The following is a 57,671-nucleotide window of genomic DNA, read 5'->3' as shown; positions in this document are numbered from 1 at the left end:
CCTGGGTGTCATCGACCAATTCGAATTCGACGCCGCGGTTGCGGACGTTACCCGCATGTACGAGGAGGGCGGCGACACGTTCAAACGGGATGAGGCGATCCGCAACGCGAGCCTGTCCGCCATGCTGTTCATGTTGATCGCCAAGGACAAAGGCTGGGATACGTGCCCGATGATCGGTTTTGATCCCGAACGGCTGCGGCAGGGTCTGAACATTCCGGACCGTTACGTCCCCGTTATGATGATTACGATCGGAAAAGAAAACACGGAAAAGCAAAGGCCGCGCGGATACCGCAAGCCGATTGGCGAATTCGTGACATATAACGAAATATGAGGAGACCGGAAGGCATGCGAACCGGCTTCTAAAGGCATGTTGAACGAAAGGAACATATTTGAAGACGATGAATAGCCCTTCGACGGGCGCCGATTTTACAAAATGATGAACATGCCGTCCTTGGAGATCGGTAAGTGCGGTTATGGTTTGACATCCATCCTGAGTTTTGTTTTAACTAAAATAAACGTATTTTCGCACGACCAGTCATAAGCTGGAACAAACTCTCATGGAGATTGGAGTCATACCATTGTATCGGAATTTGGAAGAATGCATCGTTGACCTTGAAAAACACGGACATTTGGTCCGGATCAAAGAAGAAATCGATCCTTATTTGGAGATGGCCGCCGTTCATTTGAAGGTATACGAAGCGGGCGGCCCCGCTTTATTGTTCGAAAACGTCAAAGGATCGGCATTTAAGGCGGTTTCCAACCTGTTCGGCGATATCGCGCGCAGCAAGTTCATGTTCCGGAGCACCTGGGATCGCACCCAAAAGATCATTGCCCTGCGCGACGACCCGATGAAGGCGCTGAAGCATCCATTTCAAAATATCGGGAACGGCATCGGAGCGTTGAAGGCATTGCCGATGAAAAAAGGAAGCGGCGTCCCCGCCGGCTTTCGGGAAATCCGGATTTCGGACCTGCCCCAGATCCGGCACTGGCCGATGGACGGGGGCGCTTTTGTGACCTTGCCGCAGGTGTATTCCGAAGACCCGGACAAGCCGGGGCTCATGAATTCCAATTTGGGCATGTACCGGATTCAGCTCAGCGGCAACGACTACGAACCGGATCATGAAATCGGCCTGCATTACCAGATCCACCGCGGCATCGGCGTCCATCAGGCAAAGGCAAGCAAAAAGGGAGAGCCTTTAAAAGTGAGCATCTTTGTCGGCGGTCCTCCGGCCCATACGTTGTCGGCGGTCATGCCTTTGCCGGAAGGCTTGAGCGAAATGCTGTTTGCGGGTCTTTTGTCCGGGCGCCGTTTCCGGTACAGCTACGTCGACGGCTATTGCATCAGCCATGACGCCGATTTTGTCATTACCGGCGACATTTACCCGGACGACACGAAACCGGAAGGGCCGTTCGGCGACCATTTGGGCTATTACAGCCTGACGCATCCGTTTCCGGTGATGAAGGTCCATAAAGTGTACGCGAAGCAAAACGCGATTTGGCCGTTCACCGTCGTCGGGCGTCCGCCCCAGGAGGATACGGCGTTCGGGGAGCTTATTCACGAGCTGACGGGCGACGCGATCAAGCAGGAAATTCCGGGGGTCAAGGAAGTGCATGCCGTCGACGCGGCCGGGGTTCACCCGCTTTTGTTGGCCATCGGCAGCGAGCGGTATACGCCTTACCAGCGCGTGAAGCAGCCGACGGAGATGCTGACGCTGGCGAACCGGATTTTGGGAACGGGACAATTGAGCCTCGCCAAATACCTGTTTATTACCGCCGAAGAAAAGCGCCCGCTCGATACACATGATATCGTCGGATTTTTTACTTATATTTTGGAGCGGATCGATCTGCGCCGGGACATTCATTTTTATACGAATACGACGATCGATACGCTGGATTATTCGGGAACCGGCTTAAACACGGGCAGCAAGGCGGTTTTGGCGGCATACGGGGATGCCAAGCGGGAATTATGCCGCGAAGCGCCCGAAGGGCTAAAAGATTTGCGCGGATATGAAAATCCGCGTCTGGTCATGCCGGGCGTCGTTGCGATTCAAGGCCCTGCTTTCGAGAGTTACGACAAGGCGGAGCGGGAAATGAAAGCTTTGAGCGAAGCGTTGGCGGCCCAAGGCCCGCTTGAAGGCTGCCCGATGATCGTGTTGTGCGACGACAGTACATTCGTTTCCGACACGTTGTCCAATTTCCTGTGGGTGACGTTTACGCGCAGCAACCCGTCGCATGACATGCACGGCGTAAACAGCGGCTTCGAGCACAAGCATTGGGGCTGCGACAACATGATCATCGACGCCCGCATCAAACCGCATCAGGCGCCGCCGCTTGTTCCCGACCCGGGCGTGGAAAAAAACATCGAGCGTTTTTTTGCGAAGGGCGCAAGCTTGGAAAACGTGAAACTGAAATAACATCGACTTAAAAAATGACTTGGAGATAAGATCCCATGGCGATGCAAAGCCGTGGGATCTTTTTTTGTTTCGGCGGTTTCTTACGTTGCCCGAACAAAAATCGCCCTTCCCGTTAACAGGAATACGGAACGGATTTAACATTCGGTCCTTAAGCTTAAGGAGGAATAAGCGACAAGGAGGCTGGGACAACAAGAGAAGACGTTCCAAGATGAAATTGGTATCGATACCAATGTTCGAACCCAACGTTTTGCGGGATGCATCCGCCCGGCCGTTCGTTCATTGCACGATGCCGGAATCGCCGCCAGACGGCGAAAAGGGAAAAGCGAAACATGCGGATTATGTTTGTTCAAATTGGTATCGATACCAATTTGAAAATTGTTGGAGGTGATCGTTCTTGAGCTGGTACTTTAAACAACGGGGCCGTAGGAAAATATTGGAATTCGTCATATTCGCCCTGTTCATATTCTTTTTTCTGGGGCCGCTGATCAATCTGGCGTTGCTCGCTTTTTCGGGGCAATGGCAGTTTCCGGCGGCGCTTCCCCAAAGCTGGTCGTTGACCTGGTGGAAATACGTGCTATCACAGCCGGAAATTTTGAAATCGATCGGTCTGTCGTTTCTCATTGCGAGCGTGGTTACCGCGTTGTCCATCGTCATCTGCGTGCCGGCCGCTTACGCTTTTGCGCGCATCCGGTTTCCGCTCAGCCGCTGGTTTTTGTTTTCGTTTCTGCTGACCAACGCGTTTCCGAAGATGGGCCTGTACGTCGCCATCGCGGTGCTTTTTTTCAAGGTCGGCCTCATGAACACGTTCGCGGGCGTCGTGCTGATCCATATCGTCAATACGCTGATGTACATGACCTGGATTCCGTCCGCTTCCTTTAAAAGCGTGCATCAAGCGCAGGAAGAGGCCGCGCGGGATGCAGGAGCGGGTCCGCTGCGCGTGTTCCGGAGCGTAACGCTGCCGATGGCTATGCCGGGAATCATCGTCGCGTCGATCTTCACGTTTCTGTCTTCGCTGGATGAAGCCCAAGGAACGTTTATGGTCGGCATGCCCGATTACAAAACGATGCCGTTGATTATGTACGGAGCCGTTCAGGACTATCCGGCCACCGCAGGTGCCGTTTTTTCAATCCTGCTCACGCTGCCGACGATCATTCTGTTGTTTGTCTCGCGGCGCTTTGTCAGCGCGGACGTCATGTCCAGCGGCTTCACCATGAAATAGCAGGGAGGGATGGAAGTGACTGCACCGATTCAATTATCGATCCAAAATTTAACGAAACGTTATAAAACCGGCGACGGCGTAAGCGGTATTTCGCTCGAAATCGCCCGCGGGGAGCTCGTGACGCTGCTCGGACCTTCCGGCTGCGGCAAAACGACGGTGCTCCGTTTCGTCGGGGGATTTCTCGAGCCGGACTCCGGGGACATTCAAATCGCAGGCAAAAGCGTGCTGCACCTCCCGCCGGAAAAACGCCCGACGGCGATGGTGTTCCAGAGCTACAATCTGTGGCCGCATATGACCGTCTATGAAAATTTGGCCTTCGGTTTGAAGATCAGGAAACAAAGCAAAGAGCAAATCCGGGAAGCGGTAGACCGCGCGCTGCGCCTCGTCCGGCTTCCCGGAACGGAGAAGAAACGGCCAGGCGAGCTTTCGGGCGGCCAACAGCAGCGGGTGGCCGTCGCCCGCGCCCTGCTGCTCGAGCCTGCGGTGCTGCTGCTCGACGAACCTTTTTCCGCGCTGGATGCGAAGCTGAGAAGCGAGCTGCGCGAGGAATTGCGCGAAATCCAATCCATTGCCAAGCTGACGATGATGTTCGTCACGCATGACCAGGAGGAGGCGTTGTCGCTGTCCGACCGGATCATCGTCATGAATCGCGGAAACATCGAACAATCCGCGTCCCCGCAGCATATTTACGATGCGCCGGCGACGTTGTTCGTCGCCAATTTCATCGGCCGCATGAACATGCTGGACGGCATGGCGGACGAGGAAGGCATCCGGCTGAACCGGTACCGCCTCGCCAATCCGGACGGATTGCGGGGAGAGGTCGTCGTTGCGGTCCGTCCCGAAGACGTCAAGTGGGACGATCCTTCCCGCCCCGGTCTGGCCGCTGCGGTCAAGCAGGTGATGATTCTGGGGCATTACGCGGAAATTACGCTCCTGACGGAGTCCGGCATGCTGAGGATGTTCCTGCCCCGCGAGGAAGCGGGACGGCTGACCGGCGGACAAGCGGTATCCTTGACATTCGGCAAATACAAGGCATTTGCAAAAACATCCCATTAAACGAGCTGACTAGGAGGAACTTTAGCGATGAGTATGAACCGTGGATTCAAACGTAAAGGGAAAGCGATGCTTCTTGCAACTTTGGCGGCCGCGACGCTTCTTGCCGGCTGCTCTTCCGGAGCAGGCAAAAACGGCGCGGACGCCTCCGCAGCGGGGGGCGCTTCGGGCGGCGGCTCCGGCAGCCCGACGGAAATTTCGTTTTATTTCAGCGGCTCGCAAAACGTGCAGGAGCTGTGGGAACATTTGAAGGACATGTACGAGCAGAAGCAGGATAAGGTGAAGGTCAAGCTGGTGTACATTCCTTCCGGTCAAGGCGAACAGGCGACGATGAACCGCATCGTTGCCGCCAAACGCGCGGGGAAAGACAGCGTCGACGTCGATTTGTACGAAGCCAACGGAGGATCCGACATGGCCGCCGACAAAAAAGACGGGGTGTTCGAAAGCCTGAGCGAGCAGCAGATTCCGAACCTCAGCCTGATGAACCCGGCGAACATGAAGGATTTGAACTATAAAGCCGTTCCTTACCGCTCTTCCTCGGTCCTGCTGGCCTATAACAGCGAGAAGGTGCCTTCCCCGCCGAAAACGCTCGACGATTTGTACGCGTGGATCCATGAGCATCCGGGACGGTTTGCCTACAATGATCCGGCAACGGGAGGCTCCGGCGAATCGTTCGTGCTGACGACGCTGTACAAATCCCTGCCGGAAGACGCGATCCACAATCAGGATCCCAACATCATGAAGGAATGGGACAAAGGATTCGAACAGCTGAAGGCGCTTGGCAAAGACATGTATCAGAAGGGCGTTTATCCGAAGAAAAACCAGGGAACGCTCGACCTGCTTGCGAACGGGGAAGTCGACATGATCCCGGCCTGGTCCGATATGGCGCTTGAGCAGATCAACAAAAAGCTGCTGCCGGAGACGACCAAGCTGGCCCAGATCGAACCCGCCTTTACGGGCGGACCGGGGCTTTTGACCGTGCCAAGCATGTCCAAGCATAAAGAAGCGGCTTACGATTTCATCAATTTCGTGTTAAGTCCGGAAGCCCAAGCGGAAGTGGTGAACGAAATTTACGGCTTCCCGGGCATCGAATGGTCCCATATGCCAAGCGAGCTGCAAGAAAAATTCAAGGGCGTTTCCGTCAGTTACCGTTCCTTTAACCTCGGCGAGCTGGAGTCCGAAGCGATGAAACGCTGGCAAAGGGAAGTCGCCGGACAATGAGCGGGCAAGGACTGAACATGCCTCTCGAAACGGGAAAACCGCTGAAAACGGCGTTGAACGGCCGCGGAGCCAAGCGTTCCGCGCTGGGGCTCGCCATGGTGATTCCTTCCTTTCTCCTGCTGCTTTTTATGATCGTGGTGCCGATCGCGACCTCGATCCGGGAGAGCCTGACCGGAAGCGACGGCGCGTTTACGTGGGACAATTACAAATATTTGTTTACCGATCCGGGCATGAAAGCCAATATTTTGTATACCTTGAATTTGACCGTGGTCTCGTCGGTGATCGTGCTCGTCATTGCGTACATGCTGGCCGTGTTTTTAAGATTTTCGACGGGCAGGCTCGCGGGATGGATCGAAAAGCTGTACTACATCCCGATGTTTATCCCTTCCGTCATCGCCACGTACGGAATGATCAACATGTATGGGAATCACGGCTGGCTGGCGCGCATCCTGCTGCTGTTCACGGACGCCCCTTTCATGAAAATACTGTACGACTATAAAGGGCTGCTGCTCGCGAATTTATGGTTTAACATCCCGTTTGCGACGATGATGCTGAGCTCGGCTTTGTCCGGCGTGCCGAATTCGGTCATCGAAAGCGCCAAGGATATCGGAGCGGGAAAAATGCAAATTTTTTTCCGTATTATTTTCCCGATGACGTTCAAATCGATGCTTGTGGCCGCGACCTTTGTCGTGATGGGCGTCATCGGCAGCTTCACCGCGCCGTTCCTCATCGGGCCGAATGCGCCGCAGGTGCTCGGCGTGGCGATGCAGCAGCAGTTTTCGGTCTATTATGAAACGGGCATTGCCAGCGCCTGCGCCGTGTTTATGTTCGCGATTTGTTCTCTGGTCGGATATTTTTATATCCGCAATATGATGAAGGAAGAACGGTAGAAAGGCGGGAATCGCGCATGAAAGAGCTGCTGACGGTCGAAGGGGCTTTGAGCCCGCTTAGTTCCAAAACGCATATCACGTACCAGCTGTATATTCCCGAAGGAATCGACATTCTGGAAATTGATTTTGCGTATGACCCGAAAACAATGGATGACAAGGAAACCTCCAAACCGCTGATCGAGGAAGCGATCCGGAAATACGTCGATCCAGCGCTTCAAGAAATCTATTTGCCGCAGTGGGAAAAATTCCATCCGCTGCAAAACCTGTTGACGCTTTCCGTCGACGATCCGGACGGATTCCGGGGATCGGCGCACCGTCATCCGAACCACCAGCGCCACGTGTTGTCGCCGCAAACCGCTTCGCCCGGTTTTTTCGCCGGAAAGGTATCGGAGGGCGTGTGGAAGGTGACGATCAGCGTTCACTGCGTCGTGACGCCGGAATGCCGCTATCGGCTCCGGATCGGGGAAGGGGGAACGGGACATGAGATGGCTTCCGTTTGAGCTGCATACCCATACGCCGCACAGCGACGGCACGCATACGCTGCTCGAAATGTGTACAAAAGCCCGGGAGCTCGGCCTAAGCGGCATTGCGCTGACGGACCATAACACCACGTCGGGCATGGCCGATGCGGCTTCGGTCACGGAAGAAACGGGCGTCGCCGTGATTCCCGGGCTCGAGTGGACGACCTTTTACGGCCATATGCTGACGCTTGGCGTTCCTTATTCCGAATGGCGCGATTTGGGACCGACCGATATTCATAAAGGAATCGACAGGGTGCATCGGCAGGGAGGCATTGTGGGCATTGCGCATCCGTTCAGCTTGGGGAGCCCGATCTGCACCGGCTGCCATTGGGAGTATGCCGTGCAGGATTGGAGCCGGATCGATTATATGGAGGTATGGCACGAAACGCTACCTCCGATGCGGAACCATAACGCGCCTGCGTTCGACATGTGGACCCGGCTGCTCAACGAAGGGTACCGGATATCGGGGACGGCGGGGCGGGATTGGCACCGTTCGTCCGATGAGGATGATCCGCCGGCATTTACCTTCCTCGGACTTGTCCGTGAAGCCGGACTGCCCGGCACGGAGGACGTGGTGGACGCGATTCGCTCCGGCCGGATTTGCGTGAGCATGGGGCCGCTGCTTGAGCTGCAGATGACGTGCGGCGAAGGCAGCTACGGAATCGGTGACGTCGTCGACGCGGAAAACGCCGGGGCGGATGCAAGCTGCGAGCTGACGGTGCGGGTGACCCCAGCGGCGCATACGGGTCGCCGGTTGGGCACGGATGAGCAAGGACGAGTCATCATCGTCGAAACGAATGCCGGGGAAATGCTGCGGCTGCCGGTCAAGGAAGGAGCGGACGAAATTCGATGTTCCTTCGGCGCCAAAGGCTTGAAGTGGATGCGGATCCGTCTTTCCGGCATGCTGAACGGAGCCTTGGCGACCATTGCTTTTACAAATCCCGTTTATTTTAAATAAGTACCTGAATCATCGTCAGCGCAAAAGCCCCGCTTTGCGGGGATATGAAGGAGGTTGTTTCATGAATGTGCCGCTGATTATCGCGCATACCGGGTGCGAAGGCACGCCGGACAATACGCTGGAATCCTGCCTTGCCGGATGGGATGCCGGTGCCGACGTGCTGGAGGTCGACGTTCAAGCGACGAAAGACGGCGTATGCGTGCTGCATCATGACGATCATCCCGCATTTTCGTCCTGCACTTATGAGGAGTTGGTGGAGGAAAATCCGCTTCGGCTTGAGGCGGGAAAACGTCTTGTGAAACTGGAGGATGTGCTCGTCCGCTTTAAAAGGACGACCGCATCGTTTAACCTGGACATCAAAAATGACGCGGCCGCCCTGCCTGCGGTAAAGCTGCTTGAGACCTTGGACATGTGGGAGCAGATTTATTTTACCGGCGCGACGGACCGGATTGTGAAGACGCCTTTTCGTGCCCGGGTGATGCGGAATACGCCCGAAAGCTTAAGCGAGCTGGGTTCTGCCGTCTATGAGGCGGCCGCCGAAGAGATATGCACCCGGGCGAAACAGGCCGGATGCGCCGGGATCAACGCGGATTTCCCTTCCTGCCGCGATTCTCTTGTGCGGATTGCCCATGAGTACGGCCTCCGGGTGTGGATTTATACGCTGCAGGACGTCGGGGGTCTGAAGGCTTTTGCGGACATGGGCGTGGATGCGGTGTCCGTGCTTGACGTATCGGGTGCCTCTGCGCTAAGAAGGCAATGGGCTCCCGATCGGGAATTACGATGATGAACAATTGGAGAAGTTGATATGGCTGTAAAAATCAAAGACGTGGCGCGCGCGGCGGGCGTTTCCGTCACCAGCGTCTCCCGCGTGCTGAACAACGGCGAACACGTCAGCGAAAAGCTGGAGAAGAAAGTGCGCCGGGCGATCGAAGAGCTGAACTATTCGCCGAGCCTGATCGCCAAAAGCTTGAAGCGGAACAAAACCAATCTGATCGGCGTCATCATACCGGATATAACGTCCAATTTTCAGGCGATGATTTTGAGCCGGATCGAAGAGATAGCCGGCCGACGGGGTTACAACCTGCTCGTGTCCAACATCGTCGAGGACACCGGCAAGGTCGTGAAATATTTGAACATTTATCAGGAGATGCGCGTGGACGGCATGGTCCTCATGCATGAAAAGCTGAACGGGGACATCGAAAATTTTTTGAACAAAACGGATATCCCGCTTGTGGTTCACGCCGATTTGGGCATGAATCTGCCGACCGTCATCATCGATGATTTTCAGGCGGGATACGATGCAGCCTCTTATTTGATTGCCCAGGGACACCGAAAAATTGCGATGATCGCAGGCGATCCGAGAGATGTGTGCGCAGGGTTGAGGCGGATGGAGGGATATACGGCCGCGTGCAGGGATCACGGAATCGGGTTGAAGGAAACCTTGATCCGCCATGGCGATTACAAGCTGGACACCGGCTACCGGTTAATGGCCGAACTGCTTGGGGAAGCGCGCGGCGAATTCACCGCCGTCTTGGCGGCAAGCGACGACATGGCGGCAGGGGCCGTGAACTGCATCCGGGACCATGGGCTTCATGTCCCCGGCGACATCTCCGTCATCGGCTTTGACGGCAGCCAAATCGCCGATATCGTGAGGCCGAGGCTGACGACGATCCGCCAGCCCGTGGAGCAAATCAGTGAGCGTACCGTCGAATTGCTGCTGGAGATGATCGAGGATGAAGGGGAGTTATGGAGAAAGGACCGGATGAAGACGGTCGTCCTCGGCCATGAGCTGGTGGAGCGGGGCAGCTGCCGCCGCATCGAAGCGTGAGAAGCGCCAAAAATTCGTGCAGGACAAGAAACAAAAGGCGGGCGGTATGAAAAAACAACAAGAACAAACTTTTACGTTATGGGGACTCACCTGGCCCATCTTTTTGGAACAGTTTTTGCAAGCTATCATTTTGAATATCGATACGCTGATGCTGGGCAACTATTCGGACGAAGCGGTAGCCGCGGTCGGCGTCGCCAATCAGATCATCGCCGCGGCGAATTTGCTGTTCGGGTTCGTGACGCTTGGCCTTGGCATCCTGATTTCCCAGCTGCTGGGGGCGGGCAAGGAGCGGGAGGCGTCCATACTTGCATCGTTATCGATCGGCCTGAACCTGGGGCTCGGAATCGCCGTCAGCGTCGCCCTGCCCGTTTTTGCGAAACCGCTCCTGCAGCTGCTGAAGCTGCCGTCCGAGCTGATGTCCGACGGCGCCGCGTTTCTGACGCTGACGGGCATGTGCTCCTTCGCCCCCGCGTTGATCCTCACGGCGGATACGATTTTGCGGATGCACGGTTACGTAAAACAAATGCTGCTGCTGACCTTCACGGTCATTTTCCTGAATATCGCCGGGAATTATTTATTTTTGTACGGTCCGCTCGGCATACCGGTGCTTGGGGTCCACGGCGTGGCCATCGCCACGGACGCCAGCCGGTTGATCGGGGTCGCCATCGCGGCCATCATGCTGGCCAAAATGATGCGGCATCCGCTTTCGTTCCGTGCCGCCTTCCGGCTGCCCCGGAGCGTGATCAAAGATTTGCTTCGCATCGGGATCCCGTCGGCAGGGGAAAACATTTCGTATCAGGTTTCGCAAATTTTCATCACGTATTTCGTATCGATGCTCGGCGCATCCGCACTTACAACGAAAATATACACGCAGAATATGACGACATTCGTGTTTCTGTTTTCGGCTTCCATCGGACAGGCGACATCGATCCTGATCGGACGGCTGATCGGCGGGAACAGGCAGGATGATGCATATCGCGTCTGTTACCGCCATTTGCGGACCGGACTGCTGATTGCGTTCGGAGCCGGCAGCTTGCTCGTCATCTTTTCCAAGCCGCTCCTGGGCTTGTTTACGGCCGATCCGGAGGTGATCCGCCTCGGCCGAACCCTGCTGCTGCTGTCGCTGGTTCTCGAGGCGGCACGCGCCTGCAACGTCATCGTGATCAGTGCGCTCAACGCCGCAGGCGACGTCAAATTCCCGGTGTACGCCGGGCTTGTCTCCATGTGGGGCATCAGCATCCCGCTTGCTTACCTGTTTGGGATCGTCTGCGGTCTTGGCATTCCGGGCATTTGGCTGGCATTTATCGCCGACGAATGGCTGCGCGGCGCGGCGATGGTGCTGCGCTGGCGTTCGCAGAAATGGCGGCGCATCCGGCATGCCGTGGTGAGCGGAGAGGTTTCGCTGTAACTGCCGGCAGCCTGCTGCGGACTCCGCGAAACGAACGCAAAAACATCGCCGCTTCGAAGGCGGCGATGTTTTTTTTTGCGCCAATGCCATGGGATGCCGATCGTCTTACATGTTGCATCAGCAGAAGCAGAGGGTGGCCTCGGTGGAACATGCCGGTCAGACGGTTATTTAACGACGGGCCATTTTTCCTTGCGCAGCGCATCAAGCAGCTCGGGGCCGGCATGCAGGTTTTCGCCGACAAGCTCCTTTGGCGTCAGCGCCATCCACTGGTTCAGGGACACATCTTCGAACCGGTCGCTTCGGAACATCTCCAAAAACCACAGGCTTTCGGTGCCGGTATTCTGGATGTAATGTCCGAAGGCAAAAGGAACGTAGCCCACGTCACCCGCCCTGTAATTGAAGGTTCTTGCCGCGCCGTTGCCGGCAAATACGGTCATCCTTCCTTGCCCGGTCAAATAATACTGCCATTCATCCTGATTGGGATGCCAGTGAAGCTCGCGCATGCAGCCGGGTTTGATTTCGACCAAGGCGGCCGCGATCGTTTTGGACACCGGGAAATTCGAGGAATCGACGATCCGCACGCTTCCTCCCGGAGTCACGATCGGCGGTTGGGCGAGCAGCCGGTGCTTAAAGCTGAGCGGCACCGTTCCGTATGGGGATTCGACGCGTTGGCTTTCCAGGGAACCCGGGACAGGGGCTTGGAACATGTAAACCTGTTCGTCCGGAAGCCGGTTAAAGGCGTGTTCGGGCACGCCGAAATTGGCGGAAAGCACGTCTTTGGGCGTATGGGCCATCCAATCCGAAATGGAGAGCGTGTTCAATTCGGAGAAGCTGCCGTCATCGAACACAAGCAGAAATTCGCAGCCTTTCTCAAGCCCTTGAATGGAGTGCGGCAGGCCGGCCGGAAAATACCATAAATCGCCCGGGCCGATATCGGCGATGAAATTCCGGCCGTTCTGGTCGACGGCCGTCACCCGGGCGCTGCCCAGGATCATGTAAGCCCATTCGGCCTGCTGGTGCCAGTGCATTTCGCGGACGCCGCCCGGCGTAAGATACATGTTGACGCCGGCAAGCGTTTTGGCGACGGGCAGATCCCGCTCGGTCACTTCCCGCGACCAGCCGCCTTGATCCAGCTTCATATGGGTATCGGAAAAGGAAAACTTAAGGTTCGGCAGAAGCCCTTCATCGGTGGCCGGGGGGACGAACATATCGGGATTTTCCATATCCCTTAACACATCTCGGGGTCCCCAGTCCGGTCCGCCCGCGCCATCGCTGCGAATGGGCTGGGGGATTTGTCCGTTATTGCCGGCCGGATGTTCCGGGTTGTCTCTCATCGGTCCATTCCTCCTGAGGAAGCACATGGTTTCGCTATACCTGGATGTGAGATGTGTATGACAGAAGCCTGGGCATTATGAGGTTTCGCGCGTTTTTCCTTAAAACCTTTGCAAAAGTTGCCAAGGAGTGGCATCATATTCGGTAAAATATTCGCTATTATTTCTCATTAAGGATGTGCATGAAATGTTCCCTGAGCTTGAAACGGAGAGGTTGATTTTAAGGGAAATCACGAAAGAGGATACGGAAAGCATCTTTGCGTGTTTCTCGAACGGCGAGGCGATGCGTTACTATGGTCAGGACGCTTTTGAACATCGCGAACAAGCGGAGCGGCTTATCGGTTTTTTCGCCGACAGCTACCGCGAAAAACGCGGCATCCGGTGGGGGATCGAGCGAAAAGACGCTCCGGGCTTGATCGGCACGGTTGGCTTTAATGCTTGGTCGCCCAAGCACCGGCGCGCGGAAATCGGGTATGAGATCCACCCGGATCATTGGCGTAAGGGGTACGCTTCGGAGGCTGTGGCATGCATACTTGCCTATGGGTTCGAAGCTTTGAGCCTGGCGCGCATCGGTGCCGTTGTATATACGGAAAACGCGGCCTCAAGCCGGATGCTGATCAAGCTTGGGTTTCGGGAAGAAGGCCTCCTTCGGCATTACATGTTCCAATCAGGCGTATCGCATGATACGTATGCGTATTCTCTCCTGCCGGGAGACCGGGGGTTGGCATGACGAAACTGGACTACATACTGTCCGTTTTATGGCTGCTTCGGACAAAGGGAAAATTGACCGCGGAACAAATCGCCGCGGAGCTTGAGGTCAGCGTGCGGACGGTTTACCGTTACATGGACGTGCTGGGCCTGAGCGGAGTGCCTCTAATATCCGAGGCGGGGCATGGCGGAGGCTTCAGCCTGCCGGATTCGTTTTTGGCCATGCCGCTGTTTTTCGACCTGTCGGAGCTGAAGGCGATGGCGCATGGGGTCGAGCTGGCTCGCCAGGCGGGAGATCCCTATGCGGATGCATTGGAGCGGGCGCTCGGCAAAGTCAAGCAGCGCTTGAACGAATACCAGCAGGAGGATTTGCGGCGCCATACGTCGGGATTTGCGGCTCAGCATGCCGAGCCCTCCCCCGAACTGCAGAAGATGCTGCGGACGTTGGAACAAGCCGTTGCGGACAACCGGACGCTGACCCTGTTGTATGTCAAGCAAAGCAGCGATTCCGGCGAAGAACGGCGGATAGACCCTTACGGGCTTTTTTACCGTCCGAACCGATGGTATCTGGCCGCGTATTGCCATGCAAGGCAGGCGATCCGTATTTTTCGCGCCGACCGGATCAAAGCGGCGGCCGAAACCGGGCAGCGCTTTGTGAAACCGGAAAGCTTCTCCATCCGGCAATATATCGAAGAAGATGCGATGCGGGCCCGGCCCGAAGAACGGGAGGCCGCCGTCCGGTTGCGCGGCGAAAGCGACGTGCTGGACTCCATTGCCGGCCTGTGGTTTTTAAAGGGATGCCGCATCGGGCGTGAACATCATTTTCTCGACATGGCGATGCCCGAAGCTTTGATGCTTGAGTGGCTCCCGCATGTGCTGCTGTCCTACGGCAGGCAGGTTCAGGTCATGGAGCCGCTTCGTCTCAAGCAGGCTATGGCGGATCTCGCGGCCGACTTGTCCCGATATTACGGATCATCCTAAACATCCCTGACAACCTTGTTGTCAGGGATGTTTGTGTAATATTAGAGCAAGGCTGAATCCCAGCATCCCAGGTGTTTGCCACGGTATATGGCATCGGGAAATGCGGCTAATTATATTCATAAGGAGATGCATGTTATGAGTACGAAGGTAGATTACAAAAAAGATTATAAGGAGCTCTATCTGCCAAAAACGGTGCCGGAAATTGTAGTCGTACCGAAGATGCCGTTTTTTATGGTCAGCGGATCCGGGGATCCGAACGGCGAAGAATTCGCGAAGGCGACAGAAGCTTTGTACAGCATGAGTTATGCCGTGCGAATGTCTTACAAAAGCGGAGATGTACCCGCCGGATATTATGAATATACGGTTTTTCCGCTTGAGGGCGAATGGGATTTGCTCGATCGGTCCAAACCCTCAACGGACAAAAACAATTTGAAGTATACGATCATGATACGCCAACCCGATTTTTTGACGGAAGAAATGTTCGAGCGATTTTTGGAACAGACAAAAAGGAAAAAAACAAATCCGTTCCTTGACAAAGTCCGGTTCGAGCATGTGGAAGATGGATTGAGCTGCCAGATGATGCATATGGGAAGCTTTGACGATGAGCCGGAAAGTTTTTCGCGGATGGAAGCCTTTTGTACCGAACATGGATTTATCCGTTCAAGCAAAATGCATCGGGAAATTTATTTGTCGGATCCCCGCAAGACTGAACGTTCAAAGATGAAAACGGTGTTAAGATTCCCTGTAAACAAACCCTGAGATCCGGAATTTTGAATTCGACAGCGTGTTTCTGCTTACGGAAGATTTATGTGAATAAACCGCCTTACAAGGTGGTTTTTCTTTTGCCTAAAAATCAACATCAGGGCATTTCCGCACCAGTCCGGGGAACTTTAATAACCTTTGCAAGGACGTTGACAAGGTTCCAAAGGGTTCGTATACTGGCTTTAGTTAAACGTTTACGGACAACGTACGTCGACAGACGTTTTTAATTGCATAACGGGATTTTGACAAAGGAGGTTATAAAAACATGGTGAATCCTCCAACGATCAAAGACGTAGCCAAGGCGGCGGGCGTGTCGGTCGCGACCGTGTCCCGGGTGCTGCACAATCTTGCCGGCTACTCGGACAAAACGAAACAAAAGGTGCTGGCGGCCGTGGAAGAACTCGGTTATCAACCGAATGCCATTGCCAGGGGGCTGGTCAACAAACGCACCCAGACGATCGGGGTTTTGTTCCCGGACGTGTCCAGCGGCTTCTCGTCGGATTTGCTGCGCGGCATTGAAGATGTGGCGAACGATAAGGGGTTCAGCGTCATCGTCTGCAATACGGCCGAAGACGGGAAACGAACGATGAAGTACCTTCAGGTGCTTCGCGAGAAGCAGGTCGACGGGATCGTATTTACGAGCGAATTTCTGAAGGAAGAGTATTACGAGGCGATCAAGGCGATGGGCGTCCCCGTCGTGCTCGTCAGTACGCAGTCGCAGAAGCACGTGATTCCGTTCGTTAAGGTAGACGACCGTCAGGCAGCCTATCAGGCGACGGATTACCTCATTCAGAAGGGACATCGCCAAATCGCGATGATTGGCGGAACCAAGACGGACAAAATTGCCGGGATTCCCCGCCTGGAGGGGTACCGGCAGGCATTGGAAGACAACGGCATCGGCTTTGCGGAGTCGAGGGTCGCCTACGGCGATTTCGCCTTGGACAGCGGACGCCGGGCGATGGAGGAGCTGCTTGCCGTAGCGCCGCCGTTTACGGCGGTGTTTGCGGCCAGCGACGAAATGGCCATCGGGGCGATGGGACTTGCCCTTGAACGGGGAATCCGGGTTCCCGAGGACATATCGGTCATCGGCTACGACGATTTGAGCATCGCGAGGATGATTTTTCCGCCGCTTACGACGATTCATCAGCCATTGACGGAGATGGGGCGCCTCGCTTCCGACATGCTGATTTCGTTGATCGAAGGGACGGGACAAGTGTCCAGCCGCATTGTCAGCCATCGCCTTGTCGAAAGGCAAACCGTTCGGAATTGGCCTTAAACGAGGCCGATTTTTTCAATGATTTAGTAAACGTTTACGTAAAATGAAATAATGCATTACGAATCATTACGATTTCGATTGGTGAGTTGCCAACGTTTTGTTTCAAAAATCGTATTCCATAAAGGAGATGATTGCCGGAAACGAAACGGCAGTTGCTTTTGGAAGAGATAGTAAACGTTTACGTTTCGTTTCGTTTTGCTGCAGCTTCATATTTGGAACAATATGATAGGAAAAAGGAGAGAATCAACATGAAAAAAACTTGGTGGAAAGAAAGCGTCGTTTATCAAATTTACCCTCGGAGCTTTCAGGACAGCAACGGCGACGGCGTCGGCGACATTCCGGGCATCATCTCCCGCCTGGATTATTTGGAGCAATTGGGCGTGAACGTCATCTGGCTGTGTCCTGTTTATGAATCGCCGAACGACGACAACGGATATGATATCAGCAATTATCAAGCGATCATGGACGAATTCGGAACGATCGGAGACTGGGAGCGGCTTCTCCGGGAACTGCACGGCCGGGGGATGAAGCTGATCATGGATTTGGTCGTCAACCATACTTCCGATGAGCATCCTTGGTTCGTTGAATCCCGCAAATCCAAGGACAACGCTTATCGCGACTATTATATCTGGCGGGACGGCAAAGACGGGAAAGAGCCGAACAACTGGGCGTCTTTTTTCAGCGGATCGGCATGGAAGCAGGATGAAGCGACTGGGCAGTATTTCCTGCATCTTTTTTCTACGAAGCAGCCCGACTTGAATTGGGAAAACGAGAAGGTTCGCCGCGAAGTTTACGATTTGATGACGTGGTGGCTGGAAAAAGGCGTCGACGGCTTCCGCATGGACGTCATCAATCTGATCAGCAAGGTGGAGGGACTGCCGGACGCGGAAGGCGGCGGCAAATACAACTTCGGCGGCGAATTTTTTATGAACGGCCCGCGCATCCATGAGTTTTTGCAGGAAATGAACCGGGAGGTGCTCTCCAAATACGACATCATGACCGTCGGGGAAACGCCGGGCGTTTCGCCTGAGGAAGCTTCCTTGTATGTGGGCGAGGATCGGGGCGAGCTGAACATGGTGTTCCAGTTTGAATTGATGGACATCGATGCCGGGCCGGGAGGCAAGTGGAACGTCACGCCTTGGAAGCTCGTCGACTTCAAGCGGATCATGGGCAAATGGCAGGTCGGGCTGGACGGCAAAGGCTGGAACAGCCTGTACCTGAACAACCACGACCAACCGCGCATGGTTTCCCGTTTTGGCGATGACGGCAAATACCGCAAGGAATCGGCCAAAATGCTCGCGACGCTGCTGCATACGCTCCAGGGAACGCCTTATATTTACCAGGGCGAGGAACTCGGGATGACCAACGTGAAGTTCGCGGGCATCGGCGAGTACCGCGACATCGAAACGATCAACATGTACAAGGAGTATCTTGAAGCCGGGCGTGCGGAAAAAGACGTCATGGCTTCGATTTACAGCAAAGGACGGGACAACGCGCGTACGCCGATGCAATGGGATGCCTCTTTGCACGGCGGTTTTACGACAGGGACGCCATGGCTGAAGATCAATCCGAATTATAAGGAAATTAACGCGGAAGAAGCGCTTCGCGATCCGGATTCCGTCTTTCATTATTACCGGCAGCTCATCGAGCTGCGCAAGCGGCACGAGGTGATCGTATACGGCCGGTATGACGTCCTTCTGGAGGAAGACGAGCGCATTTATGCGTATACACGGACCTTGGGAGAAGAGCGGCTGCTGATCGTCCTTAACTTTTTTGCCGATCCGGTCACGTTCGAACTCCCGGAGGCCGTTGCTTTTGACTCGTATGAAAGATTGATCGGGAACTATGCATGGCCGGAAGAAGCGGATCCAAGACGTTTGCAGCTGCGGCCGTTTGAAGCCCAGGTGTTGAAATTGAATTAACATTCAATCGGGGATCGGAAAACATTAAAATTGGTTTTAATCAAAGGAAAAGCCAAGGGACACAGGCTCTGTCCGCACCGAAAAGAATGAATGCTTTCATTCCGCAGGCTGCGAAGTTGCCTTGCCGCTTGGCTTTATTTATCTATAAGAATGCATAATTTCCGGAGGGCCCCGCGAAGTAGCTGGATCGGCTTTGAAGCCAAGGCCAAACTAACGGGTTAATTTGCTTCCCATGAATCCATCAGCATGTTACTTGTTGTTTTGCGCTCTCCATTCGTCCAGCTGCTTCTGGCACTCGGCGATGATTTTGTCGATGCCTTGCGCTTTCAGCTTTTCGATCGCTTTCGGAAGCACCTTGTTCGGATCGACGGAACCGGTGTTCAGGGACGGACCGTATTCGTCCACGGCGTTTTTGACGTTGGCGATTTCGGTCAGCACGTTCGTCGGATCGAACTGGAAGCCGAGCAGCGGCGCGTTGGTTGCGGACGAATTGAATTTTTCGTACTGCTCCCATTTGTCCTTCGGATCTTCCTTCAGCTTGTAAAGCAGGAACATGTTGCCGAGGGTGAAGGAAGGCATGGAATAACCGGAATCCGGGATCGGCTCGTACGTGTCTTCGGACAGCTTTTTGTAATGAACGCCTTCCAGGCCGTAGTTGATCAGGTTGCGCAGGTAAGCGTCGGTGTTCAGCAGGTTCAGGAATTCCATCGCCTTATCCGGATGTTTGGATTTGGCGGAAATGGCCTGCATCGAACCGGTGACGGACCAGTTGAAGACCATCGGCTCGTGAATCGGCGACGAAACGATCGGATAACCAAGGGAATCGGACCACAAAATGTCGGCGAAAGGCACGGTATGTTGTTTATCGACCAGCCATTTTCCGGTTTTTTCATGCTCGTTGCCCTGTTTGGTTGCGGCGTCCGGCGGCAGGTAACCTGCTTGGTAATATTTGTGCATCGTATCGAATACCTGCTTCGCTTCCGGCGTATCCCATACGTTGACGACCTTAAAATCCTTCGCGTCGATCGACACGCCGACCGGCAGGCCTTCGAGCGCGAAGTCATACGGCAGGTAAGGCCCGATGTTGGAAGGGATCGGGTATACGTCCGGCTCATTGTCTTTTACCGTTTTCAGCATCGGCTCCAGGCTTTCGAGCGTGTTCGCTTTCGAAACGTCGAGCTTGTATTTGTCGACGAGCACTTTGTTGAAGCGCCATACGGCCTGAGCCGGCAGCTCCTTGTTCGTCGGAATGGCGTAGTTGTGTCCATTGACTTTCGAACCTTCCAGGAAAGCGGGGTTCAGCGCTTTGGTGATGCCTTGGCCGTATTTCGCCAGCAGATCGTCGAGCTCGTAAAAATAACCTTTTCTTGCGCTTTCTACGTAATTGAACGCCCAGGAGGAGGTAAAGGCGATGTCGAACGGTTCGCCGGAAGCGGCGATGACCTGCATTTTCTGGGAGTAGTCGCCCCAATCGATCAGGCGCAGGTCGATTTCGGCATTGATTTTTTCGCCGACGTATTTGTTGACTTCGGCCATGACTTTGTCCTGATCCTTTTGCGGTCCGCTGATGGTGTACCAGATCAGCTTGACGGGTTTTTCTTTTTCGGTGCTTTTCGTTTCGCCGCCGGTTTCGGTTTTGGTGCCTGCCGTCCCGGAGCCGCCGTTATCCTTGGCGCCGCAGCCGGCGAGGGCCATGGATGTCAGAAGAAACAGGCTGAGCAGCAGCGTCAATCCTCTTCTTTTTTTCATTTCTTTTTCATCCCCTTGTTTCGATAGTGTTTTTAAAAAGTGGATCTATGTGATGACTATTCCTTCACAGAGCCAATCGTCAGCCCTTGCACGAAATAGCGCTGGAAGAACGGATAAGCGAATATGATCGGCAGCGTCGCAAGCACGACCATGGCCATGCGGGTCGTTTCCGCCGGCATGCTTTGGGCGATGGCCGAACGGTCCGTGCCGCTGCCGATCGCGGAATTTTGCAAAATAAACTGGATGTTGGTTTCGATTTTCATGAGCAGCGACTGCAGCGGCAGCAGCTTGGCGTTATCGATGTAGAGCAGCGCGTTAAACCAGTCGTTCCAATATCCAAGCGCCGCAAACAGGCCGATCGTGGCGAGTCCGGGCAGGGAAATCGGAAGGACCAGATACAAGAATACGCGAAACTCGCCTGCCCCGTCGATCTTACCGGATTCGATGATCGCGTCGGGAACCATCGTTTTGAAAAACGTCCTCATGATCAGGATCGAAAACGCGCTGACGCTCATCGGCAAAATCAAGGCCCAGATCGTATCCTTCAGGTGCAGCACCTGGGAAACGACGATGTAGGAAGGGACGAGGCCGCCTCCGAACAGCATCGTGAAAAACGCGATAAACGAAAAGATGCCGCGGAATTTAAAGTAGGTCCTCGATATGGCGTAAGCGTAAAGCGAGACGATCGCCACCGTTATCAGCGTGCCGACGATCGTGATAAAAATCGTAACTCCGTAAGAGCGGAGCAGCTGGTCGCCCGTTTTGAAAATATAATGGTACGCGTCAAACGACCATTTTTCCGGGAAAATGCTGTACCCGTTCAGCGCCAGCGTTTTTTCGTCCGTCAGCGAGATGACGACCACGAACAGAAACGGATACACGCAGGCGAGGGAGAACAGCCCGATGACCAGATGCGCCACCGCGTTCCAAAGCGGCGAGAGCCGGTGGAAATCCCTGGTTTTTTTGAAGCGTTTGTCCGGCTTGCTTGCAGGCTGCCGGGAGATTACGCTGTTTTCCATGCGGCATGCCTCCTTTTAGAACAAAGCCTGTTCTTTGTTGATTTTTCGAACGATAAAATTCGTGGCGATGACGAGCACGAAGCCGACGACCGATTGGTACAAACCTGCGGCGGTGCTCATCCCGATGTTGCCGGTCACCTTCAAACCGCGGTAAACGAAAGTATCGATGACGTTCGTGACCGGATACAAGGCGCCGGTATCCCGCGGAACCTGGTAGAACAGCCCGAAGTCCGCCCGGAATATGCCGCCGATGGCGAGGATGAACATGATGACGATAATCGGCGTGATCATCGGGATCATGATTTTGCGGATTTGCTGCCATTTGCTCGCGCCGTCGATCATGGCGGCTTCAAAATAGGATTTGTCGATGCCGACGATGGCGGCCAAATAAACGACGCTTCCGTACCCGACACCTTTCCACAGGTTGACGATGACGAGAATGTACGGCCAGTATTTCGTTTCGGAGTACCAGAATACCGGGTCGGCGCCGAAAAATTTGAGCAGCTGGTTCAGTACGCCTTTGTCCACGCTTAAAAAGCTGAACACGAAATAGCTGACGATAACCCACGAAAGGAAGTGGGGGAGGAACATGCCCGTCTGATAGATCTTCGCCATTTTTTTGCTGGCGATCTCGTTGACCAATATGGCCACCAGCACCGAGAGAACCGTCCCGAGCACGATAAAGACGGCGTTGTAAAGCAAAGTGTTCCGAACGATGATGAAGGCGTCTTCCGTTTTGAACAAATATTCAAAATTTTTGAACCCGACCCAGTCGCTGTGCAGTATGCTCGCCAAAAAACCGTCGGTGTCGTACTGGTAGTCCTTGAAAGCGATGACCGCGCCAGGCATGGGCAGGTAGCAGAAGAGAATGAACCATACCGTTCCCGGAAGCACCATGAGCAGCAGCGCTTTGTTGCGGCTGAGCGTCCTGAGCCAGCGCATCGGCCCCTTTTCCATGAGAGCTCCTCCTGTCTTTGATGTGAGTTGGTTGATAACCCTAATCTACCGCAGGTGTAAGCGCTCCCTAAAGTGAAAAAAACAAACATATGATGCACAAAGCAAAGATTAGTTCGGTGGGCATGAGCCGATCGCGACCAAGTTATGGTAAGTTAATAGATGAAGCGAAACGGGAACCATCGCCTTGTTGAAAGCGCATTCAATAAAACGGACACTTCAAGGAAAAGGATGTTTTCGGCATGAAGAAGCTGGTGGATTTTTATAAAATACATTTCAGGAAAAAACTGTTCAACAAAATCGTGTTTATCTACTCGATCATCACCGTGATGTCGCTGGCCAGCTTGTCCGGCTTCGTCTACATGTACCAGCTGAACGTGCAGGCGACCAAGGAGCTGGAATTCAACAACCGCATATTGTCGAACATCAGCAAATACCTGGACATGCGGTACGCCACCTCGCAGCAGATCGTGCAGCAAATCTACCGGGATGAATCGGGAACGCTGCTGGAGGACGTTTATTCGTTCCTGCGGAGCGATTTTGCCGAATATTTGGACGACCGGCTTGAAAAATACGGCGAAACCGGCGTCCGGAGACGGGACATCATGTCCTATTTGCGGCTGCAGCTGAACAACTACCCGGACATCCGCATGGTCGCGCTGTACAGCGAAAACAAAAAATTCATTTTGCTCCTGACCCGGGATACCCAAAACTATTACTACGTGAACGGAGACCTGCAGTCGGCGCTGAAGCAGTACGTCATTTCCGACAAAAGCTTCACGACCGTCAGCAACATCAACAGCCTCACCCAGCAGGAGAGCATCGGCAACCTGATCATCGATTATGATCTGAGCGGCATGTACGGCGAATACGTGACGGATTGGGGCGGATTGAAAGGATACGTTGCGGTGGTCACGCCCGGGGGAGAAGTCCTGTTTGATTCGTCCAGCCGTTATTACGGTCAAAAATATCCCTATCTGTCCAGGCTTTCTTCTTCGTCCGACGTTCAGAACTTTGAAGAGCCTTCCTATACGAACGTTCAGGTGTCGAACCGTTTCGGCTATTACGTGATCGGGGTCATTCCCAAAGCCGAAATCGCGAAAAGCTTGAGAGGGCTTCGGAATACGCTGTTTTTGGTGACGGGCATATGCATCGTTGGGGCGATGGTGCTCGCCCGGTTTACGATCGTCAACTTTTCCCGGCGGACGAGATCGATTATGAAAGCGCTTGAAAAGGCGAGAAACGGCGACTTGTCGGTACGGATTCCGGTGGAAAAGGAAGATGAGCTGTATGAAATTTCCGACCGTTTTAACCAGATGTGCGCGGATCTGACGAAATACATCGACCGGGTATACGTGTCCGAGATCAAACAGAAGCAGGCCGAGCTCGTGGCGTTCCAGGCGCAGATCAAGCCGCATTTCCTGTACAATACGCTGGAAGCCATCCGCATGCGCGCCCTTTCGAAAAAAGCGGATGATGTCGGCGAGATGATTTATATTTTATCCACGCTGTTCCGGTATTCGGTCAAAAGCGATACGGTCGTTACGCTGGCCGATGAGCTCGAATACTGCAGCCTGTATCTGGATCTGTTCCGCATCCGGTACGTGAACAATTTTGCGTACGAAATCGATGCGGAGCCCGAACTGATGAATATGCCGGTCCTGAAGCTGTCCATCCAGCCGCTTATTGAAAACTATATCGTCCACGGTTTGGTCATGTCGCGATCGGATAACCGGATTTCGATCCAGGCCGAGCTTCGGGAAGGCGATCTGGTCATTACCTTACAGGATAACGGCAGAGGCATCCCGCCGGAGAAGCGGGAGGAGATCAGGCGGCGTCTGCAAGGGGCGCCGGCGGAGCCTTCGGCCTCGATCGGGCTGATCAATACGCATGAACGGATCAAAATCTGCTTTGGTGACCGTTATGGGCTGGAGCTTTCGGAGGAAAACCGGCAGGGAACAGTCATCACCATGAAACTGCCATCTAAGGTGCAAGGAGGACGATTGTATGCGTAGCGTGTTTATTGTGGACGATGAGCCGTTTATACTCGAAGGCTTAAACAACGCAGTCGAATGGGAGGAGCTGGGGACGACGCTGTGCGGCAAGGCGTACGACGGCAAGGAGGCTTACGAGCAGCTTCGGGAAACCGGGTGCGACATACTGATTACCGACATCATGATGCGCGAAATGGACGGCCTGGAGCTGATACGGAAGTTAAAACCGCTTCACCCGGGCATGAAATTTATCGTGCTGAGCGGATACAACGAGTTTAATTACGTCAAGGAAGGGATGAAGCTCGGCATCGAAAATTACCTGCTGAAGCCGGTCAACATGAAGGAGCTTGCGGAGACGATACAAAGCACCGTCCAAAAAATAAACAACGCCGAGTGCTCGGCTTGTTTGAACGCGGAAGAGCTCGACATTTTGCGGGACAACGTCATGAACCGCTGGGCAGCGGGACGGATCGATCCGGCCGAGCTGAAAAACCGGCTGGATTTCCTCGACATACCGTCGGATTTGTCCTGCTACGCAGCCGCCGTCGTCAGGGAGATCGCCGAAATGGAGGAACCTGCCGGCGAGTCTCCGTGGTACAAAGCGCGCCAAAATAACCGCGAGGTGTACGCCTTGTGCAGGGAGCTGACGGAAAGCGCGGGAAACGTCAGGCCGGGCATTTGTTTTTGCGATTTGGAGGGGGATGTGATCATCGTTTATTCCGGATCTGATCCAAAGACGCTGCAGGCCGGGATTTTGGAGCAGCTGGAACAAATGCGTTCCGCCCTGAAGGAGCGGGGGACCCGCGTCATGATAACGCTCGGCGGCATGGAATCCGGTTACCTGGGATTGCCGCAAAGCTACGCCCTGGCCAAACGGCTGCAGGAATTTTTCCTGACGGACGAGGAAGGAGAAATCATTACCGCAAGCCGCATGGCCCCGCCGGACGACGCCATCGCTTGCACGGCGCCGGATACGCTCGAATACGAAAAAAGGCTGCTTGCAAGAAACAAAGCGGCCGTCGACGAATATATCGATCATTTGTTTGCCGTGAGACAATCAAACCGGGTATCCCCGGTCCATATCCGTAACTTGGCCGTCGAGCTGGTGCTTTGCACCAAGCAGGTCGTCAAGGAAAACAAGCTGAATTACGATTTGGCGACGAGCGGATACAAGCAGCTGTTTACGGCGCTGTTCAAAGCCCAGACGCTCGGCAGGCTGGCGCAGCACGTCAAATTCATCGCCCATGCGGCCATCGATTATTTGTCGGTCGAGGAGGACGAATTCAGTCCGGTCATCAAGCAGGTGCTGCATCAGATCCGCACGAAATATGCGGAGGAAATGTCGCTCAAGACGCTTGCGCATGAATTTAACGTGCATCCGTTTTATTTGGGGCAGCTGTTTCAGAAGGAGACGGGAGTCAGCTTCAGCGACTATCTGAACTCGCACCGCGTCAAGCAGGCGAAGGCGCTGCTGACGGACACCTTGCTGAAAACGAGCGAAATTTCGCGGCGCGTCGGTTATTTGGAGCCGGGGTATTTTTACAGGCAATTCAAAAAATATGCCGGCATGTCGCCGACCGAATTCCGCAATATGGTGAAAATGTCGGCGTGCCGCGACGAGCAGGCCTAACGGCGGAACAGCATCAACAGCAGCGAGCCGACGACGCTGATGATAAGGCAGGTGACGATCGGGAAATAAACTTTGACGTTGTCCTTTTCGTAGACGATGTCCCCGGGCAGACGTCCGAGCGGGAGCCAGCGTCCGACCAGCCACCAAATCAAGCCGGCCGCAATCAGGACGAGGCCGAGGATAATCAGGATTTTGGATGCATTGGGCATGACGGGATTCACCTCACAGACGTACATTTTGGTATAATATTTGCTTAAGATCATAATTTGTTTTTCATGTGTACAAAGTGGCCGCTGCAGTTACGGATCGTTCTTCCGATCGCTGCCCGCCTCCAAATTTCATGATCATAGTTTTTTTGTATGTAGAAATTCGGAGACGGCTTATGCTTCCGATGCTAGCTTTCCTTCGGAAAGCTCTTAGGCGACCGCTGCATATGCTTCCGAAGAAGCTTTTTTTCAAAAAGCTTTTAGCTTCGCAAGAATCGATTCCGTCCCCTCCGCTACTTTTGCTTTTTGTAAATTACTATTATGATCTTAAGCCAATACCAAGCAAAAATTTCGCTAAGCATTTTTACCCTTATAGTATATCAGGAAAGGGATTATAATCCATGACACTGCAGCAGTTGAAATACGTCATCGAGGTCGCGAACCGGGGTTCCATGAACGAAGCCGCCAAACGGCTGTTCATCTCCCAGCCCAGCCTGTCCAATGCGATCAAGGAGCTGGAAACGGAGCTTCGGATCACCATTTTCGAGCGGACCAACAAAGGCATTACGCTGTCGAAGGAAGGGGCCGAGTTTCTCGGTTACGCCCGCCAGGTCATCGAACAGGCCGAGCTTTTGGAGGGCAGATATTTGAATGCCAAACCGGCGCCGCAGCATTTTTCCGTCTCCACGCAGCATTATGCGTTTGCGGTGAACGCGTTCGTGAACTTGGTCCGGGAATACGGGCAGGAGGAATATGAGCTGGCGCTTAGGGAAACGAAAACCCACGAAATCATTCAAGACGTCAAAACACAGCGCAGCGAAATCGGCATTTTGTATTTAAACGAATTCAACAGCAAGGTCATCAACCGTCTTTTGAAAGACGCGAGCTTGAAATTTACGAGCCTGTTCACGGCAAAACCGCACATTTTCATCAGCATCCACAACCCGCTCGCCAAACAGTCGATCGTCACGATCGATCAATTGGAGGAATACCCGTATTTGTCGTTTGAGCAAGGGGAATACAACTCGTTCCATTTTTCGGAGGAAATTTTGAGCACCCTGTCGCATCCGAAAAGCATCCGCGTCAACGACCGGGCGACCTTGTTCAATTTGCTGATCGGGCTGAACGGCTACACGATTTCAACCGGCGTTTTGAGCGCGGATTTAAACGGCAACGAAATCATCCCGGTCCCGCTGGACTGCGAGGAATCGATCAACGTGGGCTGGATCTGCCACCAGAACGCCGCTCTCTCCAAGCTGGCTTTGGCGTACATCGACGCCCTTCACGAAGCCATCGGGGATAATCATCAAGATTAAAAAATTACGTCTTCAGCCGCATATCCCGCCTTCAGCCTTCCGGGCTGAAGGCTTTTTTTTTGCTTCCATTGGCGATTGCCTTTTGTTATATTTACATTGTGACCATAAATTCACGTAATAGACACAAAATGATGCGTGGAAAAAACGAAGCTTGAGAAAATAAACAGGTACATATCGCTTCATGGACGATTGCGCGTATTTTGAAGAAAACGTGATAAGGGGGATGCGAAATGGAGAAATGGGATGCAAGTTACGATGTAGTGGTTGTCGGTTCCGGGGCGGGCGGTTTGACGGCCGCGTTGACGGCACGATTGAAAGGGTTTTCATCGCTTGTGGTCGAAAAAACGGATAAATTCGGCGGGTCCAGTTCTTTGTCCGGCGGAGCGATCTGGGTTCCTAACAACGTATATCTCGAACGGGCCGGGCTGAAAGATACGATGGAAAAGGCGGAAGCCTACATTGATGCGACCGTCGGCGACAGAGTGCCGGCAGCGAGAAAACGCGCCTATTTGACCCGCGGGCCCGAAATGGTGAAATATTTGCATGAGCATACAAACCATGTCCGCTTTAAATACATTCCGGGTTATTCGGATTATTATCCCGAAGCGCCCGGCGGTTTTCCGCAAGGAAGGTCGGTGGAGCCGATCGTGTTTGACCTGAAGAAGCTCGGGGAAGAGCGTAACAACATGCGCCGCGCAAATCTTCCGACCTACGGCATGGTCATGAACGCGTACGAATTCCATAAAGTCAACATGATCACCCGAACCTGGATCGGCAAAAAAACGTCGTTGAAAATCGGGATGCGGCTCATGCGCTCGATTTTTACGGGATACCGTCCCGCCGCTTTGGGAGAGGCCTTGATCGGAAGGTTGAGGCTATCGCTGATGGAGGCAAAAGGCGACGTATGGCTGTCGACCGCATTTTCGGAGTACGTCACCGAAGGGGGACGCGTCACCGGCATTCTTGCGATACGAAACGGAAAAACGGTCCGGATCGAAGCCAAGCGGGGCGTGATCCTGGCTGCGGGCGGATTTTCGCACAGCCAGCCGCTCCGGGAACGGTATTTGCCCCATCCGACCTCGGCGGAGTGGACGTCGGCGGCCGAAGGCCAAACCGGCGACATTCTTGCCGCATCGCTTCGATTGGGAGCGGGCATCGATTTGATGGATCGCGTTTGGGGAGCCCCTTCGGCGGTTCCGCCCGGGGAAAAACCGTTATTCCTCGTGGCCGACCGCGGCATTCCGAACATGATGGTCGTAAACGGAACCGGAGAGCGGTACGTCAACGAAGCGGTGCCTTATCATGAATTCGTTGATACGATGTATGCCAAAAACAAGCCGGAGGCCCCAACAACCCCATCGTGGATGATTTTGGACCAGCGGGCGAAAAACCGCTACATCTTCCTCGGCTTGTTCCCGGGCCAGCCGTTCCCGAAACGGTGGCTGGAAAACGGATTCGTGAAAAAAGGCGGCACCCCGGCCGAGCTTGCAGGGCAAATCGGCATGGATCCCGCCAAGCTGACGGCGGCGTTCGAGCGGTTTAACCGGATGGCCGAAAGAGGGGTGGACGAAGATTTCCGGCGCGGACAAAGCGCCTACGACCGGTATTACGGCGACCCGACGCTGCCTAATCCGAGCCTGGCGCCGATCGCCAAGGCACCGTTTTATGCCGTTCCCGTCGTACCGGGCGACATCGGAACCAAAGGCGGGCTCGTGACCGACGAATATGCGCGCGTGCTCAAAGAGGACGGCACGCCGATCGGAGGGCTGTTCGCGACAGGCAACTGCTCCGCCGCCGTCATGGGCGAAACGTATCCCGGCCCGGGCGCAACGCTTGGACCGGCCATGACGTTTGGGTATGTTGCAGCTTCATACCTTGCCGAACAAAAGCCATAAACATGCGGGCATTCGGCCTTTTAGCCCTGATCCTCGATGCAGGATCAGGTTTTTTTACGGTTACCGTCCAATTCCGGCATTTTTTCATTTGACTCTTACCTTGGAGGAGGCCTCATGATGGAGTCCTAAGATCCGGGAAGGGAGGAGTCGAACCTGTGTTATCTTCATTGAAGTTGTTTCGTCATCGCTTTATCCGCACCATCCTGATTTCCAACGTTTTTTCACAGCTGGGCATCTGGGTGCGGAATTTTGCGATCCTGCTTTACGTAATGGACAAGACGGAGGGAAATGCGCTTTACGTATCGCTTGTTTCGGTTGCCGAATACGCGCCGATGTTCATTTTTACGTTGATCGGCGGCGTGTTTGCCGACCGGTGGAAGGCCCGGAAAACGCTCGTCGGCTGCGATTTGCTGAGCGCGGCATCGGCGGGCGCCGTTTGGCTTGCGCTCCTTAGCGGCATCTGGGAGGCGGTGTTCCTCGCGACGCTTGTGTCCTCCGTCCTCTCCCAGTTTTCGCAGCCGTCGGGGATGAAATGGTTTAAAATCCACGTCGCCGACGAGTTGGCCCAGCCGGTTATGTCTCTTTTGCAGGCGCTGTTCGGTCACGGGCATCCGCACGCCGCTCATGTCGGGAGCGATGCTTGTTATGACGGGATTGTCGGGCGTTTTCAAAAACATGTTCCCGCTTGAATGGGTATACGGGTTCGCGGGCTTACTCCTGGCGGCCGGTTGTTTGGCTGTACTTCCGCTTTATCATGTCGGCAGGGATGCGAATAGCACCGATTAGGACCGATTAGGCGGTATATAATCCTTCGTTCAAAACGTAAGTTCGCTCCCGGACGGGATTACAGCGGATTTTTGCGAATCAGCTCCACCAGATGACGGGCCGCTGCGTTTAGCGGCTCGTTTTTGCGTGTGCAGATCGCGATGACGTTTTTCAGCTCGATGCCTTCGACGTATACGCGGCACAATTCGCCTCGCGCGACATGCTCGCGAACGACCAGGGAAGATACGAAGTTGGCTCCGTATCCGGCAATGACGGCCGTAATCGCCTCGTGCAGCCCGTTGAACTGCAAGGCGATTTTGGGGGCAGGCGCGCTGTACGTCCGGCATAATGCCAGCAGCCTTTCCCGGGTGGAGCTTCCTTCCTCGCGCATCACGAAAGGCTCCTTCATCATTTCATGAAGCGAGACATGGCGGCCCGCATATTTATGGCTTGGCGCCACGACGAACCACAGCTCGTCCTCGAACAATTCCTCGGTGTGCACCGAATCCGGATAATCTTCCGGCAGCCCGCCGTAAATCGCCAAATCCACATCGACGCTCAGCAGCTGCTTCAGCGCTCCGCTGGAATTGGTCGTCGTAATGGACATCTCGACATGCTCGTATTGCTGCTTGAATTTGGCGAGCCAGGACGGAAGCAGGAATTGTGCCGGGAGGTAGGTCGCCGCCAAACGGATTTGCCCATACGTTCCCTGGCCGTAATCTTTGGCAAACTGCTCGATTTGCTGCTCGACGGCAAACAGGCGCTTGGCCAGAACGGCGACCTGTTCCCCCGCATCGGTCAACGCGATGCCGCGGCCCTGCGGCACCAGAAGCGTTAAAGCCAGCTCTTTTTCGAATTTTTTGATCTGGGCCGTAATCGCCGGCTGGCTGATGTTCAGCAGCTCGGAGGCGCGGGTGACGCTGCCGGTTTTGGCAATCTCATGGAACAAACGCAAGGCATGCAAATTCATCGTATTTCCACCTCGAATGATTCATAACTTAAATATATGAGAATAGTCGAAAGATATATTATTCATATCATTATATTCCCACTACAATAAAATCAAAAGCGATTCCTCACGGCAACTTGCGATTAAGAGGAGCGGCTTTTTCTAAAACCGATATCCAAGGAGGAGTTAGAACATGAAACAAACCTGGGAGCAAGTGGATGAGTATATGACGGATTTGCTGTGCCCGAACGACCATGTGCTGGATGACGTGCTTGTCGCAAACCGAAATGCGGATTTGCCGGAGATCGACGTGACGGGAACCCAAGGAAAGCTGCTGCAGCTGCTCGTGCAGATGAAGGGAGCGAAGCGCATTTTGGAGATCGGGACGCTTGGCGCATACAGCACCATTTGGATGGCGAGAGGATTGCCTGACGACGGAAAAATCGTCACCTTGGAGCTGGAGCCCCGTCATGCCGAGGTGGCAAAAGCCAATATTAAACGGGCGGGGTTGGAGCAAACCATCGAGGTCCGGACGGGAAACGCTTTGGATTCGCTGGAAAAGATGGCGCAAGCGGGCGAAGAGCCTTTCGATTTCATCTTTATCGATGCGGATAAGCCGAGCAACCCCCAATATTTGAAGTGGGCGCTGCATTTCTCCCGTCCCGGAACCGTCATCTTCGGGGACAACGTCGTCCGGGACGGGGAAGTTGCGAACCGCCACAGCACCGATCCCCGGGTGAAAGGGGTAAGGACGTTTTTCGATATGATCGCCGGGGACCCGCGCATATCGGCGACCGCGATTCAGACGGTGGGCAGCAAAGGGTATGACGGTTTTATGATCGGGATTGTGCAGCAAACCGGTCAATCGCCTCAAAAGGCAAATGATCGGTAATGAGACTGCCGTAGTAGGCGACCTGAACGATCCCTTGTTCATCGATCAGAAATTCGGCCGGAATCCGGTTGAAGTTGGAGCCTTCCTCCGGAATCAGTTTGAATCCGGCTGCTTCAACCCGGGCCGTAATTTCGTGAATGTCCGGCTGCGCTAACGTGGCCTTCATTTTCGCTTCCGATGATTCGACGCCATACCGCGCGTAGATTTCGGCTTGAGGATCGGCAATTAGCGGGAAAGGGGCATTCTGTTGCCCTACGTATTTGTGGAGGTTTGCCTCCGGAGATTCGAAAAAGGCGACGATCTCCATCCCTTGGCGCTTCCATGTTTCATATCGCCGGATAAATTGCCGTACCCGTAAATTGCATAAAGCGCAAGCGGAGTTGCGGAAAAAGGCAAGCAGAATTTTACGTCCCGAATACTGGTCAAGCGTGATAGCGTTGTTGTTCTGATCTGTCGTTTCAAACCGCGGGGCGGCGTCTCCGGATCGTAGCTGATTGTTCATCGTGAATTCCTCCTGACTATTTCGTTTAAGGGCGTTTTGCCCGTACACGAATATTATCAGAGAAATTGCCGCCCCTTCTGTGACCTAGTCACAAAGAAGATCTTCGAGTTTGTTTCTCTGTATGATTTTCACCCAGCCCCGTCCGGTTTCGATCCAGCCGCTGCGCGCAAACTTTAGCAGGGTTCGGGACACGACTTCGCGCGCCGAACCGATTTCTTCGGCCAACTCCTGATGCGTCGCGGCTACGAGCGGCTCCTGATCCGTGGTAACGCGCAACAGCGCTCTGGCGAGCCGCTTTTCTACGGGTATTCGCTCCTTTTCCCCCATCATGTCGATCATCCGGAGCGTACCTTCGAGCAAACCTCCGAAAACGGTGCTGCGGAACGGTTCGTGGAACTGTACCCAGTGCAAGAAACGGCTTCGAAGTACGAATAGCGCGTCCACGTCCGTTTCGGCAATCAAAGAGCCGGGATAATCCCGCCCGCTCAGACCGCTAAGCACAAGCAGCGAGCAGATTTCTCCCGCAGAAAGCCTGTTTAGTACCGATTCGTCCCCGTTTTCGTGAATCACCGTAATCCGGGCCGTTCCGCTGAGCAGAAACATGCCGTACACCGCCGCATCCTCGCGGTGGAATATTTTTGATTTGGCCGGGAACCGCTTTACGAACGGCTGCGCATTTGTCCATTCCTCCTGCGAAAGACCGCTGAGGGAGGGGAAAACCTCGAGCAGGTTCGTATCTTTCATCGTCACTATGCTCATCTTTTTCTATCCTTTCGATTCATCTATATGCTTATGCATGGCTTCAATCCTTCACACTTCCTTGGCTTCTATCATATCATTACAGGCAAGATGAACATGGTGATTATTTCTGTCTGCAGATAAATCTGTGTTGAAAGTTAAAAATTCCCTAAAAAGGCATTCACTTCAGGCGGTGAAAACCCGATATAAATCTTTGTCTCCGGAAAGACGAAATCGAGAGTATAAGAGAACCGGTTCTTTATTTCCTCTCACAAACGAACGTTATATACTTTAGGGGATATAAAGATGATTTGGCAACAAACGAAAAAATGGGGTAAATGGCTCCTTCCGCTAGGACTGGCGATTGCGCTTACCGCATGCGGCAGCGGAAATGATGGTGCTTCCAAAAAATCGGGAGGTACCGATCCGTCGGCATTAACTTTGGCAAGCTCGGCTTTGGCCGACGGCCAGACTTACGAGAATTCCGACTTCGGTGTCACGCTGAAGTATCCAAAGGATTGGACGATACAAGAGAACGTGATGGGCGTACTCGCTGCGTTCATGTCCCCTCTAGCCGATAAGCAAGACACGTTCGCCGAGAACGTCACCTTCGTGGCGCAGTCCCTGGGCGGCGAGAAAGTGTCGTTGAAGGACTTGGGGAAAGCGTCTGCAGCGCAGCTTAAGAAGGTTATTACCGACTTTAAGCTTGAATCCAACGAGGGCGCAAAGGCCGGCCAATACGACGCGCTGAAGCTTGTCTATACCGGCAAGCAAGGTGCAGTTGATCTGAAATGGGCTCAATATACGGTCATCGAAAAAGGGAATATGTACATCCTCACCTTCACCGCTCCGACAGATCAGTTTGATGCCGTCAATTCGACGGCGGAGAACATTGTCAATTCGATTCAGATCAAATAACGATATACGATTTCAAAGGAAGGTCGTTCCACAGCCGTAACGATATGGCCGCGGGACGGCCTTCTTATCGTTGGAAGAGGGCGATAAGATGACACGAGCAGCGCCGTCCGATATTCATGCAAATTTTTGGGAACGGGGCAAGTGGTAAAAGTGAGCCTTTTCCCGATCGCCGGAACGACCAGTAACGTTTTTGAGTCAAACCAAAGCCTCCTTCGCTCACTGCAGCGGGGAAGGCTTTTGACATTTGAAGGAGGTTTATGGGAAATCGGCGGCTTTCACGGTCGATCTTCATCATCCAGCCTGCCGAGGATTTTCGCCATCTTCCCCAGGCAATACCCTAGGTCGTTTCGATCTTCTTCGCTCAGCCGTTCCAGTTGCTTGGACAGACCTTGGTGGAAGGTTTCCCAGCGCTTTGTCACGGTGAGTTCCCCTTTCGCGGTCAATTCCAACCCGATCTGGCGCTTATCCCGTTCATCCGGCTGTTTCACAACGTATTTTTTTTCTTCCAGCTTGGACATAAGCGGAGTGAGCTGCTGCTTGGATACATGGATCCGGCTGGCTAACCGGGTCATGGACATGCCCTCGCGCTGATGGTACAGCTCCTCCAAAATATGATACTGCAAATGCGTCAGTTCCGAAGCCGTTTTGCGTGCGGCAGGTACGTCAAATTTGCGGTGCAGAAGCGGAATCAACCGGATATAGGATGCGGCCAGCTCCCCGGAATTTGTATTCATAGGATCGTTCTCCTTTACAGACAAAGATTAAAATTTGAAAAGTTGACATATGGTAAATACATATTTATTATTATCCACATAATAACGAAAAAAATCAAATTAATAGTAAATATTAATTTACCATAATCATTTTAAGTTTGTTTAAAAGGAGATGCTTATCATGGGCCATAACCTGCAGCGGAAAGGGATCAATTATGATGTAGGGACATATACACGCGGGAAAGAAAAATCCTCAAGGGACGAATTCGATCCGTCCATCGTTCAGCGAGAAATGGAAATCATCAAGCAGGAGCTGCACTGCAGCGCCGTTCGGATATCCGGCAGGGACATTCCAAGGCTGGTTGCCGCTTCGGAGTTTGCCCTTCGGCAGGGACTTGAGGTGTGGTTTTCGCCGGCTTTAATCGATGAAGATGAACATGGGATGCTGAACTACTTCGAGGAATGCGCAAAGGCTGCGGAAGCCTTAAGGAAGCAATCGCCGCAGGTCGTATTCGTCGCCGGGTGCGAGCTGACTTTTTTTATGAAAGGGTTCATCGACGGTGATACCTCATTCGACCGGATCCGGACGATGATGCATCCTTGGCGTCTGCTCCTAAGCACCGTGCGGAAAGGCTCATTTCACAAGAGCTTGAATCGTTTTTTGGCCAAAACCGCAAAAGTCGTGCGGCAGCATTTCCAAGGGGAACTGACGTATGCTTCAGGCCCGTGGGAACAAGTGGATTGGGAACTGTTTGACATCGTATCCGTGGATTATTACCGTGATGAGCACAACTACAAGCATTACCGGAAAAAGCTGAGAGACTATTTCAAGTCCGGTAAGCCGGTGGTCATTTCGGAGTTCGGCTGTTGCACGTACCGGGGGGCGGAGAACAAAGGGGGTTACGGCTGGAACGTCGTGGATCACAATTCAACCCCTAAACGCCTAAAGGGGGATTTCATTAGGGACGAAGAAGTCCAGATTCGTTACATGAACGAGCTGTTGGACATTTTTCACGAGGAGCAGGTGAACGGTGCTTTTTGGTTTACGTTTGCCATGCCAAGCTATCCCTATGACGAAGAGCCTCCCCTCAACTTGGATACGGCCAGCTACAGTGTCGTGCGCACGTTAAAAGGCGGGCAGACAGGGGCAGCTTATCCCGGGATGCCATGGGAACCGAAGGCGTCTTTTGCGGCGCTGGCCGAGCTTTTTAAACAGCCGTAAGGCTGATGACGCTTTGGCTTCCTTTTGCATCGATGTGCATTTCATGGGCTGCACGGCATGGCTTTCAATCGGAAGGTCCGCCTTGTAAGCCCTTTTTGTTTTAGGGCAAAATAGGGTTTGACATTGACGTTGCGTAAAGGTGTACAGTGAAAAATGTCAGGAGGTGACCACATGGAATACACCGTACAGAAGCTGGGACGGCTCGCGGGCATCAGTACCCGGACCCTGCGGTATTATGACGAAATTAATCTTCTTAAGCCGGCAAGGATCAATTCGTCAGGGTACCGGATTTATGGAGAGGCTGAGGTGAACAGGCTGCAGCAAATTTTATTTTTCAGAGAGCTGGATGTAAGCCTTGACCGCATCAAGGAATTGATGTCCTCGCCTTCTTTTAACAGCAGCGACGCCTTGAAGGAACATCGTGAGAAGCTCCTTGACAAACGCAGGCAGCTGGATCAGCTGATTGCAAACGTGGAACGAACGATTCAGTATCAGGAAGGGAGAATGACCATGACGGATCAGCAGAAATTTGAAGGCTTTAAACAACAATTGATCGACGATAACGAACGGAAATACGGCAAGGAAATCCGGGAGAAATACGGTGAGGAGGCCGTTGACCGTTCGAACGCCAAGGTGAAAAATATGACCAAGGAGCAGTACGAGGAAGTGTCGCGGCTGGCCGATGAGGTGCTGTCCACGCTCGGGCAGGCTTATCAAACCGGAGATCCTGCCGGTGAGCTCGCCCAGAAGGCGGCAGACCTGCATAAGCAGTGGTTGACGTATTACTGGAGCGATTACAGCAAAGAGGCGCATGTGGGCTTGGCCCAAATGTACGTGGATGACGAGCGCTTCAAGGCTTATTATGATGCGAAACAGCCGGGAGCGGCGGAGTTTCTTCGGGACGCCATTCTGGTTTATACTGGGACGAAGAAGTCCTAAATCGGGACTGCAAAAGCACGAAGTAAAAAATCATACAAGGAATAAGATCGCCGATCTGCTTGGGAGACCAGACAGAAGCCGGTCTTTTTTTTTTGAAAAAAATGGATTCGCCCGTTGACAAAGGAATGGAATTGAAATATATTGAGGTTAGTTACTTGAGTAATTAACCAGTCAGGTGGTGGAGAAATGGGGCCTATTATGGATGACGGCCGTCCGATTTTTATACAAATCGCAGAGAAGATCGAAGACGATATCATTGCCGAAGGGCTGCCGGAGGAGTCGCAGGTCCCTTCGACAAACCAGTTTGCTTCCTTTTACCAGATTAACCCCGCTACAGCAGCGAAGGGAGTGAATCTTCTGGTGGATCAAGGCATTCTGTACAAGAAGAGGGGGATCGGCATGTTTGTGGCGACCGGAGCAAGGGAGACGTTGATCGAGAAGCGGAAGGAACAATTTTACGAGCAGTATGTCATTACGATGGTGCAAGAAGCGAAAAAGCTTGGCATTACGATCGACCAATTAACCGACATGGTTCGGAGAGGGGATGAAACATAATGAATCGCATCGTAGAGGTAAACCGGCTCAATAAAACATACGGCAGCGAAACCGTCATCAAAGACGTGAGTTTTGCGATCGAGGAAAATAAAATATACGGCCTGCTTGGCAGAAACGGTGCCGGAAAAACGACGATCATGCACATGATCACGGCCCAGCTGTTTCCGTCGGGCGGGGAGCTGAAGGTGTTCGGCGAAAATCCTTACGAAAACAACCGGGTATTGACGCGCCTCAGCTTTATTAAAGAAAGCCAGAGATATCCGGACTTTTTCCGGATTGCGGACGTGCTCGACGTTGCGGCGTCCCTTTACCCGAACTGGGATCAAAATTTTGCGGAGCAGCTCATCGAAGATTTCCGGCTGCCGGTTAAACGCAGAATGAAAAGGCTGTCCAGAGGCATGCTTTCCTCCGTCGGCATCATTGTGGGCCTCGCCAGCCGCGCGCCGCTGACCATTTTCGACGAACCGTATCTCGGGCTGGATGCGGTTGCGCGAAACCTCTTTTATGAACGGTTAATCGAAGACTATGCGGAACATCCGCGGACGGTCATTTTATCCACGCATTTGATCGACGAGGTCAGCAATATGCTGGAACACGTGATTCTCATCGATAACGGAAAGATTTTGCTGGACGAAGAGACTGACAGCCTAAGGGGCAAAGCTTTTACCGCGGTAGGTTCTACGGCTGCCGTCAACGCTTTTGCGGCAGGGAAACAGCTTATTCATCAAGAGTCGATCGGCGGGCTGGCGTCGGTGTCCGTGCTGGGGGAATTGAGCGGAGCGGATCGGCGGCAGGCTGAATCGCAAGGCATCGAACTTGTTCCCGTATCGCTGCAGCAGCTCATCGTTCATTTAACGAATGGCAAATCAAGCGGAAAGGTGGCTGAACTCGGATGAATCGGATGACTGGAGTCATGAAAATGCTTTGGAAAGACAAATGGAACTGGGTTTATATCCCGTGGATCATATTGTTGTTCAGTTTTGCGGTGAACGTGTTCATCGGCTTTTTGACCGGAGGAGAGGAAAATTTCTATTCAGGCGGCATCATCTCCATTTATGCTTATATGTTCGTATGCAGCTTGATTATACAGGGGCAGACCTTTCTGTTTGCGCTTGGGATGAACGTGCGAAGAATGGATTTTTTTGCGGGCACGAGCTTCATGGGGCTGCTGGTTAGCGCCGCTTCGGGCATTGCCCTGTTCCTCCTTTCCATTGTGGAGAAAATGTCCGATGGATGGGGCGTCCATCTCTCTTACTTCAACTTTCCCTTTATGAACGGTACCTCCTCAATCGGTCGGCTTGGCATATACTTTATTCTGATGGTGCACATGTTTTTTCTTGGCATGGTCATTTCGAGCATCTACCGCCGATTTAAAAGGACCGGATTGTTCGTGTTTTTTGCGGCGCTTTTCATCCTGTCGAGCGTTGCCAGCCTCGCATTGACGTACTACGGTCTTTGGCTTGACATGTTCGGCTGGATTGCGGATCATTACTTGAACCTCTTCATCTGGTTGGCTCCGATTGCCGCTGTTTACGCGTTGTTGTCTTATGCGATGATTCGCCGGGCGACCGTTTAAGAAGCAAAGGAGCTAAGTCTAAGCAGCCGTGCACCAGAGCATTGTGGCTGATCACATGCATAATTTCCAGATAAAAAGCGAAATTTATAGGACGGTAACTCGATCCAGAAATTGCAAAGGAGAATAAACGATGCCTTTAGGTTCACACGAAGCCCATGAGCTCAACGAGCTGCTTCTCAGCTGCACGAATTCCATCCAAAGCATGGCGCTTTTCATCGATCAGGCGACGGATCCCGTGTTAAGGAACATGATTTCCCGCCACTATGCCGTGCATGTCCAGGACTATAACATGAAGGTCGAATACGCAAACCGCTTCAGTTCGCCGGATCGGCTCAACGTTCCGTCCATGCCGATGAATCCGCCGATGCCGACGATGAATCCGCAGCCGTATCCGCCGCTGCAGCCGCAGGTCAAGCTTCATCAGCTGGACGACCGCGCGATCGCGACTTCGTACCTGCTGACGTTAAAACGCGCCGGCCGTGAATATGCCTGGTCCGCCTTCGAATGCTCCACGCCGCAGCTCCGCTCGTTTTTGGAAAGCGCGTTCCAAATGTGCTCGCATCAAGCCTTCGAAGTATGGCAGTACATGGCTTCCAGAGGTTACTATGCGACCGCTCCCGCTTCGCAGGACGTGCTGCAGCCGATGCAGCAAATGTACAAATCGGTGCCGGAACATCAGCCGGGCCGGCTGTATAGCTGAAGCATTTGCGCAGCGTGTTTTCACGGCGGTCATGCCAAGGTCCCATATACGGGGCCTTTTTTGCGTTTGAGGGAAGAGGACTCCCGAAGGTTGTAAGCGCTTCAAAAAATGTATTGCCAATGATAAAATCCCTTGCTATAATCGCCTTGAAAAGGTTTTCTTGTAAAGGAAGTTTTGACGATGAAGCCAACAATTAGAGATGTTGCCAAAATGGCGGAGGTATCCATCAGCACCGTTTCCCGGGTGATGAATGCGCCTGAGTCGGTCAACGAGAGCAAAAGGATCCGCGTTTTGGAGGCGATTGAGAAACTTCAATATCAGCCGAATTCGTTTGCGCGCGGACTGATTTACAACAAATCCTTTACTTTCGGCCTGCTGATTCCGGATATCGAAAACGTATTCTACACCGGCATCATCCGGGGCATGCAGGATGCATGCATCAAGCTGGGGTACAGCCTGATGATCTGCAACACGGACAGGGACCGGCATCGGCTGCTGTCGTACATCGACGCTTTTCACGAAAAGCAGGTGGACGGAATCGTGTTCGCAAGCGACATGATGTTTCCGGAGTATTACGAAAAACTTGTCCGCTGCAAAATTCCGTTCGTGCTGCTGTCGACCCGTTCCGATGAATTCGAGGTTCCCTGCGTGGAGATTGACGACGAGAAGGCGGCTTACGACGCGGCGAAATTTCTCGTCGAGCTTGGCCACCGGGAAATCGGAATGATCGGCTTCGACCACGAAAATTCCATTTCCGGCCCTCCCCGATTCCAGGGATTCGCCAAAGCGATGATGGAAGCCGGACTGGACGGGAACGTGAAAAAGGTGAAGGGAGCCGCTCACAGGTTCGAACAAGCCTATCAGGCGGCGCATGAACTGTTTACGGAATACCCCGAGCTGACAGCCGTATTTTGCGTGGCCGACGAATTTGCGATGGGCGTCATTTCGTATTTGAAAGACCGCAACATATTGGTTCCCGGACAGGTATCGGTGGTCGGCTTCGACAACCTGCGGTTTGCGAGCATGTTCATTCCGAAGCTGACGACGATCGCGCAGCCGATGTACGACATGGGATACCGCGCGGCCGAGAAGCTTCACGAATTGGTGACGACGGGCAAGGTCGAGGTTCTAAGGGAAAAGATGGAGCATAAATTGATTGTCAGGGAGTCCTCGCGGGAAAAATGAGGGTTTTGCGGCGCCGGTTTGAAAAGCTTTTCAAAGCGAAGTTTGTTTTCGCTTCCGCCGCAGCCGGGTAATAAACATAGTTCGCATAACAATGAATTCAAGAACATGTATCATTTTGTTCCTTTTATGTTCCTCGTCTTTATGAAAACGCTGTATTTTGAAAATATCCTTGATTCTGCAAGGAGGTGATCCGCGCATCCGCTGCATTGGTTCATAATAGTTGCGGGGTTGGGGGCCGCCGTTACCGGCCGATTTTCGCGAAAAATTTCAACTGCGCACGGGCAAATTTCAACCGATGTTTTTCAGCCTAATATAAAAAGGGGATGTTTGAGTATGACAAGAGCAAAAAAAGCCAAAACCTCGCTGCTGCTTTCGCTTTGCCTTTCCTTTACGATGATGCTGAGCGCTTGCGGCGGTTCGGGAGATGCGGGGCCGACGAAAGAGCCTGCAGCCTCCGGGGGAGACAATAAAGAAACGATCGAGACCACCACACCGCCTGAAACCGGCAAAGATGGATCGCCGCTGGAGCTGGCGATGCAGGGCAAGTATAAGGGCACGAAAGTGACGATGTTCGGACCGTTCGTCGACGTCGACAAGAAGAAATTCGAAGAAAGCATCAAGGATTTCGAGGAAAAAACGGGCATCGACATCCAGTATGAAGGCTCCAAGGAGTTCGAAGCGACGATCAACGTCCGCGTCGACGGCGGAAACGCGCCGGATATCGCCGACTTCCCGCAGCCGGGCTTGCTCGCCTCGATCGCGAAAACCGGCAAAGTCGTCGATCTGACGAACATTCTCGATCAGGAGAAGCTGAAGAAAAATTACAATCAAAGCTGGCTGGACATGGGGACCATGGACGGCAAAGACGGCAAGATCATGGCCGGCATCTGGAACCGCAGCAACGTAAAAAGCCTTGTCTGGTATCCGAAAAAGCAGTTTGACGAAGCGGGATACAAAGTGCCGGAGACTTGGGATGAGATGATGGCCTTGACCGAGCAAATCGCCAAGGACGGAGATCCTGCATGGGCGATCGGCATCGAAAGCGGCGCGGCCACCGGCTGGCCGGGAACCGACTGGATCGAAAACATCATGCTGCGCACGACTTCGCCGGAAAACTACGACAAATGGGTCAAGGGCGAGCTCCCGTTCACTTCGCCTGAGGTCAAAAACGCTTTCGAAATCATGTCCAAAATCTGGTTGAACAAGGATTACGTGTACGGCGGCACCAAATCGATCGTGACGACGGCCTTTGGCGATGCGCCGAAGCCGATGTTCGAAAATCCGCCGAAAGCTTGGTTTAACCTGACGGGCAACTTCATTACCAGCTTCTTCCCTGAAACCGCGAAAGTGGACCAGGACTACGACTGGTTCTATCTGCCGCCGATCGACGAGAAATACGGCAAACCGGTGCTCGTGGCGGGCGACATTTACGCGATGTTTAACGACCGTCCGGAAGTGCGCGCCGTCATGGAGTTTTTCACGACGGGCGAGTCCATCAAAACTTGGGTGCAATCCGGCGGCGTCATCGCTCCGATGAACGACGCATCGCTCGACTGGTACAACTCCGAATCCGACAGACGGATGGCGAAACTCGTCCAGGACGCAACAACGCTCCGCTTCGACGGCTCCGACCTGATGCCGGGCAAAGTCGGCGCAGGCTCCTTCTGGAAAGGCATGACCGACTACGTTAGCGGAACGGTCAACCTTGACGAAGCATTGAAGCAGATTCAAAAGGGCTGGGACAGCAAATAACGGCAATTTATTGTGATTTAATCGACGGGAAGGGGCGGTAGTCGGCCGACGGCCGCCCCTTTTTTTGAAAGAATTCTAGTCCGATCATTCCCCTCAAGGGCTTAACCCGTTCCGCTAGGCGTGCCAACGCTGAAAGGGATGTCGGATATCGAAGGGCAGGAATGACTTATGAATACGCAAGCCAAAACCAAATTCAGCCTGATAGCCGTACTGCTCTTTGTCGCGGTGCTGCTGCTTAATCTTCTCGTTCATGGCGTCATCTTTTGGTTTTTCCGGGATTCGACGCTGAATCCGCTGCTGACGGCGCTGTTGGCGGTTCTATGGGGAGTCGCGGGCGTTTATTTGCTGTATCTTTCGTTCAGTTGGGCGACGGAGCAATTTCCGGAGCACATCAGCCGCCGGATTTTGCCGTTTGTTTTTATCGGGCCGGCGGTGCTTCTGCTGGGCTGGCTGCTGGTGCTGCCGGCGCTGCGGACGCTGTATTTAAGCTTTTTTAATGCATCTTCTGATAAGTTCGTCGGTCTGGGCAACTACCTGGCGATTTTCAGCGACCGGCTGCTCGCGACTGCTTTGCGCAACAACCTGCTGTGGGTATTCGTCGGCACGCTGGCCTGCGTGGCTTTCGGGCTGCTCATCGCCATTCTTGCGGACCGGAGCAGTTATGAGCGGATCGCAAAATCGATTATTTTCATGCCGATGGCCATTTCCTTTGTGGCTGCGGGCGTCATTTGGAAATTCGTCTATTATTACCAGCCCGGCACCGAGCAGATCGGCCTCTTGAACGCGATCGTCATCGCTTTCGGGGGCGAGCCGCAGGCCTGGGTGACCATGCTTCAGCCATGGAACAACTTTTTCCTGATCATCATCCTCATTTGGATGCAGACAGGCTTTGCGATGGTTATTTTTTCGGCGGCGATCAAAGGCGTTCCCGACGACATCCTGGAAGCGGCCCGCGTGGACGGGGCGGGGGAGATCCGCATATTTTTCCGCATCATCATTCCGTATATCTCGACCACGCTGCTGACGGTCACGACGACGATTATCGTGTTCACGCTGAAAATATTCGACGTCGTCATGGTCATGACGGGCGGCCAATACGACACCGAAGTGGTGGCGACGCAGTTCTACCGGCAGTTTTTCATGTACCGCAACTTCGGTTACGGTTCGACGCTGGCGATTGTGCTCCTGATCGCGGTGCTGCCTGTGATCTACTTCAACCTTCGCCAAATCCGCAAGCAGGGGGGATTCTAAATGGCCGGAAGAACAAAGAAAAAGGGCAAAAAGTGGCTCGTCAACCTCGTCCTCGGCATCATTTGCTTCATTTGGCTCATTCCGACCGTGGGCCTGCTGATTTCTTCCTTCAGACCCGCCGCGGATATTCTTCAGACCGGCTGGTGGAAGGTGTTCCCGCATCAGGAATGGAAAACGACGGATACGATCAAGCTGTCCAAAGACGTGGACCTGCGCCAGCCGATCGAGGTGAACGGCAAAACCTACTCCGACGACCAGCTGAAAGCGGGCGTAAAGTCGGGTGACGAGCGCCTCATTTGGGAAAACCGCAGAAGCCGCGAAATCAGCGTGCAGAAGCCGGGCTGGGTGGCCAGCACCACGCTGACGCTCGACAACTACAAAAACGTCATTTCCGGCAAAGAATATACGCTGAAAGGACCGGACGGCAGCGAAACGAAGGAAAAAGGAACGGGGCTTTCGCAAGCGTTCTGGAACACGCTGACAATCGCCATTCCGGCTACGGTCATTCCGATCCTGATCGCTTCGTTTGCCGCTTACGCCTTCGCCTGGCTGCGTTTTCCCGGCCGGAAAACGATATTTGCGGTCATCATCGCGATGCTGGTCGTGCCGCTGCAGGTGGCGCTGATTCCCGTGCTGAAGGATTTTACCGGGCTGGGCCTGAACGGCAGCTATCTCGGCATTTGGCTGGCGCATTCGGCTTTCGGACTGCCGCTTGTCACCTATTTTATGTATAACTTTATCAGCCAGCTGCCGAAGGATTTGTTCGAATCCGCGTTTATCGACGGGGCAAGCCATTTTACCATTTTCAGCAGGCTGATTTTGCCTTTGTCCGTGCCTGCGCTTGCTTCGATCGGCATTTTCCAGTTCCTCTGGGTATGGAACGATTATTTGGTGTCGCTCATTTTTATCGGCAACCAGCCGGCCGTGCAGGTGATGTCGATGAAGATCGCCGACCTGGTCGGCTCGCGCGGAAACGACTGGCATCTGCTGACCTCGGCCGCCTTCATCTCAATGCTGATGCCGCTGGCGATTTTCTTCCTGCTGCAAAAATATTTCGTCAGAGGTTTGATGGGCGGTTCGGTAAAAGGATAAACGGGTAAAAAGGGACGAAGTTCCCGCCAAACTGTAAATCGGAAATGATAGTGCACTTGCGTTTTGTATCATATGATCAGAAACACGGGCATGTCCGGAAGCGCCGCCGGAACGGGGGGCTTTGCGGATGTGCCTGTTTTTATTAGAGAGGGATGGAGCATTTGCGGAGGACAAGGTTGGCTATTTTTATTCTTAAAAACTTTTTGACGAAAAATGCTTGACGCTGATAGGCTTGTCATGGTATGATCTATCTTGTCGCCGCGAAAGAACACTTTCGACGAAGACGATGACCGATATGCGGTCGTGGCGGAATTGGCAGACGCGCACGGTTCAGGTCCGTGTGGGCTAACCCCCCGTGGAGGTTCGAGTCCTCTCGACCGCATCACAGCAACAAAGAAAAAGCTCTTGAATTCATCCTTGCGATGATTCAGGAGCTTTTTTTGAATATATGGAATCTGCCAAGTGACACGCATGACCTTAAGAAAATTTATAATACCCAATTGGCAAAAACGAAAATACCAAATCCATCTTGAACGCACTGTTGCAAGGCTTGCCGAACTGTTCAAAATTTCGGATCCGCAATTCTTCGATATCACGAATGTTGACGCCGGGAATGGGTTGATGAAGGGAGGCAGTTCCCGTGCACCGTATACCGACAAGTCCCGCGGAACACGAAACTGTATAGTTCGACGACAACCAAACCCGGCGAGTAATAACAAAACACCAGTAAGCGGCTGATTACGACTATGATCATCCGCTTACTGGTTTTGTTTAAAAAAATGGTCAAACCGTCTGTTCTTCCTTCGATGATAATAAACGACGGGTTGCGATTACGGCTATTCCAACAAAAACAGCCGTTATGCCGATCAACAAGGAAGTACCGCCTGCGGGATACAGGACGCTGCCGATCATCGGCGCTGCCGCCATGCCGAGATAACGGATAAAGTTATAAACTCCCATAGCGGTCGCCCGCTCTTGAACGAATTCCGCCGACAGCAAGGTAGGCATTGCAGGCATCGCCAGTCCACTCACGAACCCGGTCAGCATCAAAGCGACGAGCAATAAAACAAGAGAAAGCTGGGCAGCAAAAATGAAAATGACAAGACTGATTATAACAAGCGAACCGGCCAAAAACAGCGCTTTAACAGACCCGATCTTGGCTTGAAGCTTCCCGCTCAGTTTACTCCCGGCAAGATTGAAGGCCATTAGCGCGAGCGAAAAAAGGCCGATTTTTGCAGCACCCAAGCCGTATTGGGATTCCAATATCATAGGGAGGAATACAATGAACGTGTAAAAGACGTCATACAGAACAAAACCGCTAATTAAGACGACCCTGCCGGTTTTGCTTTTAAAAATTCGGCTAAACGCCTTTAGCCCTGGCCGCGTTCCTTTGACTGATGAATTTGCCGGTTTGGTTTCCGGTAACATGAAGATGGCAAAAATCATAATGAGAACAGCACTGGCCGCCGCAAAGCCAAAAGCCCCAGTGTATCCGGCAACCGACCCGATCAAGCCGCCGATCAGCGGACCAACAGCAGGAGAGATACCCAGAATCATTTGATACGTGGCCATGCTTTCGGCCCGCTCTTTACCTTCAAATACATCTCCGATCATCGTTGCGGCAACCAAGGGTACAGCGGCCGCGCCGATCCCCTGAAGCACACGAAAGATAAGCAACATGTCAATCGAAAACGAAAACATACATCCTACTGTAGCTAATACATAAATAATCATCCCGGGGATCAGAATTTTCCTGCGACCGTTACGGTCGACGACAGGTCCAAGCACAACCTGCATGACGGCCATCGCGACCGTGAATAAAGTAACAGTGAGGTTGACCAAAGACAACGAAGTTTGAAGATCCCGCTGCAGGTCCGGGAGCAGAGGGACGTATAAGCTTTGTGCAAGAGACACGATGGCGGCAGAGAGGCCAAGCACAAATAAAATCGTTCTTTTGTTCATTGGGAATTTCTCCTTATCATTTTATTTGACTGACTGTCAGTCATTTTGTGAAATAAGTTTATATCTTAGACTGACTATCAGTCAATTAAAAATTTTAAAAAAACGAACAGGAGTGATCCGAATAGTAGATCTTCACATGCCGAATATTTCAAAAAAACGGTCGGAACGCTAACGAGGTTATTCATAGCCGCTGTACAAAGACGATCTGTAGTTTAAAAATTAGCCGGGAGGAGATGAGCCGAATCTTGGCGGAAGCAACGCTTGCCCGTCGTCTTACAACCTACGCCTTGGCTTTTCGGGCTTGATAAGAAGGGTGGATTTGGCAACTCACCTCGATCTCCCGCTCTTATAAAGAAATGGCTCTTTTGTTCAGTGGCACCCGCGTGAGTCTAATCCCTTTTCAAATTTTGAAATTCGAGTATTGACTGATAGTCAGTCAAATAATATAATGATTGCATCTTGTTGACTGGCAGTCAGTCAATGAGTATATTTTAATCAAGAACAGGAGTGAATGAAAAGGAGTCGTTACGATGCCGCGAATCACGAAAAATCCGAAGGAACGTAGAGATGAAATTTTGAACGCAGCGATGGAATTGTTTAATAGTAAAGGTTTTGAACAGACGTCGGTCAGCGATATCGTTAAAAAAATTGGAGTCGCCCAAGGAACGTTCTACTACTACTTTCAATCCAAAGAAGAGGTAATCAATGCGGCCTGTGAACGCACATTAGCTTCGCGGCTCGAGCAAGTGCAACGTTTGGTTGACAGTACGGATTTGAAGGCTTCCGAGAAGTTGTTATACCTTTTCACCGAGGCTTTGGCAAATGAGCAGGACGAGGCAGTATTTGAATACGTGCACACTGAAAGCAACACCAGTCTGCATCAGAAATGGATGGTTGCCGAAATCCGGAGCCTGCTGCCTTTTGTTAGACAAATCGTGCGGCAAGGCGTGGAAAAAGGGGAGTTCAGTACTCAGCAACCGGAGTTGGCGGCGGAATTTTTGCTAGTGGGCGTTTCTTTTTGGCTTGACCGTGGCATTTTTACCTGGACGGAAGAGGAATATGCCAAGAAAAAACAAGCTCTGGCCGATATTATTCATCGTCTGCTTGGCGGCACTGTTATTGCGCCTGATAATGTGGTTTGACAAAAAACATTGCCCAAGGCTGACGGAATTCAATTCCGTTTATGCTCTTGAGCGAAGCGAAAGGAATGGGAATATCGATGAAAATTGGAGTTTTAGGATCAGGTAAGGTGGGACAAACGATTGCAGGCAAGCTTGCAGCGATGGGTCAACAAGTTATGATTGGCACAAGGGATCCGCAAAAGCTGACAGAATGGCAGCAAAAGACAGGTGAAAATGCCTGGGTCGGTTCGTTCAAGGAAGCCGCGGCGTTCGGGGAAATCGTGTTTAATGCAACGAGTGGGTCAGGCTCGATCGAGGCACTGCAGCTGGCAGGAAGCGAACAGCTTGGGAAAAAAATTTTGATCGACCTTTCCAATCCGCTTGATTTTTCGCAAGGAATGCCTCCAGTATTGTTTGTTAGCAATACGGATTCTTTGGGGGAGCAGATCCAAAGGACTTTCCCTGATGTAAAGGTTGTAAAAGGTTTGAATACCCTGCCTGCGCCTTTGATGGTCAATCCGACTCAGCTTGCCGATGGCGACCATAATCTGTTTATCTGCGGAAACGACAATGATGCAAAAAACGAGGTAAAGGAACGGCTGCAACAATGGTTTGGTTGGAAATCCGGTGCCATCCTCGATATGGGCGATATCAAAGCAGCGCGGGGAACGGAGGCTATTTTACCCTTTAGCATGAGCTTATGGGGGGTTTTGGGAACGCCTGTATATAACCTTAAGGTTGTTCATCAATCATTGAGTAAATAAAAGAATCGTAACAGCTTAAGAAGTATTTTCGGGCCTGGTACTTATCCATTGCCAGTTGGGAATCCGATATTCATGCTTTGAAGGAGCGAGTCCTCTCGACCGCATCACATTAGAAAAAGCTCGCAGATTGCTTTTATAGCAGTTTGCGAGCTTTTAAAACAGATGTTGTTCTCTACCAGGGCAGAAGGGATTTTGGGATTGTCTTAGAGCTCAGGAGTCATGTCCGTACAGACTCGACATCATTTCCGTCTCTGTCTTATTTACGAGTACATTTCTGTGATCCTCGTGACGGCGTCTTTAGCGATGATGAATTGATCGCATTTCAGAACTTGGTATGCATTGAGGGAATCGGCTGCGGCGGTTTCCACACCAGGTATGTTATTGGCGCTTTTCATCACAAAGTTATCTATAGAAGGCGTAACGATCAGTACCTTTTTATCCGCCCCAAGAGCATGAAGCATAGCTACGATGGTCTTCGTCCTGTAATGTTCTAACTTGATCTCGTCGACGACAATGAATTTTTTGCTCTGAACTTTGCTGGACAATGCAGATTTTATAGCAAGCCGCTTCACCTTTTTATTGAGCTTGTAGCTGTAGTCGCGGGGTTTGGGGGCAAACACGACTCCTCCGCCCCGCCAATGAGGCATGCGAATAGAACCTGCTCTGGATTTATCAATTTTATTCTGCTTATACGGTTTTCTGCCGCCGCCTCTAACTTCACCGCGTGTTAATGCGGATTGCGTTCCTCTGCGTTTATTTGCCAGATGATTGACAACGGCATCATGCATAACCGGTTCGTTGGGAATGATGCCGAAAATGGATGCTTCAAGTTCCATTTCGCCAACCTCAATACCTTCCATATTAAAAATCGTGACATTCAACAATATATTCTCCTCCAGTTCCGAACTTCTACGAAATGGGTATCCGCATCACCGTAAAAGCTTTATTCAATATAAAAACTTGTTGAAGCGGTGTTTTTCGTATATTTACAATAGCATCCATCATTAAAACCTCCCGTTTTTCCTGCAACATTTTAGAAGAACCTATAGTTATTAAGGTAACAGACAGAAATCCCATAAACTATACACAACATGGTTCTGTAGCGTTTGGTATCACCTTTAAAGATCAACCTAAAAAAAGCCACCGCAGCCCTGAAGTTGGGCATGTCGATGGCAATAGCGCACATATGCAATTTTTATTTGGCGTAAATGATTTTTCGGATGGCATAAACCGAAAGGCAGTAAGATTCTGCGAGTTCTTGAATCGAAGCACCGGAAGCATAAGCTTGTATGATGTCACGATTTCGCCGATCAATTTCTTCCCGGAAACCGGACAATTCACCCCAAGGTTTATGTTGATCTTTGATTGCCGGAATATAGAGGTATTCGCCTTGTACAAAATTTTGCAATTTTTCGACCAATTCCTTGGGGAGAACTGCGTTCGCGTTAATATATCTCATGAAGACTCACTCCTTGAATAAATGTAAAATCTCAAGCAGCAAAGCCAGCATGATTGGTGATGATGTTATTCCATGCAAATATCACCAAATATCTGTCTTTGCATGGAATTGAACATGGGTGATTGCAACGTTGTGATGAGACATCATTCATTCTCCTTGACCGATAGGTTTTGATGTTAACTCATTGACTATTGTGACCGTATAGTTGACCGCATGCCGCATCAATGTCCGTTCCGAACTGAGTTCGCACAGTGACTTTGATTCCCTTTGACTTTAAAATGCCGGCAAACCTTCGAACCCGTTCTTTGTCCGATTGGCGAAAGCTCTCAGGCGTCACGTCGGTTGAATTGTAGGGGATCAAATTGACGTGATACAAATGTTCCCAAGGACCTCTGTCCTTTAGCAAAGCAGCAATGGCTTCCGCATGTTCGTTTGAATCGTTTTGTCCTCGAAGCAAGATATAGGCAATATATACTTTTCTGCCTGTACCCCGAATATGCTGATCCAACTTGTTCAACACATCATGAAGCGGAAATCGATTGTTAATGGGCATGAGCTCGCTCCGCTGTTCGTCGAACGGGGAATGCAGCGAAAAGGTCAGGTTAACCTGCGGAAATTCCTTTGTCAGACGATCGATCCCGGGCAAAATTCCAATGGTTGAAACGGTAATTCGTCGATGCCCCAAGCCGAAGGTCCGTGGATCGGTTAGAATCTTAAGCGTGTCGAAGATATAAGGATTGGCCAGCGCCTCACCCATGCCCATAAACGAGACGCTATCCAGGGCTTCACCATGGAGATGAAAATATAACAATTGATCGGTAATTTCATCGGCGGTTAGATTTCGTTTCAGTCCGATCGTGCCTGTAGCACAGAAGCGGCAACCGTATCCGCATCCGCACTGACTGGAGATGCAGTATGATTTCCAGCCGCGCTCATAGCTTAGTTGAACCGCCTCTATGCGTTCGCCGCCTTCAATGGAAAAAAGCACTTTATTCACTTGTCTGGACGTCTTTTGCAAGACAGGGGTTAAGTTCAAAACATGTTCGCCAAGGTGCTTGATTAATTCGTTTCTTATACCCTTGGGCAGGATGGTCATCCTGTCATATTCACCGATTTTTTGCTTGAAGATCGCATCCGCAATTTGTTGAAACCGATAGGCCGGTTGTTTCAAGTCGGTTAATATCTGTTGAATCATTTCGTATTTTGAAGTTGATTTCATGTTTTTTCTCCTCTTGGGCCGGAGAAAATGCCGTAAGCACCAATAAAAGATGCTCCACATTTACATTAACCAACTATATGAAAAACCATGATGCTTGCAGCTTCAGTCGCTACGTGCATCGATCGATAGATGGATAACGCTCCGGCTTCCGTTTCGTTTGATTGTGAACCGCACCAACGGACAATGAACGATTCACATGAATATTTACAACCTCCAACATGTATTTCAGCCTCCTCAAAAAATAAGAAATAAGGTTTACATTACGGTTTCGCCGATTTTGACGGCGATTTTTTTGCAAATTAGAAATAATCCTCTAAAAACACAAAGAGCTGCAAGAAAGTTACCTTTCTTGCAGCTCAAATAAACAAACACTAAAATCTAATCCCATTGAATGGATTAGAGAACGTTATTGATTTGAGTGAAGAGAATAAGTAACTTTCTTGCTTAACAAAAATAAAACAGATTTTGTTTTATCATCGTAAAATAAGCAAGAAATATTACATTATTCCCATCGCCTCCCGAAATGAAATTACCAGCATTGTAGCACAACCCATTTCGCTTTTCAACTTTGGAATCCACCCACATTAAAAAAACGACTTGACTCGCGATGGAATTCAATATAAGATTCTAATCAGTAATTTAGTAAATCAGTAATATTAGTAAATTAGTGAATTAAAAGGTGGAAGAGATGAAAATGCCTGCAACGTTAAAACACAGACCTGTTGTCGTATCGGAAAATTATGAGAAGGTTGACGGGCGATCGGCAAGAAACACGGATGCCAAAGGTCTCTCTCTCGGATTGGCCCAATGGAACGCTGAAGGGAAAGTTGATATTTCGGCCAAGGTGTGGAGATACACGGGAGAACGATGGTCAAGGCAATCGGAGGAGCTGCCTCTCCATCGCGTTCTGGATATGTCCATTCTGATCTGCCGGTCCTTGGAGCATTTTCAGGAAGCATACAGATATGAGCATTTGTATGATCCGCAGCAGCCGGTCATCGACCGGGTTGCCCTGCAAGGGGACGCCATGACCGTGGCGGTATGTATGGACAACGAAAGGATTAAAGAAGATATCAAGTTGTTCAGCCAAGCGCTGAGCGACAATGGAGAGATGATCAGCGAACGCCTGCGCGCGTTATCAAAAATATTAAACGATATGGGGTATTAATACGGGCCCGGCATCATGACGGGGATGGAGGAGAGAAAATCAATGCAAGCAGATGAAGTGTATTATTTGTCGCCTAAGAGACCCTTGAGCGATGCGGAAAAAAAGCTGGTTTGGCAAAAGCCGGCATCCCATAAGACCAGCGAGGAAGAACGCCGTATCAGCAAAGAAGTGAAACGGAACTGGCATCGCGGGGAATTGAAAATCGCCAACATTCTGTTGGAAGGGGATGCAGGTTCCGGCAAAACCCAATTAGCGAAAGCATTATCGGCTAATTTCGGATTGCCTTATACGAAAGTGACCTGTTTTGCGGATATGGACAAATCGGATATTATCGGCGCGATTTTGCCGGTGATTTCTTCCGAGCAATTAGAGAAGCTGGAACCGGTAGAGCAGAGCGTTTTGAGAGCACTATATGAAAGCGATGGTTTTCAAAGCGCAACCGCGATTTTAATGGATGCATTGGGGGTTACCCAGGAACAAGCAGCCTTAAAAATGAAGCAATTGATGAAGCTTGCCGAGAGACACACGGACGGCGAAGCCGTGGAGTATCGTTTTTATCCCTCGGAGATCGTCAGGGCCTATCAAAACGGGTATATTCTGGAAATTCAAGAACCCAACGTCATTCGCGATGCCGCCGTCCTCATGGCGTTGAACTCCGCACTGGAACTGGATGGGAGCATTAATCTCCCGACCGAAATCATACGCAGACATCCGGACTTCATCGCTGTTATTACAACCAATCGCAATTATGCAGGAGCGAGGCCGCTTAATGAGGCCCTGCGCGACAGGGTCCAACACTCGGAGAAAATGGATTTGCCCGGCAAAGAAGTCATGATCGAACGCGCAATGGCGAAAACCGGTTATCAAGACGAAGAGGTATTGAGCGTGTTGGCCGATGCGATCATGATTTTGGATGCAGCTGCCCGGGCCAATGCCATCAAGGGCGTGGCCGGAATGCGTTCCTTTTTCTACTGGACGGATGCGGTTGCGGGAGGAGCCTCGGCCAAAGAATCTCTTTATTATAAGGTCCTTTACAAAATAACCACCGATTCAGAGGAAATCAGAATTTTGGAAGAAGCCCTCGAAAAACACGGTCTGCTAACACGTTTAGAGACTGTTGCGGATGGGGTAAAAAAAAACGAAAATCCAACGATGACGCCATCGAAATCAAGACATGGGGAGATGTAGGCGTCACTGCTGTTGATCATGACAAAATGGAAGATGAAAAGGCGGTCGCGCTAAAAAAGTCTGCCGACAGCGAAGAAAGCTCTTTCCGCGGTTCCGATGAATCCACCGACATGAGAAGCACGGATACCGGAGAAACCGGTTCTCCGCAATATCATCAGGCCAATCCCGAACCTATGTCGGAGGATGCGATACAAAAGGAACGCGATTTCCGTAAAAAACTCAATCAAGCCGCAAGAAAGACGGTGTCCGGTTCCATTCATGAAAAAGTGAAGCTCATTGTGCACCGTCCGGATTACGACCAGAAAGCCCAAACGGAATATATCACTCTAAGCAAGGAACTCATGCCGATCGTGCAGGAAATTGCCAGAAAAACGCTTCCGCTCCTGGAACATGAAACGTCTTCCGATTTTGAAAGAAATCGTTACTATGGCAGCAGGTTTCAAGCAGACGGTGTCGCCTACAGGGATTTTAGGTATTTTGCCAAAAAACGTCCTCCATCGGAATCCCCTTCTCTGGTGGTGGGACTAAGGGTCGATGAGTCGGCATCGATGTCGGCTTTTGGGCGATTGGAAGCAGCCAAACGAGCAGTCATTGCGGTGTATGAATTTTGTCAAATCTGTAATATTCCTATATTAATCTATGGAGATACCGCGGATGTTTCCAAAATGGAACAAATGTCGATCTTTGCCTACGCCGATTTTGATAAACCGGATGCCAATGATCGATTCAGGCTGATGCGAATTCAGGGAAGAAGCAATAACCGAGACGGAATGGCCCTTCGTATCATGGGGGAACGGTTAGCCGTTTCATTGCAGCAGACGAAGCTGTTGATCAGCATCAGCGATGGACAGCCGAAAGCGATGGACGATTATACCGGGGGTTACGCCATAGCTGATCTGCAGCAGACCATAGAGCAATATGAACGGAAAGGCATTGCATTTCTCGCCGCGGCCATCGGTCAAGATAAGGATGTCATTAGTGACATTTATGGACATGAGAGATTTTTGGACATTACGAATTTGCGCGAGTTCCCGGCAAAGTTAGTTCGGATTATCGCTCGGTATTTGTAGTTTTCATGAATATTTAATCGCTTGAATGAGGAGAGACCAAAAGACATGGATATGAATAAGCGGAGGAAGCTGCTTGCGGAATTCCAACAGATCAAGACTTATATGGGCGTTGCCCAAATCAAAAACAACATCAACGGCAAAATCTACATCGACAGCTATCCCAACTTGAAAAATAAGTGGTTTACTCTTCGGATGCAGCTGGATCAAGGGAGATTCGCAAATGCGGAACTTCAAAAGGATTGGAAGGAATTTGGAGCGGATGCATTCACGTATGAGGTGCTGCAGCAGAAGGAAGCCGATAAGATAACGGATATGCGCTGGGAGCAAAAACAAATCTTGAAGCCTTGGCTCAAGAAGCTGCAGCCCTATGGAGACAAAGGATATAATAAGCCGCCAAAGGATGAAATCCATAAATAAAATAAGGCTCGCACGGTATTCTCATTCATTGGATCCCATCAAAACGGATTTGACTCGCGGTAAATTTCAAGATAAGATGAAACCGTCATTTAGTAAATTAGTAAATTTGGGAATCGGAATGAGGGAATGAAGGATGAAAATACCTACAACGTTAAAACATAAACCTGTGGTCGTGTCGGAAAATTATGAAAAGATTGATGGACGAATGGCCGGGAATACGGACGCAAAAGGTCTTTCCCTGGGGCTGGCCCAGTGGAACGATCGAGGCAAGGTCGATATTTCGGCCAAGGTGTGGAGATACACGGGCGAAAAATGGTCGAGACAATCGGAAGAACTGCCTCTCCATCGTGTTCTTGATTTGTCCATTCTCATTTGCCGGACTCTGGAACATTTTCGCGAAGCCTACCGTTATGAAAATTTATACGACCCGCAACAGCCTGTTATCGATCGGGTTGGTTTGCAAGGGGATGCCATGACCTTGGCCGTATGCACGGACAATGAGAGAATTAATGATGATATTAAGCTGTTCAGCCAAGCGCTTAGCGACGATGATGAACTGATCGGCGAGCGTTTGCGCACATTATCCAAAATATTAAAGGATATGGGATATTAAAAAGATTTCCGAGGTTCCAGTCCTCTCGACCACATTACAGCAGAAAAAGCTCGCGGATTGCTTTCATAGCAGTTTGCGAGCTTTTTTGCACTTTTCTAGCAAGAACAAAGGCTTAGCAGGGGGAACGCCAGAGCGCAGAAATGTCGATCCCCGGGTTGGAGGATTTGCTGAAGAAAGACTACAAGGATAACCTCTACTAAATCCGATTTCCATCATCATGCCTATTTTCGTCAAAACTTGAAATGATATGCCAAGTTTTACGAAAATAAAATGCTTATTGACACTACTAGAAATTTGATATATTATATATTCTGTTGCTGCAAAACAAAGCATCAATAAATTATGCGGTCGTGGCGGAATTGGCAGACGCGCACGGTTCAGGTCCGTGTGGGCTAACCCCCCGTGGAGGTTCGAGTCCTCTCGACCGCATCACGTCATCAATAATAGGTTTCTGATCTGCTTTTCAGGCAGCGCAGGAACCTTTTTATTATTTAAAATATTTAAGCTGGTGCTCATTACAGTAATTGCCGACTGAAAGCCCACGGTTTTAATCGTGGGATGAAAGACGGCTTTGCCAGAACATCCCTTCATGGGATGGGAAGGGCAAACACATAGCACGTGTGCGTGTGTGCTTTTCTTTTTGTTTAATTGTTGTAGCTGTATGATTAAACTGATACAATTGTTTTATGGGACAAGAATATAGACGTACAGCTACAACAGTATCTCTCATTAATTATCATTTTGTTTTCTGCCCTCGTTATCGAAGAAAAGTGTTAGTAAATCAAGTGGAAATTCGATTCAAGGAGCTTTTAGCTGAAATATGCCATCAGAATAACTGGATTATTGTGGCGATGGAAGTTATGCCCGATCATGTCCATCTGTTCCTGAACGGTCTTCCCACCGATTCTCCATCAGATGTTATGGCAAAAGTGAAAGGAGTGACCTCTCGAATATTAAGGCAGGAGTTTGAGCATCTTGCTCATTTGCCTAGTCTGTGGACACGTTCTTTTTTCGTGAGTACAGCTGGAAACGTATCAAGCGAAACAGTAAAGCGTTATGTTGAAGAACAAAAGAAAAGGGGGTGAACACATGCAAGTTTTAACCGTCAAGATACGCATATTTCCTGATCAACCAGCCATTCTAGTTCAATTGGGAAAGGAGTACATTCGGGTAGTCAATCAACTAACCGAACGGGCTGAACAACTGGGGGCATTTCCGAAAATGACGACAAAAGATGTAGAAACCATTCTTCCCTCTGCCGTTTGTAATCAAGCGATTCGAGATGCCAAAAGTGTTTTCAGTAAAATCAAGAAACTTGGTGTTCGTCCCATTCTTAAAAAACCTGTATATTTCGTTAACAATCAAAACTACACGGTAACCGAAAATACAGTTGCTTTCCCGATCGTTGTAGATGAAAAGACGAAGAAAACAACGTTTCGTGCTACAGCGACGAGTAGAGATATGGAGCTGTTAAGAAAATCCAAACTTGGAATGATGCGTATCATTGAAAAGTCAGGGAAATGGTACGCTCAAATTTCGGTAGAAGTGCCTACAAGTGTAACAAACAACGAAAACATCATGGGGATTGATCTGGGTTTAAAAGTTCCTGCTGTTTCTGTAACTTCTACAGGTAAAACCCGATTCTTTGGAAACGGCAGACAAAACAAGTACATACGAAGAAAGCAT

54 protein-coding genes, 2 tRNA genes and 1 pseudogene (1 of these 57 running past the window's edge) are annotated in these 57,671 nt (G+C 51.7%); 44 read left to right on the top strand and 13 right to left on the bottom strand.

Annotated features, from left to right (window positions below; genetic code table 11):
• The 11 genes from RJP21_RS21965 to RJP21_RS21915 all read left to right on the top strand — a co-directional run.
• A protein-coding gene (locus tag RJP21_RS21965; protein ID WP_310861203.1) for a nitroreductase family protein crosses the window boundary here: on the top strand, positions 1-331 show its 3' portion. The gene continues 299 nt to the left of window position 1, outside the view; only the last 331 of its 630 coding nucleotides appear in the window; its start codon lies beyond the left edge, outside the window; its stop codon occupies positions 329-331.
• 247 nt (positions 332-578) lie between these two features.
• Positions 579-2,414, top strand: coding sequence for a UbiD family decarboxylase (locus RJP21_RS21960; protein WP_310861202.1), 1,836 nt, complete (start codon positions 579-581; stop codon positions 2,412-2,414).
• 394 nt (positions 2,415-2,808) lie between these two features.
• On the top strand, positions 2,809-3,633 hold the full coding sequence (locus RJP21_RS21955; protein WP_310861201.1) for an ABC transporter permease: 825 nt from the start codon (positions 2,809-2,811) through the stop codon (positions 3,631-3,633).
• A gap of 15 nt (positions 3,634-3,648) precedes the next feature.
• Positions 3,649-4,689, top strand: coding sequence for an ABC transporter ATP-binding protein (locus tag RJP21_RS21950; protein ID WP_310861200.1), 1,041 nt, complete (start codon positions 3,649-3,651; stop codon positions 4,687-4,689).
• A 27-nt stretch (positions 4,690-4,716) separates the two neighbouring features.
• Positions 4,717-5,907, top strand: coding sequence for an extracellular solute-binding protein (locus tag RJP21_RS21945; protein ID WP_310861199.1), 1,191 nt, complete (start codon positions 4,717-4,719; stop codon positions 5,905-5,907).
• Positions 5,904-6,797 (top strand): ABC transporter permease, encoded by an 894-nt coding sequence (locus tag RJP21_RS21940; RefSeq protein ID WP_310861198.1) that lies wholly within the window; start codon positions 5,904-5,906, stop codon positions 6,795-6,797. The genes RJP21_RS21945 and RJP21_RS21940 overlap by 4 nt, the downstream gene beginning before the upstream one ends.
• A 17-nt stretch (positions 6,798-6,814) precedes the next feature.
• The gene (locus RJP21_RS21935) at positions 6,815-7,297 is read left to right on the top strand and encodes a hypothetical protein (protein ID WP_310861197.1); all 483 of its coding nucleotides are present in this window, start codon (positions 6,815-6,817) and stop codon (positions 7,295-7,297) included.
• The gene (locus RJP21_RS21930; RefSeq protein ID WP_310861196.1) at positions 7,278-8,276 is read left to right on the top strand and encodes a CehA/McbA family metallohydrolase; all 999 of its coding nucleotides are present in this window, start codon (positions 7,278-7,280) and stop codon (positions 8,274-8,276) included. Before RJP21_RS21935 ends, RJP21_RS21930 begins: the two co-directional genes overlap by 20 nt.
• Positions 8,277-8,337: 61 nt before the next feature.
• On the top strand, positions 8,338-9,060 hold the full coding sequence (locus tag RJP21_RS21925; RefSeq protein WP_310861195.1) for a glycerophosphodiester phosphodiesterase: 723 nt from the start codon (positions 8,338-8,340) through the stop codon (positions 9,058-9,060).
• A 21-nt stretch (positions 9,061-9,081) separates the two neighbouring features.
• Positions 9,082-10,104 (top strand): LacI family DNA-binding transcriptional regulator, encoded by a 1,023-nt coding sequence (locus RJP21_RS21920; protein ID WP_310861194.1) that lies wholly within the window; start codon positions 9,082-9,084, stop codon positions 10,102-10,104.
• Between the two features lie 46 nt (positions 10,105-10,150).
• On the top strand, positions 10,151-11,512 hold the full coding sequence (locus RJP21_RS21915) for an MATE family efflux transporter (RefSeq protein WP_310861193.1): 1,362 nt from the start codon (positions 10,151-10,153) through the stop codon (positions 11,510-11,512).
• 164 nt (positions 11,513-11,676) lie between these two features.
• Here the strand turns inward: RJP21_RS21915 and RJP21_RS21910 are convergent, their stop codons facing one another.
• Positions 11,677-12,846 carry an oxalate decarboxylase family bicupin gene (locus RJP21_RS21910; protein WP_310861192.1) on the bottom strand — a complete coding sequence of 390 codons (1,170 nt, stop codon included), beginning with the start codon at positions 12,844-12,846 and terminating at the stop codon, positions 11,677-11,679.
• A gap of 184 nt (positions 12,847-13,030) precedes the next feature.
• On the opposite strand from RJP21_RS21910, the gene RJP21_RS21905 reads away from it, so the two are divergent.
• The 5 genes from RJP21_RS21905 to RJP21_RS21885 all read left to right on the top strand — a co-directional run bounded on the left by RJP21_RS21905 (position 13,031) and on the right by RJP21_RS21885 (position 18,492).
• Positions 13,031-13,573 (top strand): GNAT family N-acetyltransferase, encoded by a 543-nt coding sequence (locus tag RJP21_RS21905; RefSeq protein WP_310861191.1) that lies wholly within the window; start codon positions 13,031-13,033, stop codon positions 13,571-13,573.
• A complete protein-coding gene (locus RJP21_RS21900; RefSeq protein ID WP_310861190.1) occupies positions 13,570-14,532 on the top strand; it encodes a helix-turn-helix transcriptional regulator in 963 nt (320 codons plus the stop codon). Before RJP21_RS21905 ends, RJP21_RS21900 begins: the two co-directional genes overlap by 4 nt.
• A 135-nt stretch (positions 14,533-14,667) precedes the next feature.
• On the top strand, positions 14,668-15,291 hold the full coding sequence (locus RJP21_RS21895; protein WP_310861189.1) for a GyrI-like domain-containing protein: 624 nt from the start codon (positions 14,668-14,670) through the stop codon (positions 15,289-15,291).
• 268 nt (positions 15,292-15,559) lie between these two features.
• Positions 15,560-16,570, top strand: coding sequence for a LacI family DNA-binding transcriptional regulator (locus RJP21_RS21890; protein ID WP_310861188.1), 1,011 nt, complete (start codon positions 15,560-15,562; stop codon positions 16,568-16,570).
• Between the two features lie 248 nt (positions 16,571-16,818).
• Entirely contained in the window at positions 16,819-18,492 is a 1,674-nt protein-coding gene (locus RJP21_RS21885) for a glycoside hydrolase family 13 protein (protein ID WP_310861187.1), read from the top strand.
• Positions 18,493-18,741: 249 nt separating this feature from the next.
• Here RJP21_RS21885 and RJP21_RS21880 read toward each other — a convergent pair whose 3' ends face one another.
• Genes RJP21_RS21880 through RJP21_RS21870 form a run of 3 tightly spaced genes read right to left on the bottom strand, consistent with a single transcriptional unit; the run spans position 18,742 to position 22,217 of the window.
• On the bottom strand, positions 18,742-20,241 hold the full coding sequence (locus tag RJP21_RS21880) for an ABC transporter substrate-binding protein (protein ID WP_310861186.1): 1,500 nt from the start codon (positions 20,239-20,241) through the stop codon (positions 18,742-18,744).
• A 56-nt stretch (positions 20,242-20,297) separates the two neighbouring features.
• Entirely contained in the window at positions 20,298-21,260 is a 963-nt protein-coding gene (locus tag RJP21_RS21875) for a carbohydrate ABC transporter permease (protein ID WP_310861185.1), read from the bottom strand.
• 15 nt (positions 21,261-21,275) lie between these two features.
• Complete coding sequence (locus RJP21_RS21870) at positions 21,276-22,217, bottom strand: ABC transporter permease (protein WP_236575506.1); 942 nt, start codon at positions 22,215-22,217, stop codon at positions 21,276-21,278.
• Positions 22,218-22,456: 239 nt separating this feature from the next.
• Here RJP21_RS21870 and RJP21_RS21865 point away from each other — a divergent pair, with 239 nt between their 5' ends.
• Positions 22,457-24,229, top strand: a complete 1,773-nt coding sequence (locus RJP21_RS21865; RefSeq protein WP_310861184.1) for a sensor histidine kinase — start codon at positions 22,457-22,459, stop codon at positions 24,227-24,229.
• Positions 24,222-25,838, top strand: coding sequence for a response regulator (locus tag RJP21_RS21860; RefSeq protein ID WP_310861183.1), 1,617 nt, complete (start codon positions 24,222-24,224; stop codon positions 25,836-25,838). The genes RJP21_RS21865 and RJP21_RS21860 overlap by 8 nt, the downstream gene beginning before the upstream one ends.
• Here the strand turns inward: RJP21_RS21860 and RJP21_RS21855 are convergent.
• Positions 25,835-26,047 (bottom strand): DUF2905 domain-containing protein, encoded by a 213-nt coding sequence (locus tag RJP21_RS21855; protein WP_160040383.1) that lies wholly within the window; start codon positions 26,045-26,047, stop codon positions 25,835-25,837. The two genes, RJP21_RS21860 and RJP21_RS21855, sit on opposite strands and share 4 nt — an antisense overlap.
• Before the next feature lie 398 nt (positions 26,048-26,445).
• On the opposite strand from RJP21_RS21855, the gene RJP21_RS21850 reads away from it, so the two are divergent.
• The 3 genes from RJP21_RS21850 to RJP21_RS21840 all read left to right on the top strand — a co-directional run bounded on the left by RJP21_RS21850 (position 26,446) and on the right by RJP21_RS21840 (position 29,944).
• Positions 26,446-27,360 carry a LysR family transcriptional regulator gene (locus RJP21_RS21850; protein WP_160040380.1) on the top strand — a complete coding sequence of 305 codons (915 nt, stop codon included), beginning with the start codon at positions 26,446-26,448 and terminating at the stop codon, positions 27,358-27,360.
• Positions 27,361-27,590: 230 nt separating this feature from the next.
• Positions 27,591-29,255: an FAD-dependent oxidoreductase gene (locus RJP21_RS21845; RefSeq protein ID WP_310861182.1), complete on the top strand. Its 1,665-nt coding sequence runs from the start codon at positions 27,591-27,593 to the stop codon at positions 29,253-29,255.
• A gap of 155 nt (positions 29,256-29,410) precedes the next feature.
• Positions 29,411-29,944, top strand: a complete 534-nt coding sequence (locus RJP21_RS21840) for an MFS transporter (protein WP_310861181.1) — start codon at positions 29,411-29,413, stop codon at positions 29,942-29,944.
• A gap of 155 nt (positions 29,945-30,099) precedes the next feature.
• On the opposite strand, the gene RJP21_RS21835 is transcribed toward RJP21_RS21840, so the two are convergent.
• A complete protein-coding gene (locus RJP21_RS21835; protein ID WP_310861180.1) occupies positions 30,100-30,990 on the bottom strand; it encodes a LysR family transcriptional regulator in 891 nt (296 codons plus the stop codon).
• 172 nt (positions 30,991-31,162) lie between these two features.
• On the opposite strand from RJP21_RS21835, the gene RJP21_RS21830 reads away from it, so the two are divergent.
• Positions 31,163-31,861: an O-methyltransferase gene (locus RJP21_RS21830; protein ID WP_160040369.1), complete on the top strand. Its 699-nt coding sequence runs from the start codon at positions 31,163-31,165 to the stop codon at positions 31,859-31,861.
• Here RJP21_RS21830 and RJP21_RS21825 read toward each other — a convergent pair.
• Both RJP21_RS21825 and RJP21_RS21820 read right to left on the bottom strand, forming a co-directional pair.
• Positions 31,803-32,363 carry a peroxiredoxin family protein gene (locus RJP21_RS21825; RefSeq protein ID WP_310861179.1) on the bottom strand — a complete coding sequence of 187 codons (561 nt, stop codon included), beginning with the start codon at positions 32,361-32,363 and terminating at the stop codon, positions 31,803-31,805. The two genes, RJP21_RS21830 and RJP21_RS21825, sit on opposite strands and share 59 nt — an antisense overlap.
• 84 nt (positions 32,364-32,447) lie before the next feature.
• On the bottom strand, positions 32,448-33,122 hold the full coding sequence (locus RJP21_RS21820; protein ID WP_310861178.1) for a Crp/Fnr family transcriptional regulator: 675 nt from the start codon (positions 33,120-33,122) through the stop codon (positions 32,448-32,450).
• A 285-nt stretch (positions 33,123-33,407) separates the two neighbouring features.
• Here RJP21_RS21820 and RJP21_RS21815 point away from each other — a divergent pair, with 285 nt between their 5' ends.
• Positions 33,408-34,019 carry a PsbP-related protein gene (locus RJP21_RS21815; protein ID WP_310861177.1) on the top strand — a complete coding sequence of 204 codons (612 nt, stop codon included), beginning with the start codon at positions 33,408-33,410 and terminating at the stop codon, positions 34,017-34,019.
• A 275-nt stretch (positions 34,020-34,294) separates the two neighbouring features.
• Here RJP21_RS21815 and RJP21_RS21810 read toward each other — a convergent pair whose 3' ends face one another.
• Positions 34,295-34,753 (bottom strand): MarR family winged helix-turn-helix transcriptional regulator, encoded by a 459-nt coding sequence (locus tag RJP21_RS21810; RefSeq protein WP_310861176.1) that lies wholly within the window; start codon positions 34,751-34,753, stop codon positions 34,295-34,297.
• A gap of 160 nt (positions 34,754-34,913) precedes the next feature.
• Between RJP21_RS21810 and RJP21_RS21805 the strand changes: the two genes are divergently transcribed.
• The 11 genes from RJP21_RS21805 to RJP21_RS21755 all read left to right on the top strand — a co-directional run bounded on the left by RJP21_RS21805 (position 34,914) and on the right by RJP21_RS21755 (position 45,386).
• Entirely contained in the window at positions 34,914-35,954 is a 1,041-nt protein-coding gene (locus tag RJP21_RS21805) for a glycoside hydrolase family 113 protein (protein ID WP_310861175.1), read from the top strand.
• Positions 35,955-36,125: 171 nt separating this feature from the next.
• Positions 36,126-36,893, top strand: coding sequence for a MerR family transcriptional regulator (locus RJP21_RS21800; RefSeq protein ID WP_310861174.1), 768 nt, complete (start codon positions 36,126-36,128; stop codon positions 36,891-36,893).
• 186 nt (positions 36,894-37,079) lie between these two features.
• Positions 37,080-37,448 carry a GntR family transcriptional regulator gene (locus tag RJP21_RS21795; RefSeq protein ID WP_310861173.1) on the top strand — a complete coding sequence of 123 codons (369 nt, stop codon included), beginning with the start codon at positions 37,080-37,082 and terminating at the stop codon, positions 37,446-37,448.
• Entirely contained in the window at positions 37,448-38,344 is an 897-nt protein-coding gene (locus tag RJP21_RS21790; protein WP_310861172.1) for an ABC transporter ATP-binding protein, read from the top strand. Before RJP21_RS21795 ends, RJP21_RS21790 begins: the two co-directional genes overlap by 1 nt.
• Positions 38,341-39,024 carry a hypothetical protein gene (locus RJP21_RS21785; RefSeq protein ID WP_310861171.1) on the top strand — a complete coding sequence of 228 codons (684 nt, stop codon included), beginning with the start codon at positions 38,341-38,343 and terminating at the stop codon, positions 39,022-39,024. Before RJP21_RS21790 ends, RJP21_RS21785 begins: the two co-directional genes overlap by 4 nt.
• 130 nt (positions 39,025-39,154) lie before the next feature.
• Positions 39,155-39,724, top strand: coding sequence for a spore coat protein (locus RJP21_RS21780; RefSeq protein ID WP_310861170.1), 570 nt, complete (start codon positions 39,155-39,157; stop codon positions 39,722-39,724).
• 180 nt (positions 39,725-39,904) lie between these two features.
• Positions 39,905-40,909: a LacI family DNA-binding transcriptional regulator gene (locus RJP21_RS21775; RefSeq protein WP_310861169.1), complete on the top strand. Its 1,005-nt coding sequence runs from the start codon at positions 39,905-39,907 to the stop codon at positions 40,907-40,909.
• Positions 40,910-41,242: 333 nt separating this feature from the next.
• Entirely contained in the window at positions 41,243-42,661 is a 1,419-nt protein-coding gene (locus RJP21_RS21770; RefSeq protein ID WP_310861168.1) for an ABC transporter substrate-binding protein, read from the top strand.
• 168 nt (positions 42,662-42,829) lie between these two features.
• The gene (locus tag RJP21_RS21765) at positions 42,830-43,912 is read left to right on the top strand and encodes a carbohydrate ABC transporter permease (protein WP_310861167.1); all 1,083 of its coding nucleotides are present in this window, start codon (positions 42,830-42,832) and stop codon (positions 43,910-43,912) included.
• Positions 43,913-45,004: a carbohydrate ABC transporter permease gene (locus RJP21_RS21760; protein WP_310861166.1), complete on the top strand. Its 1,092-nt coding sequence runs from the start codon at positions 43,913-43,915 to the stop codon at positions 45,002-45,004.
• A 297-nt stretch (positions 45,005-45,301) separates the two neighbouring features.
• Positions 45,302-45,386, top strand: a tRNA-Leu gene (locus RJP21_RS21755).
• A 401-nt stretch (positions 45,387-45,787) separates the two neighbouring features.
• Here RJP21_RS21755 and RJP21_RS21750 read toward each other — a convergent pair.
• Positions 45,788-46,966 carry an MFS transporter gene (locus RJP21_RS21750; protein ID WP_310861165.1) on the bottom strand — a complete coding sequence of 393 codons (1,179 nt, stop codon included), beginning with the start codon at positions 46,964-46,966 and terminating at the stop codon, positions 45,788-45,790.
• 530 nt (positions 46,967-47,496) lie between these two features.
• Between RJP21_RS21750 and RJP21_RS21745 the strand changes: the two genes are divergently transcribed.
• Positions 47,497-48,108 (top strand): TetR/AcrR family transcriptional regulator, encoded by a 612-nt coding sequence (locus RJP21_RS21745; protein ID WP_310861164.1) that lies wholly within the window; start codon positions 47,497-47,499, stop codon positions 48,106-48,108.
• A 77-nt stretch (positions 48,109-48,185) separates the two neighbouring features.
• Positions 48,186-48,851, top strand: coding sequence for an NADPH-dependent F420 reductase (locus RJP21_RS21740; RefSeq protein ID WP_310861163.1), 666 nt, complete (start codon positions 48,186-48,188; stop codon positions 48,849-48,851).
• Positions 48,852-49,111: 260 nt separating this feature from the next.
• Here RJP21_RS21740 and rplD read toward each other — a convergent pair whose 3' ends face one another.
• The 3 genes from rplD to RJP21_RS21725 form a co-directional block, all read right to left on the bottom strand.
• Positions 49,112-49,711 carry a 50S ribosomal protein L4 gene (gene rplD, locus RJP21_RS21735; protein ID WP_397386260.1) on the bottom strand — a complete coding sequence of 200 codons (600 nt, stop codon included), beginning with the start codon at positions 49,709-49,711 and terminating at the stop codon, positions 49,112-49,114.
• Positions 49,712-50,046: 335 nt separating this feature from the next.
• Entirely contained in the window at positions 50,047-50,310 is a 264-nt protein-coding gene (locus RJP21_RS21730; protein WP_310861161.1) for a CD3324 family protein, read from the bottom strand.
• Positions 50,311-50,491: 181 nt separating this feature from the next.
• Positions 50,492-51,529 carry a Cfr family 23S rRNA (adenine(2503)-C(8))-methyltransferase gene (locus tag RJP21_RS21725; protein WP_310861160.1) on the bottom strand — a complete coding sequence of 346 codons (1,038 nt, stop codon included), beginning with the start codon at positions 51,527-51,529 and terminating at the stop codon, positions 50,492-50,494.
• A gap of 688 nt (positions 51,530-52,217) precedes the next feature.
• Between RJP21_RS21725 and RJP21_RS21720 the strand changes: the two genes are divergently transcribed.
• From RJP21_RS21720 to RJP21_RS21685, 8 genes and pseudogenes are all read left to right on the top strand, one after another.
• Positions 52,218-52,697 carry a DUF6530 family protein gene (locus RJP21_RS21720; RefSeq protein WP_310861159.1) on the top strand — a complete coding sequence of 160 codons (480 nt, stop codon included), beginning with the start codon at positions 52,218-52,220 and terminating at the stop codon, positions 52,695-52,697.
• A gap of 42 nt (positions 52,698-52,739) precedes the next feature.
• A complete protein-coding gene (locus RJP21_RS21715) occupies positions 52,740-53,885 on the top strand; it encodes an AAA family ATPase (RefSeq protein ID WP_310861350.1) in 1,146 nt (381 codons plus the stop codon).
• A gap of 341 nt (positions 53,886-54,226) precedes the next feature.
• The gene (locus RJP21_RS21710) at positions 54,227-54,955 is read left to right on the top strand and encodes a vWA domain-containing protein (protein ID WP_310861158.1); all 729 of its coding nucleotides are present in this window, start codon (positions 54,227-54,229) and stop codon (positions 54,953-54,955) included.
• A gap of 45 nt (positions 54,956-55,000) precedes the next feature.
• Positions 55,001-55,372, top strand: coding sequence for a GIY-YIG nuclease family protein (locus tag RJP21_RS21705; protein WP_310861157.1), 372 nt, complete (start codon positions 55,001-55,003; stop codon positions 55,370-55,372).
• 133 nt (positions 55,373-55,505) lie between these two features.
• Positions 55,506-55,985: a DUF6530 family protein gene (locus RJP21_RS21700; protein ID WP_310861156.1), complete on the top strand. Its 480-nt coding sequence runs from the start codon at positions 55,506-55,508 to the stop codon at positions 55,983-55,985.
• A gap of 344 nt (positions 55,986-56,329) precedes the next feature.
• Positions 56,330-56,414 (top strand) — tRNA-Leu (locus RJP21_RS21695).
• 257 nt (positions 56,415-56,671) lie between these two features.
• Entirely contained in the window at positions 56,672-57,070 is a 399-nt protein-coding gene (tnpA, locus tag RJP21_RS21690; RefSeq protein ID WP_160044994.1) for an IS200/IS605 family transposase, read from the top strand.
• A gap of 4 nt (positions 57,071-57,074) precedes the next feature.
• Positions 57,075-57,671, top strand: a pseudogene (locus tag RJP21_RS21685) (RNA-guided endonuclease TnpB family protein); the annotation flags it as partial.

The organism is Paenibacillus sp. VCA1 (assembly GCF_031583795.1).
Lineage (GTDB): Bacteria > Bacillota > Bacilli > Paenibacillales > Paenibacillaceae > Paenibacillus_AQ > Paenibacillus_AQ albilobatus.
The sequence above is the reverse complement of the archived record's forward strand: the minus strand, read 5'-3'. Positions and strand labels throughout refer to the sequence as shown.

Bases quoted from the DNA above. Each gene is read 5' to 3' on its own strand.
- RJP21_RS21935 (WP_310861197.1), top strand. From the start codon at position 6,815: ATGAAAGAGCTGCTGACGGTCGAAGGGGCTTTGAGCCCGCTTAGTTCC.
- RJP21_RS21875 (WP_310861185.1), bottom strand. From the start codon at position 21,260: ATGGAAAACAGCGTAATCTCCCGGCAGCCTGCAAGCAAGCCGGACAAA.
- RJP21_RS21815 (WP_310861177.1), top strand. From the start codon at position 33,408: ATGATTTGGCAACAAACGAAAAAATGGGGTAAATGGCTCCTTCCGCTA.
- RJP21_RS21805 (WP_310861175.1), top strand. From the start codon at position 34,914: ATGGGCCATAACCTGCAGCGGAAAGGGATCAATTATGATGTAGGGACA.
- RJP21_RS21705 (WP_310861157.1), top strand. From the start codon at position 55,001: ATGGATATGAATAAGCGGAGGAAGCTGCTTGCGGAATTCCAACAGATC.
- RJP21_RS21905 (WP_310861191.1), top strand. From the start codon at position 13,031: ATGTTCCCTGAGCTTGAAACGGAGAGGTTGATTTTAAGGGAAATCACG.
- rplD (WP_397386260.1), bottom strand. From the start codon at position 49,711: ATGGAAGGTATTGAGGTTGGCGAAATGGAACTTGAAGCATCCATTTTC.
- RJP21_RS21940 (WP_310861198.1), top strand. From the start codon at position 5,904: ATGAGCGGGCAAGGACTGAACATGCCTCTCGAAACGGGAAAACCGCTG.
- RJP21_RS21725 (WP_310861160.1), bottom strand. From the start codon at position 51,529: ATGAAATCAACTTCAAAATACGAAATGATTCAACAGATATTAACCGAC.
- RJP21_RS21845 (WP_310861182.1), top strand. From the start codon at position 27,591: ATGGAGAAATGGGATGCAAGTTACGATGTAGTGGTTGTCGGTTCCGGG.
- RJP21_RS21715 (WP_310861350.1), top strand. From the start codon at position 52,740: ATGCAAGCAGATGAAGTGTATTATTTGTCGCCTAAGAGACCCTTGAGC.
- RJP21_RS21730 (WP_310861161.1), bottom strand. From the start codon at position 50,310: ATGAGATATATTAACGCGAACGCAGTTCTCCCCAAGGAATTGGTCGAA.
- tnpA (WP_160044994.1), top strand. From the start codon at position 56,672: ATGGGACAAGAATATAGACGTACAGCTACAACAGTATCTCTCATTAAT.
- RJP21_RS21900 (WP_310861190.1), top strand. From the start codon at position 13,570: ATGACGAAACTGGACTACATACTGTCCGTTTTATGGCTGCTTCGGACA.
- RJP21_RS21880 (WP_310861186.1), bottom strand. From the start codon at position 20,241: ATGAAAAAAAGAAGAGGATTGACGCTGCTGCTCAGCCTGTTTCTTCTG.
- RJP21_RS21850 (WP_160040380.1), top strand. From the start codon at position 26,446: ATGACACTGCAGCAGTTGAAATACGTCATCGAGGTCGCGAACCGGGGT.
- RJP21_RS21895 (WP_310861189.1), top strand. From the start codon at position 14,668: ATGAGTACGAAGGTAGATTACAAAAAAGATTATAAGGAGCTCTATCTG.
- RJP21_RS21945 (WP_310861199.1), top strand. From the start codon at position 4,717: ATGAGTATGAACCGTGGATTCAAACGTAAAGGGAAAGCGATGCTTCTT.
- RJP21_RS21885 (WP_310861187.1), top strand. From the start codon at position 16,819: ATGAAAAAAACTTGGTGGAAAGAAAGCGTCGTTTATCAAATTTACCCT.
- RJP21_RS21915 (WP_310861193.1), top strand. From the start codon at position 10,151: ATGAAAAAACAACAAGAACAAACTTTTACGTTATGGGGACTCACCTGG.
- RJP21_RS21890 (WP_310861188.1), top strand. From the start codon at position 15,560: ATGGTGAATCCTCCAACGATCAAAGACGTAGCCAAGGCGGCGGGCGTG.
- RJP21_RS21760 (WP_310861166.1), top strand. From the start codon at position 43,913: ATGGCCGGAAGAACAAAGAAAAAGGGCAAAAAGTGGCTCGTCAACCTC.
- RJP21_RS21700 (WP_310861156.1), top strand. From the start codon at position 55,506: ATGAAAATACCTACAACGTTAAAACATAAACCTGTGGTCGTGTCGGAA.
- RJP21_RS21860 (WP_310861183.1), top strand. From the start codon at position 24,222: ATGCGTAGCGTGTTTATTGTGGACGATGAGCCGTTTATACTCGAAGGC.
- RJP21_RS21780 (WP_310861170.1), top strand. From the start codon at position 39,155: ATGCCTTTAGGTTCACACGAAGCCCATGAGCTCAACGAGCTGCTTCTC.
- RJP21_RS21855 (WP_160040383.1), bottom strand. From the start codon at position 26,047: ATGCCCAATGCATCCAAAATCCTGATTATCCTCGGCCTCGTCCTGATT.
- RJP21_RS21810 (WP_310861176.1), bottom strand. From the start codon at position 34,753: ATGAATACAAATTCCGGGGAGCTGGCCGCATCCTATATCCGGTTGATT.
- RJP21_RS21800 (WP_310861174.1), top strand. From the start codon at position 36,126: ATGGAATACACCGTACAGAAGCTGGGACGGCTCGCGGGCATCAGTACC.
- RJP21_RS21710 (WP_310861158.1), top strand. From the start codon at position 54,227: ATGCCGATCGTGCAGGAAATTGCCAGAAAAACGCTTCCGCTCCTGGAA.
- RJP21_RS21770 (WP_310861168.1), top strand. From the start codon at position 41,243: ATGACAAGAGCAAAAAAAGCCAAAACCTCGCTGCTGCTTTCGCTTTGC.
- RJP21_RS21750 (WP_310861165.1), bottom strand. From the start codon at position 46,966: ATGAACAAAAGAACGATTTTATTTGTGCTTGGCCTCTCTGCCGCCATC.
- RJP21_RS21910 (WP_310861192.1), bottom strand. From the start codon at position 12,846: ATGAGAGACAACCCGGAACATCCGGCCGGCAATAACGGACAAATCCCC.
- RJP21_RS21830 (WP_160040369.1), top strand. From the start codon at position 31,163: ATGAAACAAACCTGGGAGCAAGTGGATGAGTATATGACGGATTTGCTG.
- RJP21_RS21785 (WP_310861171.1), top strand. From the start codon at position 38,341: ATGAATCGGATGACTGGAGTCATGAAAATGCTTTGGAAAGACAAATGG.
- RJP21_RS21790 (WP_310861172.1), top strand. From the start codon at position 37,448: ATGAATCGCATCGTAGAGGTAAACCGGCTCAATAAAACATACGGCAGC.
- RJP21_RS21835 (WP_310861180.1), bottom strand. From the start codon at position 30,990: ATGAATTTGCATGCCTTGCGTTTGTTCCATGAGATTGCCAAAACCGGC.
- RJP21_RS21720 (WP_310861159.1), top strand. From the start codon at position 52,218: ATGAAAATGCCTGCAACGTTAAAACACAGACCTGTTGTCGTATCGGAA.
- RJP21_RS21920 (WP_310861194.1), top strand. From the start codon at position 9,082: ATGGCTGTAAAAATCAAAGACGTGGCGCGCGCGGCGGGCGTTTCCGTC.
- RJP21_RS21870 (WP_236575506.1), bottom strand. From the start codon at position 22,217: ATGGAAAAGGGGCCGATGCGCTGGCTCAGGACGCTCAGCCGCAACAAA.
- RJP21_RS21865 (WP_310861184.1), top strand. From the start codon at position 22,457: ATGAAGAAGCTGGTGGATTTTTATAAAATACATTTCAGGAAAAAACTG.
- RJP21_RS21795 (WP_310861173.1), top strand. From the start codon at position 37,080: ATGGGGCCTATTATGGATGACGGCCGTCCGATTTTTATACAAATCGCA.
- RJP21_RS21740 (WP_310861163.1), top strand. From the start codon at position 48,186: ATGAAAATTGGAGTTTTAGGATCAGGTAAGGTGGGACAAACGATTGCA.
- RJP21_RS21745 (WP_310861164.1), top strand. From the start codon at position 47,497: ATGCCGCGAATCACGAAAAATCCGAAGGAACGTAGAGATGAAATTTTG.
- RJP21_RS21930 (WP_310861196.1), top strand. From the start codon at position 7,278: ATGAGATGGCTTCCGTTTGAGCTGCATACCCATACGCCGCACAGCGAC.
- RJP21_RS21925 (WP_310861195.1), top strand. From the start codon at position 8,338: ATGAATGTGCCGCTGATTATCGCGCATACCGGGTGCGAAGGCACGCCG.
- RJP21_RS21820 (WP_310861178.1), bottom strand. From the start codon at position 33,122: ATGAGCATAGTGACGATGAAAGATACGAACCTGCTCGAGGTTTTCCCC.
- RJP21_RS21825 (WP_310861179.1), bottom strand. From the start codon at position 32,363: ATGAACAATCAGCTACGATCCGGAGACGCCGCCCCGCGGTTTGAAACG.
- RJP21_RS21775 (WP_310861169.1), top strand. From the start codon at position 39,905: ATGAAGCCAACAATTAGAGATGTTGCCAAAATGGCGGAGGTATCCATC.
- RJP21_RS21765 (WP_310861167.1), top strand. From the start codon at position 42,830: ATGAATACGCAAGCCAAAACCAAATTCAGCCTGATAGCCGTACTGCTC.